This is a genomic window from Curtobacterium sp. UNCCL17 (assembly GCF_000686685.1).
In the GTDB taxonomy this organism is placed as follows: Bacteria; Actinomycetota; Actinomycetes; order Actinomycetales; family Microbacteriaceae; genus Curtobacterium; species Curtobacterium flaccumfaciens.
This window is the reverse complement of the sequence record NZ_KK366000.1, coordinates 660,203-717,873: the sequence shown is the minus strand read 5'-3', so window position 1 is coordinate 717,873 and position 57,671 is coordinate 660,203. Positions and strand designations below refer to the sequence as shown.

The following is a 57,671-nucleotide window of genomic DNA, read 5'->3' as shown; positions in this document are numbered from 1 at the left end:
TCCCGCCGCGGTGGATGATGCGGTCACTGAGCATCCCACCGACCGTGTCCCCGACGACACCGGCCAGCAGGATGAGGGTGGTGAACAGCGCGAAGTCGCCGATCTCCAGGCCGTAGGTGGAGCTGAGGAACGTCGGGAGCCACGTGAGGAACACCCACAGCGTCCAGCCGTACCCGAAGTCGACGAAGGTGACCGGCAGGATCTGCTTCGCCATCTGCCGCCACGGCACCGGGGGACGGGTCGCGCGGGTCTCGACCGGCGGGAGCTCGGCGAGCTCGACCTGCGTGATGCCCTTCGCGGACTCGGGCTTGTCGCGGAACCAGACGAACCAGACGACGGCCCACGCCAGGGACAGCACCGCGGTGGCGAAGAACGCCCAGCGCCAGCTGCCCGTCGCGCCGATCACCCAGGCGACGATGAGCGGCGCCAGGGCGTTGCCGAGCCGTGCCGCCGAGTGGACCACGCCCTGGGCGAAGCCGTTCCGGTCGCGGGGGATCCACCGGCTCATCGCCTGCGTGGCGGTCGGGAACGCGGCGGCCTCGCTCAGCCCGAGCAGGGCCCGTGCTGCGAAGAGGGTCCAGAAGCCGACCGCGAACCCGGTCCAGAGCGTCGCGACGCCCCAGATCACCGTGATGACGAAGAGCGCCCTGCGCGGGCCGAACTTCTCGCTGATCGTGCCGCCGAACACCTGCAGCAGGGCGTACGGCAACGAGAACGCGGAGACGATGAGACCGGCGGTCGCCTCGTTGAACCCGAACTCCTCGGTGATGTGCGGCAGCGCGGTCGAGATGTTCGTCCGGTCGATGTACGAGATCGCGTACATGCAGCAGAGCAGGACGAGCACACGCCCGCGGATGCGTCCGCGGAACGGGGTGCCCTTGATCGGTGCGGCCGGGGTCGCCGTGGTCATGAGGCCTCTTCGGGGGAGTGGGAAGGAGTCGGGTGACTGAACGGATCGGACGGTATGCCCGGCCACCATCAGTCGCCTTGGAGCCTGCTTGCAGCGGACAATACGCCGAGGGCGAGCAGGGGGCCTCGGTGTCAGGGGTGCCGACTACCGTTGTCCCCATGGGTGTTGCGATCGAACCGACCCGAGCGGTGCGTCCGTTCGAGGTCATCAGCGAGTACTCGCCGAGTGGCGACCAGCCCGCGGCCATCGCGGAACTCGCCGGGCGGATCAACGCCGGTGAGACCGACGTCGTGCTGCTGGGTGCGACCGGTACCGGCAAGTCGGCGACGACCGCGTGGCTCATCGAGCAGGTGCAGCGGCCGACGCTCGTGCTCGCGCACAACAAGACCCTCGCGGCGCAGCTCGCCAACGAGTTCCGCAGCCTGATGCCGAACAACGCGGTCGAGTACTTCGTCTCGTACTACGACTACTACCAGCCCGAGGCGTACGTCCCGCAGACGGACACCTTCATCGAGAAGGACTCCTCGGTCAACGCCGAGGTCGAACGGCTCCGGCACTCCACGACGAACTCGCTGCTCAGCCGGCGCGACACCGTGGTGGTGTCCACCGTCTCCTGCATCTACGGTCTCGGCACCCCCGAGCAGTACATGAACGCATCGGTCGCGCTCCACGTCGGCCAGACGATCTCGCGCGACCAGCTCGTCCGCAAGTTCGTCGCCATGCAGTACCAGCGCAACGACGTCGACTTCGCCCGGGGCACGTTCCGCGTGCGCGGCGACACCATCGAGATCATCCCGATGTACGAAGAGCACGCGATCCGCATCGAGATGTTCGGCGACGAGATCGAAGCGCTCTCGTCGCTGCACCCCCTCACCGGCAACGTCATCGACGACCTGCCCGCCGTGTCGATCTTCCCGGCCTCGCACTACGTCGCGGACACCGACGTGATGCACCGGGCGATCGCCTCCATCAAGGAAGAACTCGCGGAACGGCTCGCCGAACTCGAGGGCCAGGGCAAGCTGCTCGAGGCCCAGCGCCTCCGGATGCGCACCACGTTCGACATCGAGATGATGGAGCAGATCGGGTTCTGCTCGGGCATCGAGAACTACTCCAGGCACATGGACGGGCGTGGTCCGGGCGAAGCACCGCACTGCCTGATCGACTACTTCCCCGACGACTTCCTCATCGTCATCGACGAGTCGCACGTCACCGTGCCGCAGATCGGCGCGATGTACGAGGGCGACGCCTCGCGCAAGCGCACCCTCGTCGAGCACGGGTTCCGCCTGCCGAGTGCGATGGACAACCGCCCCCTGAAGTGGGAGGAGTTCCTCGAGCGCGTCGGGCAGAAGGTCTACCTGTCGGCCACCCCCGGGCGCTACGAGCTCGGTGTCACCGACAGCGTGGTCGAGCAGATCATCCGCCCGACCGGCCTGATCGACCCCGAGATCGTGGTCAAGCCGAGCGACGGCCAGATCGACGACCTGCTCGAGGAGATCAAGCAGCGGGTCGAGAAGGACGAGCGCGTCCTCGTCACCACCCTGACCAAGCGCATGGCCGAGGAACTCACCGACTTCCTCGGGAACGCGGGCGTGCGCGTCCGGTACCTCCACTCCGACGTCGACACCCTCAAGCGCGTCGAGCTGCTGACCGAGCTGCGGCAGGGTGTCTACGACGTGCTCGTCGGCATCAACCTGCTGCGCGAGGGCCTCGACCTGCCCGAGGTGTCGCTCGTGGCGATCCTCGACGCCGACAAGGAAGGCTTCCTCCGCTCGTCGACGTCGCTCATCCAGACGATCGGTCGCGCTGCCCGCAACGTGTCGGGCCAGGTGCTCATGTACGCCGACAAGATGACCGACTCGATGAAGACCGCGATCGAGGAGACCGATCGCCGTCGTGAGAAGCAGGTCGCCTACAACCTGGAGCGGGGCATCGACCCCCAGCCGCTGCGCAAGAAGATCGCCGACATCACCGAGGTCCTGCAGCGCGAGAACGACGACACGAAGGCGCTCCTGCAGGGCCGCCCCGGCTCCGACGGTCGTCGGTCGCCCACGCCGAACCTCAAGCGCGGCGGCATCGCGGGCGAGGGCGCGACGCAGCTCGGTGCCACCATCGCCGACCTGAACGACCAGATGCTGCAGGCCGCGGCCGAGCTGAAGTTCGAGCTCGCGGCGCGACTGCGCGACGAGGTGCAGGACCTGAAGAAGGCCCTGCGCCAGATGGAGTCGGCCGGGCATGTCAGCTGACGGCGCCCGCACGGTCGTCGTGACCGGTGCGAGTGCCGGGCTCGGGTACCACGCCGCCGAGCAGCTCGCCGCGGCGGGGCACCGTGTGGTGCTGGCCACGCGCGACCGCCACCGGGCGGAGGCCGCCGAGCGCAGCATCCGGCGGCACGTCGACGGAGCCTCGCTCGCCCACGTCCACCTCGACCTCGCCGACCTCGACTCGGTCGACGCGGCCGCCCACGAACTCGCCGCGCTGGAACCCGACGGCGTCGACGCGGTCGTGAACAACGCCGGGGTCGTCGGGGCGTCCACGCAGGGGAGCACGGCGCAGGGCACCGAACTGCAGATCGGCACGAACCACCTCGGACACTTCGCGTGGACCGCCCTGGTCCTGCCCCTGCTCGAACGACGAGCCGGCAGGGTCGTGCACCTCGGGTCCATCGCCCACCGGTTCGCACAGCTCGACGAGACCGATCCGCTCGGGGTCGGTCGGTACTCGAGTCACCGCCAGTACGCCAGGAGCAAGCTCGCGGTGATGCTGTTCGGCTTCGAGCTCGCCCAACGACTGGCCGACTCGGGGTCGTCCGTGTCGAGCGTCGTCGCACACCCCGGCCTGTCGCTCGACCGACTGTCCCCGGCCCGCCCGGACGTCAGCCCGACGCGACCCGAACCCGAGTGGATCCGCCCGGCGCAGCGCATCGTCGCCCAGGGCAAGGACGTCGGCGCCCAGCCGCTCGTGCACGCTGCCATCGGTGCGGACGTGCGCTCGGGGGAGTACTGGGGCCCGACGGGCTGGATGCAGCTCCGGGGCCCGGCCACGGTGGTCGCGGCCGAACCACGGGCGCACGACCGCACGGTCGCAGCGCAGCTCTGGGCGGCGAGCGAGCGTGCATCCGGTGTCGCGTTCGCTCTCGACGCACTCGTCTGACCCTCCATCCCGGCCGAATGTCGGTGCCGCTTCGTAGAATCGACGACGATGACCATCACCTCTGACCCCGGTACCTCGACGTCGGGCCGGAACGCCTTCGGCGAGCCCGCTGACCTCCACCTCCCCGGCGGGACCGCTCCGCACAGCACCTCCACGCTCAGCGTGCGCGGCGCGCGCGTGCACAACCTGCGTGACGTCGACCTCGAGATCCCGCGCGACTCGCTCGTCGTCTTCACCGGCCTGTCCGGCTCGGGCAAGTCCTCGCTGGCGTTCGACACGATCTTCGCCGAAGGGCAGCGCCGGTACGTCGAGTCGCTGTCCGCCTACGCGCGCCAGTTCCTCGGCCAGGTCGACCGTCCCGACGTCGACTTCATCGAGGGGCTCTCGCCGGCGGTGTCGATCGACCAGAAGTCGACGAACCGCAACCCGCGGTCGACGGTCGGCACGATCACCGAGGTCTACGACTACATGCGTCTGCTCTGGGCGCGCATCGGGGTCCCGCACTGCCCGACGTGTGGCGAGGTGATCAGCAAGCAGACCGTGCAGCAGATCGCCGACCAGCTCATGCAGTTCGAGACCGGCACCCGCTTCCAGGTCCTCGCACCCGTGATCTCGAAGAAGAAGGGCGAGTTCGTCGACCTCTTCCAGGAGCTCGCGGCGTCCGGCTACGCCCGCGCGATCGTGGACGGGGAGCGCATCCAGCTCAGCGACCCGCCCAAGCTGAAGAAGCAGGTCAAGCACGACATCTCGGTCATCGTCGACCGCCTGGTGGCGAGCGACGACATCCTCGGTCGTCTCACCGACTCGCTCGAGACCGCCCTGCGCCTGACCGACGGCACCGTCGGCATCGACCTGGTGGACCACGAGGGGCCCGGAGCGGTCCGGAACTACTCCGAGAACCTCTCGTGCCCGAACAACCACCCGCTCGCGCTCACCGAGATCGAGCCGCGCACGTTCTCCTTCAACGCGCCGTTCGGTGCCTGCCCCGAGTGCTCCGGGCTCGGCACGCGCATGTCGGTCGACCCCGACCTGGTGCTCGGCGACCCCGAGGCCTCGTTGCGTGACGGCGTCCTGCTGCCGTGGACCGGGACGAGCGGGCTGTACTCCTACTTCGAGAAGCTGCTCGGCGGCCTCGGCAAGGAGCTCGGCTTCTCGCTCGACACCCCGTGGAACCAGCTCGACCCCGCGGTGCAGGCGTCGATCCTGACCGGCAAGGACTTCCAGGTGTCCGTCTCCTGGCGCAACCGCTTCGGCCGCGAGATGCGGTACACGAGCGGGTTCGAAGGCGTCATGCCCTACATCGAGCGCAAGTTCGCCGAGGCCGAGTCGGACTCGCAGCGGCAGCGCTTCCAGGGCTACCTGCGCGAGGTCCCGTGCCCGGTGTGCGAGGGAACCCGTCTCAAGCCCGAGGTGCTCGCGGTGACGGTCAACGACCGCAGCATCGCGGACGTCACCGACATGTCGCTCGACAACGCGTACTCGTTCATGGACGAGCTGACGCTGACCGACCGCGAAGCGCACATCGCCGCCGCGGTCCTCCGCGAGATCCGCGCACGCCTCGAGTTCCTGCTCGAGGTCGGCCTGAACTACCTCACGCTGGCACGTGGTGCCGGCGGGCTGTCCGGCGGCGAGGCGCAGCGCATCCGACTCGCGACGCAGATCGGCTCCGGGCTGACCGGTGTGCTCTACGTGCTCGACGAGCCGAGCATCGGCCTGCACCAGCGCGACAACCGTCGACTCATCGACACCCTGGTCAAGCTCAAGGACCTCGGCAACACGCTGATCGTCGTCGAGCACGACGAGGACACGATCCGCACGGCCGACTGGGTCGTCGACATCGGCCCGGGCGCCGGTGTGAACGGCGGCAACGTCGTGCACTCCGGCTCGTACGAGGGCATCATCGAGAACCGCGAGTCGATCACCGGTGACTACCTCGCCGGCCGACGCGCGATCGAGGTGCCGGCCGAGCGCCGCAAGGTCAACCTGAAGCGTGCCATCACCGTGCAGGGTGCCCGCGCGAACAACCTCAAGTCGATCGACGCGGACTTCCCCCTCGGTGTGTTCACCGCGGTCACGGGCGTGAGCGGTTCCGGCAAGTCGACGCTGGTGAACGACATCCTGTACAAGGTGCTCGCCAACCAGCTCAACGGCGCACGGCACATCGCGGGCAAGCACACCCGGGTGAAGGGCCTCGACCAGCTCGACAAGGTCGTGCACGTCGACCAGGCACCGATCGGCCGTACGCCACGGTCGAACCCCGCGACCTACACGGGCGTGTTCGACCGCATCCGTCAGCTGTTCGCCGAGACGCAAGAGGCCAAGACCCGTGGCTACCAGCCCGGCCGCTTCAGCTTCAACGTCAAGGGCGGCCGCTGCGAGAACTGCGCGGGCGACGGCACGATCAAGATCGAGATGAACTTCCTGCCCGACGTCTACGTCGCGTGCGAGGTCTGCGGTGGTGCGCGCTACAACCGCGAGACGCTCCAGGTCCACTACAAGGGCAAGAACATCTCCGAGGTCCTCGACATGCCGATCAGCGAGGCAGCCGAGTTCTTCGAGCCGATCTCGGCGATCCACCGGTACATGGCGACCCTCGTCGAAGTGGGCCTCGGCTACGTGCGCCTGGGCCAGAGCGCGACCACGCTCTCCGGGGGCGAGGCGCAGCGCGTCAAGCTCGCCACCGAGCTGCAGCGTCGCTCGAACGGCCGCACGGTCTACGTGCTCGACGAGCCGACCACCGGTCTGCACTTCGAGGACGTCCGCAAGCTGCTCCTCGTGCTGCAGAGCCTGGTCGACAAGGGCAACACCGTCATCACGATCGAGCACAACCTCGACGTCATCAAGTCCGCCGACTGGCTGATCGACATGGGTCCCGAGGGCGGCTCCGGCGGCGGGACGGTCCTGGCGACGGGCACCCCGGAACACGTCGCGACCGTGCCGGAGAGCCACACCGGTGTCTTCCTGCGCGAGATCTTCGACGCGCAGGACGCCCGCGTCGGCAAGCAGCAGGCGGTCGGCGCACGTCAGGCCACCCAGAAGCAGCAGGGCGGCAGCCAGCAAGGCGACAAGCAGCAGGGCACGACCAAGAAGGCGAGCAAGCAGAGGGCGGGTGCTCGCTAGGTGGCGGACACCGTCCCGTGGCGTCCGAAGGCGGGGGAGATCCCGACCGACCCGGGCGTCTACCGCTGGCGTGACGAAGCCGGTCGGGTGCTCTACGTCGGCAAGGCGAAGAACCTCCGCGCCCGGCTGAGCAACTACTTCGCGCCGCTGCCGACGCTGCACGAGCGCACGCGGCGCATGGTCCTGACGGCGCGCAGTGTCGAGTGGACGACGGTCGGCTCCGAGATCGAGGCGCTCCAGCTGGAGTACACCTGGATCAAGGAGTTCGACCCGCCGTTCAACGTCAAGTTCCGCGACGACAAGTCGTACCCGTACATGGCGGTCACCCTGGGTGACGAGGCACCGCGGGTGATGGTGACGCGCAACCGCAAGATCAAGGGCGCGAAGTACTTCGGTCCGTACCCGAAGATCTGGGCGGTGCACGACACCATCGACCTGATGATCAAGGTCTTCCCGATCCGCACGTGCTCGGACTCGTCCTACAAGAAGGCGATGCAGACGGGCCGCCCGTGCTTCCCGGGGCAGATCGGCAAGTGCGGAGGCCCCTGCTCGCAGAAGGTCACGATCGAGGAGCACCGCGCCCTCGTCGAGGAGTTCGTGCGCTTCATGAACTCGTACGACCGTCGGGTCATCACCGAGCTCCGGCAGCGCATGGGGGCCTCGGCCGACGCGATGCAGTACGAGCAAGCCGCGAAGTACCGCGACCAGGTCGAGGCGCTCGAAGCCGTGCTCGAGAAGTCCGCCGTGGTGCTCCGCGACTCGGTCGACCTCGACCTGTTCGGCATCGCGGAGGACGAGCTCGCCGCGGCCGTGCAGCTGTTCTCCGTCCGTGGTGGCCGCATCCGCGGTGTCCGCGGCTGGGTGGTCGACAAGGAGCTCGACATCGCCACGGGCGACCTCGTCGAGCAGATCGTGCAGGGCGTCTACGTCACCGACGAGCCCCCGCGCGAGGTCGTCGTCCCCGAACTGCCGGAGGACGCGGACGCGCTCCAGGAGTGGCTCAGCAAGCGCCGGAACGGGCGCGGCACGAAGCTCAGCACGGCACAGCGCGGCGATCGTGCCGGTCTCGCGCGGACGGCCGCGCAGAACGCCGGGCAGGCGCTCATGCTCTACAAGACCAAGCGTTCGGCCGACTACACCACCCGGGCCGCGGCACTGGCCGACATCCAGGATGCCCTCGGCATGACCGAGGCGCCGCTCCGCATGGAGTGCTACGACATCTCGCACCTGCAGGGCACGAACGTCGTCGCGTCGATGGTGGTGTTCGAGGACGGTCTGCCGCGCAAGGACCAGTACCGCCGGTACTCGATCGCCGAGACCACCGACGACACCGACAGCATGTACCAGGTGCTCTCGCGGCGCCTGGCGCGGCTGGACGAGGACGCCGAGCTGCCGGACGTCCCGGACGTCACGACCGACGAGGTCGTCGAGGGGTCGAAGCCGACGAAACGGTTCGCGTACCGCCCGCAGCTGCTCATCGTCGACGGCGGCCAGCCCCAGGTGCAGGCCGCGAAGCGCGCGATGGACGAAGCCGGCGTGCACGACATCGCCCTGGTCGGCATCGCCAAGCGGCTCGAGGAGCTCTGGCTGCCCGACGACGACTTCCCGGTCATCCTGCCCCGCAACTCCGAGGCGCTCTTCCTCATCCAGCGCATCCGCGACGAAGCGCACCGGTTCGCGATCACCCACCAGCGCAGCAAGCGGAAGCGGGACGTCCGGTCGCGGTTGTCCGAGATCCCCGGTCTCGGCCCGAGCCGCGTCAACGCCCTGCTGAAGCACTTCGGTTCCGTCGCCCGGCTGCGCGAGGCCACGGCCGAGGACATCGGCGAGGTGAACGGGATCGGCCCGGCGACCGCTGCCGCCGTGGTCTCGAAGCTGGCCCAGACGCCGACGAGCGCACCGGCCACGAGCGCGTCGAGTGCCCCCGAACCGGACGTCGACGCGATCGCCGACACCGGAACCGTCACGGATCCCGGAGGCCCGGTGCGGGTCCCCGAGGTGACCGACGACGGTCCGCAGCGACCGTCGTGACGAACCCCGCGCCTCCCGGCCGTCACCGGGCGGTAGCCTGGTCCGGCAGCCGAGACCTCCCCGGGCGACGCGCCCGGGCCGCCACGACGGAGCCCACTCCCAGATGACCGACAGCGCCACCGCGACCACCCACGCGTCGCAGCACGACATCCTCATCGTCACCGGCATGTCCGGTGCCGGGCGGTCCACCGTCGGCAAGGCCCTCGAAGACCTGGGCTGGTACGTCGTCGACAACCTGCCCACGCAGATGCTGGCCCCGCTGACCGAGCTGGCCGACCGCGCGGGGGAGAAGATCCCGAAGATCGCCACGGTGGTCGACGTCCGAGGCGGGCGGTTCTTCACCGACCCCGAGCACGCGGTCGAGCAGGTCCGCTCGAGCACGTCCGCGCGGGTCCGGGTGCTGTTCCTCGAGGCCACCGACGCCGTGCTGGTCCGGCGCTTCGAGCAGGTCCGTCGACCCCACCCGCTCCAGGGCGAGGACACCCTGCTCGACGGCATCGCCCGCGAACGGGCGCGTCTCGCCGGCCTCCGCGAGGCGTCCGACGTGGTGATCGACACCTCCGACCTCAACATCCACCAGCTCGCGAACACCGTGATCGAGCACTTCGCCGACGAGCACTTCGTGGGTGTCCAGGTCACGCTGATGAGCTTCGGGTTCAAGTACGGACTGCCCGCCGATGCCGACATGGTGGCCGACGTGCGGTTCCTCCCGAACCCCTACTGGGTGCCGGAACTGCGGCCCCACACCGGGCTCGACCAGCCGGTCTCGGACTACGTCCTGGCCCAGGCCGGAGCCCGTCCGTTCGTCGATCGCTACGCCTCCGTCCTCGAGCCGGTGTTCGAGGGGTACCAGCGCGAGAACAAAAGACACGCTACGATCGCCATCGGCTGTACCGGCGGGAAGCACCGCTCGGTCGCCATCGTCGCCGAGTTGGCGAACCTCCTCCGCGGGATGCCAGGCGTCGCCGTGCGTGTGAAGAACCGAGATCTCGGCCGGGAGTGACCGTCCCTCCGGCCGCTCCCACGCCCGTGCCGCCGGATCTGCGGGAACCACTGAACGAACGTTAGGAATGATGCTGTGCCGTTGACTGCCGAGGTCAAGGACGAACTGGCCAGGGTCGCCGTGAACCGCAACACGGTCCGCGCCGCCGAACTGGCCACGATCCTCCGGTTCGCAGGTGGTCTGCACGTCATCTCGGGCCGCATCGCGGTCGAGGTCGAGCTCGACACCCGGATCATCGTGCACCGGGTCCGCAAGGACCTCGCCGAGCTCTACGGCGTGCGCAGCGAGGCGTCGGTGGGGTCGTCCGCGTCCGCCCGCCGTGGCACCCGCTACCTGGTGCGCGTGCTCGAGGCGGGGGAGACCCTCGCCCGCCAGACCGGCCTGATGGACGCCCGTCGCCGCCCCGTGCGCGGGCTCCCGAACCGCCTCACCACGGGCAACCGCGAAGACCTCGCCGCCATCTGGCGCGGTGCCTTCCTGGCCTCCGGCACCCTGACCGACCCGGGTCGGGCCGCAGCGCTCGAGGTCACCTGCCCCGGCAACGAGGCCGCGATGGCCCTCGTCGGTGCCGCGTCGCGTCTCGGGGTCGCCGCGAAGGGCCGCGAGGTCCGCGGGGTGCACCGCGTCGTCATCCGCGACGGCGAGGCCATCGGTCAGATGCTGACCGTCATGGGTGCCGCGCGCACCACTGCCGACTGGGAGGAGATGCGCCAGCGTCGCGAGGTCCGGGCGACCGCGAACCGCCTGGTCAACTTCGACGACGCGAACCTCCGCCGTTCCGCGCAGGCCGCCGTGGCCGCCTGCGCCCGGGTCGAGCGTGCGCTCGAGATCCTCGGCGACGAGGTCCCAGACCACCTGCAGTACGCCGGCACCCTGCGGCTGCAGCACCGTGACGCCTCGCTCGACGAGCTCGGCCAGCACGCGGACCCGCCCATGACCAAGGACGCCATCGCCGGTCGCATCCGTCGCCTGCTGGCGATGGCCGACAAGCGGGCTTCCGACCTCGGCATCCCGGGCACCGAAGCGAGCGTTCCCGAGGAGCTCGAAGGGGCCTGAGAGCGGTCTGTCGACCCCGCGGACGGGAGGCGCGGTGCCAGCTGGCACCGCGCCTCCCGTCCGTTTCCCGGCCCGTTCTCGGACCCGTTCCCGGCCTGGTCGGCAACCGTCCGGACGGACCGTCATCCCGCTCGGGCACGCAGTGTCCGACTGCTAGGGTCGTTACGGCGACGTTACGGGGCGTATCGTCCACCACACGCGGGCCCGCCAGGGTGCGCGACTCCCGAAAGCAGCGCCCCCTGGGCGCTCCACACTCACCAGGAGATCCATTGACCGTCAAGATCGGTATCAACGGCTTCGGCCGCATCGGCCGTAACTTCTTCCGGGCCGCCCTCGCGAAGGGCTCCGACCTCGAGATCGTGGCGGTGAACGACCTCACCGACAACGCGTCGCTCGCCAACCTGCTGAAGTTCGACTCCATCACGGGCAAGCTCCCCGCGACCGTCGAGCTCGACGGCGACAACATCGTCGTCGACGGCAAGGCCATCAAGGTCCTCGCCGAGCGCGACCCCGCCAACCTCCCCTGGGGCGAGCTGGGCGTCGACATCGTCATCGAGTCGACCGGTTTCTTCACCAAGGCCGCCGATGCGCAGAAGCACATCGACGCCGGTGCCAAGAAGGTCATCATCTCCGCTCCGGCCTCGGGTGACGACGTCACCATCGTGCTCGGCGTGAACGAGGGTCAGTACGACCCCGCGAACCACCACATCATCTCGAACGCGTCCTGCACCACGAACAGCCTCGCGCCGCTCGCCAAGGTGTTCCACGACAAGTTCGGCATCGAGCGTGGCCTCATGACGACGGTGCACGCCTACACCGCCGACCAGAACCTGCAGGACGGCCCGCACAAGGACCCCCGTCGTGCCCGTGCCGCGGCGCTGAACATCGTGCCGACCTCGACCGGTGCTGCGAAGGCCATCGGCCTCGTGCTCCCCGAGCTCGCCGGCAAGCTGGACGGCTTCGCGCTGCGCGTCCCGGTCCCCACCGGGTCGATCACCGACCTCACCCTCGAGACCAAGTCCGAGGTGACCGTCGACGAGATCAACGCCGCCTACAAGGAGGCCGCAGAGGGCCCCCTCAAGGGCATCCTGCTCTACAGCGAGGACCCGCTGGTGTCGACCGACATCACCACGGACCCGCACTCCTCGATCTACGACTCCGGCCTGACCAAGGTCATCGGCGGCCTCGTGAAGATCACCTCGTGGTACGACAACGAGTGGGGCTACTCGAACCGCCTCGTCGACCTCACCGAGTACGTCGGCGAGCGTCTGTAACACATGGCCCTCCGCACCCTCGAGGACCTCGGCGACCTCGCCGGCAAGCGCGTCGTCGTCCGTTGTGACCTGAACGTCCCGCTCAAGGACGGCACCATCACGGACGACGGCCGCGTCCGCGCGTCGCTGACCACGCTGAACACCCTCGTCAACGCCGGCGCACGCGTCATCGTGATCTCGCACCTGGGCCGCCCCGACGGGGAGCCCAAGCCCGAGTTCTCGCTCGCACCGGTGGCCCAGCGGCTCTCCGAGCTGCTCGGCAAAGAGGTCACGTTCGTCGGCGAGACCGTCGGCGACGAAGCGACCGCCGCGGCCGAGGCCCTCGAGGACGGCGACGTCCTGCTGCTCGAGAACCTCCGCTTCAACCCGGAGGAGACCTCGAAGGACGCCGCCACGCGCGGTGCCTTCGCGGACCGCATCGCCGCCCTCGGTGACGCCTTCGTCTCCGACGGCTTCGGTGTCGTGCACCGCAAGCAGGCCTCGGTGTACGAGCTCGCGTCCGCACTGCCCAGTGCAGCCGGTTCGCTGATCGAGACCGAGCTCCGCGTGCTCGAGCGACTGACCAAGGACCCGGAGCGCCCCTACACGGTGGTGCTCGGCGGCTCGAAGGTCAGCGACAAGCTCGGAGTCATCGACCACATCCTGCCGAAGGTCGACACCCTCTGCATCGGTGGCGGCATGCTCTTCACGTTCCTCGCGGCCCAGGGCCACGGGGTCGCGAAGTCGCTGCTCGAGGCCGACCAGCTCGACGTCGTCCGCGAGTACCTCTCGCGGGCGAAGGAGCTCGGTGTCACCATCGACCTGCCGACCGACGTCGTGGTGGCCTCCGGCTTCGCGGCCGACGCCGACCACGAGACGGTGGCGGCCGACGCCATCGAGTCCTCGTCGTTCGGCACGGACGGCATCGGCCTCGACATCGGCCCGGAGACCGCAGCGCGGTTCGCCTCGGCCGTCTCGGGATCGAAGACCGTGTTCTGGAACGGCCCGATGGGCGTGTTCGAGTTCCCGGCCTTCGCCGCCGGCACGAAGATCGTCGCGCAGGCGCTGACCGAGGTCGACGGCCTCGGTGTCGTCGGTGGTGGCGACTCCGCTGCCGCCGTGCGGTCGCTCGGCTTCTCGGACGAACAGTTCGGCCACATCTCGACCGGTGGCGGTGCGAGCCTCGAGTTCCTCGAGGGCAAGTCGCTGCCCGGTCTCGAAGCACTGGGGTGGACCGCATGACCCGGACGCCACTTATCGCCCGTCGCGCGTTGGGAGACGCAGCATGAACCGCGTCCCCCTGATCGCGGGCAACTGGAAGATGAACCTCGATCATCTCCAGGCCATCGCCACCGTGCAGAAGCTCGCGTGGACGCTCAAGGACGCCCGGCACGACTTCGACGACGTCGAGGTCGCGGTGTTCCCGCCGTTCACCGACCTGCGGAGCGTGCAGACGCTCATCTCGGCCGACAAGCTGCCGATCCACTTCGGTGCGCAGGACCTGTCGCAGTTCGACTCCGGCGCCTACACCGGTGACGTCTCCGGTGCGTTCCTCGCGGCACTCGACGCCCAGTACGTCATCGTCGGCCACTCCGAGCGGCGCACGCTGCACGGTGAGACCGACGAGGTCGTCGCAGCGAAGACCGCAGCGGCCGTCAAGCACGGTCTCGTCCCCGTCGTGTGCGTCGGCGAGACCGGCGAGCAGCGCGAGGAGCGCGGCGCCGGCGTCGTGCCGGTCGAGCAGCTCCGCGTCGTGCTCGACGCGGTGAAGCCCGCCGACATCGTCGTGGCCTACGAGCCCGTCTGGGCCATCGGCTCCGGCCAGGCGGCCACGGCCGAGCAGGCGCAGGACGAGTGTGCGGCCATCCGTCGTGGCATCGCCGCGGCCTGGGGCGACCAGGCTGCTGCCGACACCCGGGTGCTCTACGGCGGCTCGGTCAAGTCGGGCAACATCGCGGGCTTCCTCCGCGAACCCGACATCGACGGCGCGCTCGTCGGTGGCGCTTCGCTCGACGTGCAGGAGTTCGCGTCCATCGCGCGGTTCCGTCAGCACGTCGGGCTGTAGTCCACAGGCGACCTCGTCGCGGGCAGTCGTCCGCACCACTCCCGTCCAGGTACCGGCCGTGCTCCGCGCGGCCGGTACACTGGTACGGCTGACTGACACGAAAGGTACGTCGTGGCGATACTCTCCGTCGTGCTGCAGGTCCTGCTCGCAATCACGAGCCTCCTGCTCACGCTCCTCATCCTGCTGCACAAGGGCCGCGGTGGTGGCCTCTCCGACATGTTCGGCGGTGGGGTCACGAGCAACCTCGGTGCGTCCGGCGTGGCCGAGCGCAACCTCAACCGCATCACGGTGATCCTCGGTCTGGTCTGGATCGTCTCCATCATCGTGCTCGGTCTCATCAACAAGTTCACGGCGGGGGTCTGATCCATGGCAAGCGGAGGCAGTGCAATCCGAGGGTCTCGCGTCGGTGCGGGCCCGATGGGCGAACAGGACCGCGGGGTCCAGGCCGAGCGCGTGGCGATCTCGTACTGGGACGCCCTGGGCAACGAGGTCGTGCGGTACTTCGCCGCGAACCTGCCCGACGAGGAGATCCCCGAGACGGTGGACTCGCCGTCGAGCGGTCTGCCGGCCGGGCGCGACAAGGAGAACCCTCCCGTGGTCTCCAAGACGGAGCCCTACAAGACCCACCTCGCGTACGTGAAGGAACGCCGCACCGAGGAAGAGGCAGCGCAGCTCCTCGAGGACGCGCTCCAGCAGCTCCGGGAGCGTCGCGGCACCGCGGCGAAGAAGGCCTAGCGCACACACGCTGACGAAGGCCCCTGCACCCATGGTGCGGGGGCCTTCGTGCGTCCGGGGGAATGCCGGCAGCGCTCTGCTCGAGGTTGCCTGGTTCGCCGAGCGGTCACGACACGCCGCGTACGGTGCGCCGTGGTGGCGCGTTCTGTCGCCCGGGGCGTCCGCCGCCGACAGTTGGTGACCACTCGGCGTCGTGCCGCCGGGTGTCGCGGCCGTTCGGCGCCGGGGTCCCGGCGCAGGAGTGCCGCGCGGAGTGCCGGTTCGCCGAGTGGTCACGACACGCTGCGTGCGGTGCGCCGTGGTGGCACGTTCTGTCGCCTGGGGCGTCCGCGGCGGACAGTTCGCGACCACTCGGCGTCGCGCTGGCGGGGTGTCGCGACCGCCCGGCGCAGGAGTGCCGCTCGGAGTGCTGGTTTGCCGAGTGGTCACGACACGCCGTGTGTGGTGCGCCGAGTGGTCACCAACTGTCGCCTGGGGCGCCTGCGGCCGACAGTTCGCGACCACTCGGCGTCACGCAGCCGGGGTGTCGCGACCGCTCGGCGCCGGCAGTGGGCGCGACCACAGACGGACGGGAGGCCCGGTACCAGCTGGCACCGGGCCTCCCGTCCGTCAGGAACTCGCGTCTAGTACGTCGACGCGATCAGGTTCTCGGGGACGTCGCGCGCGGCGTCCTGATCCACGAAGAAGACCGTGCGCTTGCGACCCTGCACGCCACCGACGGGGACGTCTTCGATCGACGCACCCGCGAGCGCCAGCCCGAGGACCGAGGCCTTCTCGGCACCGGAGAGGATCACCCAGACGCGCTGCGAGGCGTTGATCACCGGGAAGGTGACGGTCAGACGCTGCGGCGGCGGCTTGGGGGAGTCGTCGACCGACACGACGGCACGGTCGGTGACGGTGAGCTGCGGGAACTCCGGGAAGAGCGAGGCGGTGTGTCCGTCGGGACCGACGCCGAGCAGCGTGATGTCGAAGCGCGGAGCGACGGCACCCTCGGGCGCGGCGTCCTGCAGCTCGCGCTCGTACTGGGTCGCAGCGGCCTCGATGTCGAGCCCGCCGTCCGACGCCGGCATCGGGTGGATGTTCGACGCGGGGATGTCGACGTGGTCGAAGAAGTCGGTCTGCGTGCCGATCGTGTTGCGGTCGGCGTCGTCTGCCGGAACCCAGCGCTCGTCGACCCACCAGACGTGCACCTTCGACCAGTCGACGCTCTCACGCGCCGGCGACTGGCCGATCGCGGCGAGGACCAGGGAGGACACCGAGCCACCGCTGATCGCGATGTCGGCACGCTCCTGCTCGTCGAGCACGTCGATGATCTTGGTGATGAAGCGTGCGGCGACCGAAGCGCCGAGGGCCTGCTTGTCCGGGTGCACGAGCACCCGCCGTTCGTTGGTCACGTGACTCCCGTGTTCGTGGCGGCCGACCGGTCGTCCGACCGCCTTCGGTCCGGTCGGGCCGCCTGCACCAGACAGGCGGCCCGACCGTGTGGGGTGTTGATCAGCGGGCGATGGTCTCGCGCAGCTGGGGCACCCCGTGCTTGACGACGTCTCCGAAGAGGACGTCCGGGTCGAGTCTACGGAGTTCCTCGGCCAGGCAGTCGCGCAGGTTGCGGCGTGGCAGCGACAGGTCGTGCGTCGGCTGCCCGGGCATCGAGAGCGTGGCGACGTCCACCAGGGACCGCTCGAGCTCGATGGTGCCGGACTCGCGCACGAGCTTCACACCGTGGATGCCGCTCGACCCGGTCGCGCGCGGCGACGTGACGACGGACACCGGTACCTGCAGCTGCAGCTGGAGCCATGCGGCGAGGAGGATCGTCGACGGGCTGTCGGACGCTCCGGAGACCTCGACCGCGGTGATCGGCTCGTACGGCGGCTGGTCGAGCGCCGCGGCGAGCTGGTTCCGCCACAGGGTCAGCCGGGTCCACGCGAAGTCGGTGTCACCCGGCACGTAGGACGCACCGAGCGCCTCGATCGCGCCGTTCGGGTCCTTCTGCGCGGCCGCGTCGGTGATCCGTCGCTGCGCGATGCGGCCGAGGGCCGACGCCGCGGGCTGCTCGGGAGCGGTCTGCGGCCACCAGGCCACGACGGGTGCGTCCGGCAGCAGGAGGCCGGTGACCAGGCTCTCCTCGTCGGTCGCGGTCTCGCCGTACGCACGGAGGACGATGACCTCGCTCGCGCCCGCGTCGCTGCCGACGCGGATCTGCGCGTCGAGGCGGCCGGGGGACTTCGTGTCACCGCTGTTCTTCGAGACGATGATCACGCGCATCGGGTGCTCGCGGGACGCCTCGTTCGCCGCCTCGATCGCCTCTTCCTCGTGGCCGAGGGCCGTCGAGATGATGAGGGTCAGCACGCGGCCGAGGGCGACGGCGCCGCCCTCTTCGCGGATGCGGACGAGCTTCTTCTGGATCTTCGACACCGTGGTGTCGGGCATGTCGATCTTCACGGACGCCTCCAGGTCCGACCGTCGCGGGCGAGCAGGGCGTCGGCGGATGCCGGGCCCCACGTGCCGGGACGGTACTGCTCGGGCTGGCCCTGCGTGGCCCAGAACTCCTCGATGGGGTCGAGGATCTTCCAGGACAGCTCGACCTCCTGGTGCCGCGGGAACAGCGGCGGGTCACCGAGGAGCACGTCGAGGATGAGTCGCTCGTACGCCTCGGGGGATGCTTCGGTGAACGCGTGGCCGTAGCCGAAGTCCATCGTCACGTCGCGCACCTGGGTGCCGACGCCGGGGACCTTCGAGCCGAAGCGGAGCGTGACGCCCTCGTCCGGCTGGACACGGATCACGAGCGCGTTCTGACCGAGCGGGGACTGCGTGTTGCCGTAGACGTCCTCGGGGACGCGCTTGAACACGATCGCGATCTCGGTCACACGACGACCGAGACGCTTGCCGGCGCGCAGGTAGAACGGCACGCCCTGCCAGCGGCGCGTGGCGATGTCGAGCTTGATCGCCGCGTAGGTCTCGGTGCCGGACTCGGGGTTCATCCCGGCCTCTTCGAGGAAGCCGAGTACCTTCTCGCCGCCCTGCCAGCCGCCGTCGTACTGCCCGCGGGCGGTGGCGGTCGACAGGTCCTCGGGCAGGCGCACGGCGGAGAGCACCTTCTCCTTCTCGGCACGCAGGTCGGCGGCCTTGAACGAGACGGGCTCCTCCATCGCGGTGAGCGCGAGGAGCTGCAGCAGGTGGTTCTGGATGACGTCGCGCGCCGCACCGATGCCGTCGTAGTACGCGGCACGTCCGGCGACGCCGATGTCCTCGGCCATCGTGATCTGCACGTGGTCGACGTAGTTCGAGTTCCAGATGGGTTCGTACATCTGGTTCGCGAACCGGAGCGTCAGGAGGTTCTGGACGGTCTCCTTGCCGAGGTAGTGGTCGATGCGGAACACGTCGTCGGGTGCGAAGACGCTCTCGACGATCGCGTTGAGCTCGCGCGCGGTGCGGAGGTCGGAGCCGAACGGCTTCTCGACGACGACGCGGCTCCAGGAGCCCTCGCGCTTCTCGGTCAGCCCGGACAGCTTCAGCTGCTCGGTGACGACCGGGAACATCTTCGGCGGGATCGACAGGTAGAACGCGTGGTTGCCCAGCGTCCCGCGCTCGGCGTCGAGGTCGTCGACGGTGCGCTTGAGCTCGCGGAACGCCTCGGGGTCGTCGAACGAGCCCTGCACGAAGCGGATGCCCTGTTCGAGCTGACGCCAGACGTCCTCGTCGAACGGGGTGCGGGAGTGTTCCTTGACGGCGTCGTGCACGAGCTGGGAGAAGTCTTGGTCCTCCCAGTCGCGACGAGCGAACCCGACGAGCGCGAACCCCGGGGGCAGGAGCCCCCGGTTGGCCAGGTCGTAGACCGCGGGCATCAGCTTCTTGCGTGACAGGTCGCCCGTCACGCCGAAGATGATGAGCGTGCTCGGTCCCGCGATCCGGTTCAGTCGACGATCCGTCGGCAGCCGGAGCGGGTTGTGCTCCGGGGTGATTGCCACCGGTGACATGAGTCGGTGAACTCCTTACGAGTCAGTGGGAGACGGCGGACGCGATCGCCGCGGTGGCGGCGTGGACGTCCGACGTGGTGAGGGTGAGGACCGGCCGGCCGTGCTCGGCGAGGACACTCGCGTCGCCGGCAGCCTGGGCCCGGAGGAGCTGCCCGAACGTGAACGGCCGACCCGGGATCGCCAGGTCGTCTGTTTCGTCGGCCACGATCTGCAGGAACACTCCCGTGGCGGGGCCGCCCTTGTGGTACTGGCCGGTCGAGTGCAGGAACCGCGGACCGTACCCGAAGGTGACAGGGCGCTCCGTGCGCGCCGCGATGGCGTCGCGCAGCGACTCGAGGCCGCTGTTCGTGGTGCGGTCGACGTACGCCTGCACCGACACGTAGCCGGTCGGGTCGAGTGCGGACAGGAGGCCCGACACGGCTTCCGAGAGCGTCGCACCGACCACGAGTCCGGGCGTCGCGCGGACGGCGATGCCGTCCTCGGAGAACGCCGGCTCGGCCGGAGCGGGGCGGTCGTCGAGCAGCGCGCGGGTCGCGACCTTGGCGGCCTCGACGTCGGGCTGGTCGAACGGGTTGATGCCGAGCAGGCGACCGGCGACCGCGACGGCGTACTCCCAGACGAGGATCTGGCCACCGAGCGTGCCGGTGATCTCGACCTCGCCGTCGGCCACGTGACGCTCGTCCTCGCGCGAACCGACCAAGCGGATGACCTGGACGTCGGGCAGGCCGGCGGTGACCTCGGGGGAGTCAGTGTGCAGCACGACGGGCAGCAGGCCACGGCCGTCCTTGCCGGTCGACTCCGCGATCAGCTGTTCGACCCAGTCGCCGAAACCGACGATGTGCGTGCCGTCGGGCACGATGGCGATCTTGTCGCGCAGCGGCTCGGTGCCGGCGAGGACCGCACCGAGCACGAGCCCGGGGTTCTCGTCCAGGTCGACCGAGAGCAGCGCGGAGATCGCGTCGGCCTCGTCGAGGAGCTCGGCGATGTCCGCTCCCGCGAGCCCGGACGGCACGAGGCCGAAGGCGGTGAGCGCGGAGTAGCGCCCGCCGACCGTGGGGTCGGCGGTGAAGACGCGGTACCCGGCGTCGATCGCAGCGGCCTCGAGCGCGGAGCCCGGGTCGGTGACGACGACGATGCGGCGGGCGGGGTCGATGCCGGCGTCGCGGAAGGCCTGCTCGTACACACGACGCTGCGAATCGGTCTCGAGGGTCGAGCCGGACTTCGACGAGACCACGAGCACCGTGCGCTCGAGGTCGGTCGTCACGGCCGCGCGGACCTGTGCGGGGTCGGTCGAGTCGAGGACCGTGAGGGGCACGCCGGCGGTGCGCGTGATGACCTCGGGTGCGAGGGACGAGCCGCCCATGCCGGCGAGGACGACGTGGTCGACCCCTTCGGCACGGAGCGACTCGCGCAGCGCGGTGACCTCGGCGACGAGCGGGCGGGAGACCGAGACGGCCTCCACCCAGCCGAGGCGCTTCGACGCCTCGGCCTCGGCGACGGTTCCCCACAGATCGGCGTCCTGGGCTGTGATGCCCGAGGCCACCAGGTCAGCGACGAGCCGCGGGACCACCTGTTCGATGGCCCGCGCGGCGTCGCCGCTGGCTGCGATGGAAACCGTCACTACTTGGCGCCCTCGAGCGCTGCCTTGACGGTGTCGACGAGCTCGCCCCAGGAGACGATGAACTTGTCCACGCCCTCCTTCTCGAGCAGTGCGACGACCTCGTCGTAGTCGACGCCCTGTGCGGCGAGCTGGTCGAGGACCTGCTGCGCCTGGTCGAACGTGCCGGCGATGGCGTCGCCGTGGATCTCACCGTGGTCGAACGTGGCGTCGAGCGTCTTGCCCGGCATCGTGTTGACGGTGTTCGGGGCGGCGAGCTCGGTCACGTAGAGCGTGTCGGGGAGCGACGGGTCCTTGACACCGGTCGAGGCCCAGAGCGGACGCTGCGTGTTGGCACCGGACTCGAGCAGGCCGAGGGCACGCTCGGAGGCGAACGCCTCGGTCCAGACCTGGTACGCGAGCTGCGCGTTGGCGATGCCGGCCTTCGACTTGAGGGCCTTGGCCTCGTCGGTGCCGACGGCGTCCAGGCGCTTGTCGATCTCGGAGTCGACGCGCGACACGAAGAAGGACGCGACCGAGTGGATCTTGGAGAGGTCGTGGCCGGCGGCCTTGGCCTTCTCGAGCCCACCGAGGTAGGCGTCGATGACGGCGCGGTAGCGCTCGAGCGAGAAGATCAGGGTGACGTTGACGGAGATGCCGGCGCCGATGACCTCGGTGATCGCCTCGAGACCCTCGAGCGTCGCCGGGATCTTGATGAGGACGTTCTCCTTGCCGACCTTCTCGAACAGGAACTTGGCCTGCTCGATGGTCTTGGCGGTGTCGTGCGCGAGGCCCGGCTCGACCTCGATCGAGACGCGGCCGTCGAAGCCCTTGGTCTCGTCGTAGATCGGCTTGAAGACGTCGGAGGCGTTCGCGACGTCCTGCGTGGTGATCTCGAAGATCGCGTCGGTGACGTCGGTGCCCGCAGCGGCGAGCTCCTTGACCTGCGAGTCGTAGCGCTCGCCCTTGGCGAGGGCCGACGCGAAGATCGTCGGGTTGGTCGTCACACCGACGACGTTCTTCTGCTCGATGAGCTCGGTGAGCTTGCCGGTCTCGAGGAGCTCGCGGGAGAGGTCGTCGAGCCAGATGCTCACGCCGACCGCGGAGAGGGCGGCGGTGGGGGTGTTCTCAGCCATGTGTTTCTCTTCTTCTTTCATCGACGGGTCCGTGAGGACCGTGAGTCGGGGTTTCGGGGACGGGAGGCCCGTGGCGGAACCGAGCCGGGCCTCCCGGAAGAAGGGCCGGATCCGGAAACCGGACCCGGCCCTTGCAGGTCAGGAAGCTGCGATCGATTCCTTCGCGGCGGCCACGACGTGCTCCGTCGTGAAGCCGAACTCCTTGAAGAGCGTCTGGTAGTCGGCCGAGGCACCGAAGTGCTCGATCGAGACGCTGCGGCCCTTGTCGCCGACGATGTCGCGCCAGCTCATGGCGATGCCGGCCTCGACCGACACGCGAGCGGTGACGTCCTTCGGGAGCACCTGGTCCTGGTAGTTCTCGGACTGGGCGCGGAACCACTCGATCGACGGGGCGCTCACGACGCGGGCGTTGATGCCCTCGGCCTTCAGCTGCTCGCGTGCCTCGACCGCGATCTGGACCTCGGAACCGGTCGCGATGAGGATGACGTCCGGGGTTCCGTTGGGCGCCTCGGCCAGGATGTACGCACCCTTGGCGACGTTCTTCGCCGAGGCGAAGACCTCACCGGAGGCGTCACCCTCGCCACGCTCGAACACGGGGAGGTTCTGACGGCTCAGCGCGATGCCGGCCGGGCGGTCGGTGTGCTTGAGCATCTCGAGCCACGCGTACGCGACCTCGTTGGCGTCGGCCGGGCGGACGACGTCGAGACCGGGGATCGCACGGAGCGAGGAGACCTGCTCGATCGGCTGGTGCGTCGGGCCGTCCTCGCCGAGGGCGATGGAGTCGTGGGTCCAGACGTAGATCGCCGGCGCCTGCATGAGCGCGGCGAGACGGACCGCCGGACGCATGTAGTCGCTGAAGATGAGGAACGTGCCACCGAAGGGGCGGGTGTTCCCGTGCAGGACGATGCCGTTGAGGATCGAGCCCATGGCGTGCTCGCGGATGCCGAAGTGCAGCACGCGGCCGTACGGGTCGGTGCTCCACGTCGACGTCGAGGCCTCGGCCGGACCGAAGGACTTGGCGCCCTCGATCGTGGTGAGGTTCGACTCGGCGAGGTCGGCGGAACCGCCCCAGAACTCGGGCATCAGCGGCGCGATGGCGTTGATGACCTTGCCGGAGGCGGCACGGGTCGAGACGGCCTTGTCGGTCGGGAAGACCGGGAGCGCTGCTTCGAGGCCCTCCGGGAGCTCCTTCGACTGGACGCGGTCGAACAGCGCCTTCTTGTCGGCGTTGGCCGCGGCCCACGCGTCGAAGGACTTCCGCCACTCGGCGTGCTCGGCCTGGCCCTTGGCGACGGCGCCGCGGGTGTACTCGAGGACCTCGGGGGCGACCTCGAAGGTCTTGTCGGTGTCGAAGCCGAGGACCTCCTTGAGGCCCTTGATCTCGTCGGCGCCGAGCGCCGAACCGTGGATCTTGCCCGAGTTCTGCTTGGTCGGCGACGGCCAGCCGATGATCGTCTTGAGGACGATGAGCGACGGCTTGTCGGTGACCTGCTTGGCGGCCTCGATCGCGGCGTGGAGCTCCTCGACGTCCTCGGAGTACTCGCCGGTCTTCTTCCAGTCGACGATCTGGACGTGCCAGCCGAGCGCCTCGTAGCGGTCGGCGACGCTCTCGGAGAACGCGATGTCGGTGTTGTCCTCGATCGAGATCTGGTTCGAGTCGTAGAACGCGATGAGGTTGCCGAGCTGCTGACGGCCGGCGAGCGAGCCGGACTCGTTCGTCACGCCCTCCTGCATGTCGCCGTCGCCGGCGATCACGTAGGTGTAGTGGTCGAACGGCGACTGGCCGGCCGGGGTCTCCGGGTCGAACAGGCCGCGCTCGAAGCGCTGGGCGTAGGCGAAGCCGACCGAGGACGCGAGGCCCTGGCCGAGCGGGCCCGTGGTGATCTCGACACCGTCGGTGTGGCCGTACTCCGGGTGACCCGGGGTCTTCGAGCCCCACTTGCGCAGGTGCTGCAGGTCGTCGATCTCGAGCCCGTAGCCGTGCAGGTAGAACTGCACGTACTGGAGGATCGAGGCGTGACCGGCGGAGAGGATGAAGCGGTCGCGGCCGATCCAGGTGGAGTCGCTCGGGTCGCGACGCATCACCTTCTGGAAGAGCAGGTGGGCGAGCGGAGCGAGGCTCATCGCGGTGCCGGGGTGACCGTTGCCGGCGGCCTCGACCGAGTCTGCGGCGAGAACGCGGGCCGTGTCGACGGCCTTCCGGTCGATGGCGTCCCAGGTGAATTCAGCCACTTGGATGTTGACCCTTCTTGATGCGACATGTGCGAGGGCTCGTGCCATCGCACGGACATGTGGCCATCCCGGGGCCGAGTCGTGTCGCCGTCTAGCGGCGGCCGACCGGCTCATCGCGGCCGACGTCATCGGGGCGCGCACTGCGGGAGGGCGTGTCCAGCATAGTGACCCGGTACTCAGAAGGGGTTCAGGTGACCCCCGATGTTCACACCGGGGTGGCCGCCGACGGTCGATCCGGGCGTGTCGAGCGCGTCCGGATCACGCCGGGATGTCGGAGCGGGGCACCGTCGCGGCGCTTCCATCCCGTAAACTGGTCGGGACCCGTGGACATTCCGGGTCAGCGCATGCCCGGACGCCGTCGCAGTCGTCCACCGAGTGTGCGAGCTGATGCGAACAGACTGAGGTTCTCTTGCCGACTGCCACCGTGACCCGGCCCGACACCGATCGACCCCGATCGCCGCTGTCCCGCAAGGTCCGTGCGTACGTCTCGTTGACGAAGCCGCGCGTGATGGAGCTGCTGCTCGTCACCACGGCGCCGACGATGTTCCTCGCCGAACGTGGCGTCCCCGACCTGTGGCTCGTCTTCTGGACGATGCTCGGCGGAGCGATGTCGGCCGGTTCGGCGTCGGCCTTCAACTGCTACATCGACCGTGACATCGACCGGCTGATGAAGCGGACCAGCACCCGCCCGCTCGTCACCGGTGAACTGTCCGACCGCGAGGCCCTCGTGTTCTCGTGGGTGCTCGGCATCCTGTCGACCGCGGTGCTCGGGTTCCTGGTGAACTGGCTCGCGGCGGCGCTGAGCGTCATCGCGATCCTCATCTACGTGTTCGTCTACACGCTGTGGCTCAAGCGCCGCACCCCGCAGAACATCGTCTGGGGCGGCTCGGCCGGCTGCATGCCCGTGCTCATCGGCTGGGCGGGCGTCACCGGGTCGCTGACCTGGACCCCGGTCATCCTGTTCATGGTGATCTTCCTCTGGACGCCGCCGCACTACTGGCCGCTGTCGATGAAGTACCGCGACGACTACGACGCGGCGGACGTGCCGATGCTCGCCGTGGTCCGCGGCCGCACCGTCGTCGGCCTGCAGGTCGTGCTGTACGCCTGGGCGACGCTCGTCTGCTCGCTCCTGCTCATCCCGGTCGGGCACATGGGGCCGCTCTACACGGTCGTCGCGCTGGCCGGCGGCATCTGGTTCGTCCTCGAGTCGCACCGCCTGTACTCGCGGGCCATCCAGCACGTCGAGCACGTGCAGCCGATGCGGGTCTTCCACAGCTCGATCACGTACCTGACGCTGCTCTTCATCGCCGTGGGCATCGACCCGCTGCTGCCGCAGGTCTTCACCTTCTAGGCGGTCGAGCGGGCGCTCGCGCGCGCTCGGTCGGCACGACGCCGTCGTGGCCTGTTGACGCCGTCGTGTGGGTACGACGCCGCCCACCCGCCGAGACGCCGCCGAATCCGGGGGCGTCTCGCGCGTTCCGCGGTGTATCGGCAGGGCACCGGCGTCCTGCATCGGGCACGGGGCGGACTGGAGGCACGGTGCGTGCCCGCCACGGGCCTCCCGTCCGGTCTCGCCGGTGTCGGCCGCGGGGCGGACGCGTGGCGCGGACCGCGGCGCCCTCCCGTCCAGACCCACCACGAACGCGACACCCCACGAGTCGAACGACTCGTGGGGTGTCGGAGAACGGGTGTCGAGCGCGCGACGCGCCCGGGCGTCAGGCGTCGATGGGTTCCCGGACGGCGTCTCGGCCGGCCGAGGCCCGCGTCGACAGCACCACGGCGGTCACCGCACCGACGAGCAGCCCGGCGAGCACCATGTGCGTGCCGACGAGCCCGACGGGCAGACCCGTGCGTGCCTGCGTGAGGCCGACGGCGATCTGCAGGAACTCGACGACGAGCAGCAGCAGCGGCCACTTGCTCGGTCGGCCCAGGCGGACGGCTCCGATGACGAGCACCAGGGTCAGGGCGAAGAGGGCGTACGCGGGCCAGGCGTGCACGTGCTCCATGACCGCGGGGTCGAACCCGGTGCGGTGCAGGCGGCCACCGTCGACGGCGGCGTCGGCTCCGGCGTGCGGGCCGCTGCCGGTGGTCAGGATGCCGACGAGGACGGTCACGACGACGGCGGCGACGGTGCCGCGGACGACACCCGTGTACCAGCCGGGGACGAGCCGCTGGGCGGTGCGCGGACCGTGCGTGGTGCGGTAGACCAGCGCGGCGGTCACCGAGGTGAGGGCGGCGGAGACGACGAAGTGCAGCCCGACCACGAAGGGGTTCAGGTTCGTCCAGACGCTCATGCCGCCGATGACGGCCTGCACGGGGATCGCGACGCCCTGAGCGAACGCCAGCCAGAAGAGTTCGGGGCGCGTGCGGAGCATCCGGACGACCGCGAGGAACATCGCGACGGCCACGATCACGAGCACGAAGGTGAGCAGACGGTTGCCGAACTCGATGATGCCGTGGATGCCCATCTCCGGCGTGGAGACGAGCGAATCCGCCGTGCACTTGGGCCAGGTGGGGCATCCGAGGCCCGAGGCGGTGAGGCGCACCAGGCCTCCGGTGCCGATCAGCACGACCTCGACCACGAAGGACGCCCAGGCCAGTGCGACCACGCGACGGTCGACCACGCGGGGGAGCGACCACCACCGTCCGGTCCGGAGATCCTGCTCGACGGGGGATCCGACGCGTGTCACGAGGGTGGTGCCTTCCTGTTGTTCCGTGCGGTGAACCTGTAGGATTCGAGGGTTCAGCAGCAGTCAAGTCTAGGCAGGCGCCGGCTCCGAATGGGCCGAGATCGCCGATCACTCCACGGACTGCGTGGAACCATTGTCGTTGCGAGGGAGCAGCACCGGGTCCGCATGTCAGCGGTCCGCGGTGGAATGGCGTCCAGACGCCACGGGTTCACACCTGTAACGCTGTCCCGCGAGAAGGAAACGAGGAGACCATGTCCGACGTGCTCATCGACCGTCCCGAGCTCGAAGGGCTCGGCCAATACGAGTTCGGCTGGTCCGACTCCGACTCGGCAGGGTCCTCCGCCCGCCGTGGGATCTCGGAAGAGGTCGTCACCGACATCTCGAACCTCAAGAACGAGCCCGAGTGGATGCTGAAGAACCGCCTCAAGGGGCTGTCGCTCTTCGGCCGCAAGCCGATGCCGACGTGGGGTGCCGACCTGACGGGCATCGACTTCGACAACATCAAGTACTTCGTGCGCTCCACCGAGAAGCAGGCGCAGTCGTGGGAAGACCTCCCCGAGGACATCCGTGCGACCTACGAGAAGCTCGGCATCCCCGAGGCCGAGCGCCAGCGCCTCGTCGCCGGTGTCGCCGCCCAGTACGAGTCCGAGGTCGTCTACCACCAGATCCGCGAGGACCTGGAGCAGCAGGGCGTCATCTTCATGGACACCGACACGGCGCTCCGTGAGCACCCGGAGCTGTTCGAGGAGTACTTCGGCACCGTGATCCCGGCCGGCGACAACAAGTTCGCCGCGCTGAACACGGCCGTCTGGTCCGGTGGCTCGTTCGTCTACGTCCCCAAGGGCGTCCACGTCGAGATCCCGCTGCAGGCCTACTTCCGGATCAACACCGAGAACATGGGCCAGTTCGAGCGGACGCTGATCATCGCCGACGAGGACTCGTACGTCCACTACATCGAGGGCTGCACCGCCCCGATCTACAAGTCCGACTCGCTGCACTCGGCCGTCGTCGAGATCATCGTGAAGAAGAACGCCCGCGTTCGGTACACGACGATCCAGAACTGGTCGAACAACGTCTACAACCTCGTCACCAAGCGTGCGATCGCACACGAGGGCGCGACGATGGAGTGGATCGACGGCAACATCGGGTCCAAGGTCACGATGAAGTACCCGTCGATCTACCTCGCCGGCGAGCACGCCAAGGGCGAGACGCTCTCCGTCGCCTTCGCGGGCCCCGGTCAGCACCAGGACGCCGGCGCGAAGATGATCCACATGGCGCCGTACACGACGTCGTCGATCGTCTCGAAGTCGATCGCCCGTGGTGGCGGTCGTGCGGGCTACCGCGGTGAGGTCCGGGTCGACCCGGCCGCGCACCACGCCGCCAACACCGTGCGCTGCGACGCCCTGCTGGTCGACACGATCAGCCGGAGCGACACCTACCCGGCGATCGACATCCGTGTCGACGACGTGCAGCTGGGGCACGAGGCCACGGTCTCGCGTGTCAGCGAGGAGCAGCTCTTCTACCTCATGTCCCGCGGCATGGCCGAGGACGAGGCGATGGCGATGATCGTCCGTGGCTTCATCGAGCCGATCGCCCGCGAACTCCCGATGGAGTACGCACTCGAACTCAACAAGCTCATCGAGATGAGCATGGAAGGATCCGTCGGCTAGATGTCCAGCACCACCCCTCCCCACATCGACCAGCCGATCGAGCCCGCTGCCGCAGCGCAGGGCGGCACCCAGCACGGCGCCGGAGCCCACTCCGACGGCGGCTGGGACGCCCCCGACAAGAAGGTGCCGGTCCAGACCCGCTCCGAGCGGTTCCAGTCCGGCGACGTCGAGGCGTTCCCGAAGGTCACCGGCCGAGAGGTCAACTGGAAGTTCGCGCCGCTCGCCAAGCTCCAGCCGCTGCTGGACGGCGGACTCGACGGATCCGCCTACCCGTACCTCGCCCGCCAGTCCGAGGGTGCCGACGTCGAGTGGGGTCGCAGGGACGACCCCCGCGTCGGCTCCGCCGGACTGCCCGAGGACCGCGCCTCGGCCGCGGCCTGGACCGCGCGCGACGCCGTGCTGGCGATCACGATCAAGGCCACCGAGGCACACGAGTTCATCACCGTGACGCGCTCCGACTTCGGGTCGCAGCCCCGCGCCGCGCACACGGTCATCACGGCCGAGCCGAACGCGCAGGGCATCGTCGTGCTCGACAACCGCGGCAGCGCCCTGCTCAGCGAGAACGTCGAGATCGCCGCGCAGCAGAACTCGCGACTGACCGTCGTCAGCCTCCAGGACTGGGACGACGACGCCGTGCACGTCGCGACGCACTTCGCCGAGGTCGGTCGTGACGCGTTCCTCAAGCACGTCGTGGTCTCGCTCGGCGGCGACGTCATCCGGGTCAACCCCTCGACGCACCTCGGTGCGCAGGGCGCCGACACCGAGATGTACGGCGTGTACTTCGCCGACGCCGGCCAGTACATCGAGCAGCAGGTCTACGTGAACCACGACGCGCCGAACACGCGCGGTCGGGTCAACTACAAGGGCGCGCTGCAGGGTCAGGGCGCGCACACCGTCTGGATCGGTGACGTCCTGATCGGCCGCGCCGGCGACGGCACCGACTCGTACGAGCAGAACCGCAACCTCGTGCTGACGGACGGCACCCGCGCCGACAGCATCCCGAACCTCGAGATCGAGACGGGCAACATCGAGGGCGCCGGACACGCGAGTGCGACCGGTCGCTTCGACGACGAGCAGCTGTTCTACCTGCAGTCCCGCGGCGTCCCGGAAGAAGAAGCCCGGCGCCTCGTCGTGCTCGGCTTCCTGGTCGAGGTCATCCAGAAGATCGGTGCCCCCGAGCTCGAGGAGCGCCTCATCGCCGCGGTCGAGCAGGAGCTGGCCGAGGGCCGTTCGGTCATCGCCGCACGGGCCGAAGCGGGCGCCACGCAGTCCGACGGCGCGGAGGCCGACGCCTGATGGCCGAGAAGGTCTGCGCCGAAGCCGACATCGCGGTGGACAGCCCGATGCGGGTGGTCGTCGGCGGCACGGCGGTCGCGATCGTGAAGGACTCGTCCGGCACGGTCCACGCCATCGGCGACACCTGCACGCACGGCGACATCTCGCTGGCCGAGGGCTTCGTCGAGGGTGACTCGCTGGAGTGCTGGGCCCACGGGTCCCGCTTCTCGCTGACCACCGGTAAGCCGCAGAACTTCCCGGCCTACGAGCCCGTCCCGGTCTTCCGGGTCGAGGTCCGCGACGGCGACGTCTACGTCGACGTGCAGGACGTCGTCCCGGTCGACTGAGCACCCCAACACTTCCCGCGGCTGACGCCGCACCACAGCTGCAACCGAAGGAACGCAATGTCCACTCTGGAAATCCGTGACCTCAAGGTCTCGATCGACACCGATCAGGGCACCAAGGAGATCCTGAAGGGTGTCGACCTCACCATCAACGAGGGCGAGATCCACGCGATCATGGGGCCGAACGGCTCCGGCAAGTCCACCCTGGCGTACACGATCGCCGGGCACCCCCGGTACAACGTCGTCGGTGGCACGATCACCCTCGACGGCGAGGACGTCCTCGCGATGAGCGTCGACGAGCGCGCCCGTGCCGGCATGTTCCTGGCGATGCAGTACCCGGTCGAGATCCCCGGCGTGACGGTGTCGAACTTCCTCCGCACCGCCAAGACGGCGATCGACGGTGAGGCTCCGGCGCTCCGTGGCTGGATCAAGGAACTCCGCCAGTCGATGGCCGACCTGAAGATGGACTCTTCGTTCGCCGAGCGCAACGTCAACGAGGGCTTCTCCGGTGGCGAGAAGAAGCGCCACGAGATCATGCAGCTCGAGCTCCTCAAGCCGAAGTTCGCCGTCCTCGACGAGACCGACTCCGGCCTCGACGTCGACGCGCTGAAGATCGTCTCCGAGGGCGTCAACCGCGCCAAGGCCGCGACCGGCCTCGGTGTGCTGCTCATCACGCACTACACGCGCATCCTCCGCTACATCAAGCCGGACTTCGTGCACGTGTTCGTCGCCGGCAAGATCGCGGAGCAGGGCGGCCCCGAGCTCGCCGACCGCCTCGAGAACGAGGGCTACGACCGCTACGTCCAGGCCGTCGCCGCCGCCGAGGCGCAGGCCTGATGATCGCCGCACTCGCTCCCGACAAGTTCGACGAGGTCGTCGAGGGCCTGAAGGAGGTCCAGGACCCGGAGCTCGGCGTGAACATCGTCGACCTCGGCCTGATCTACGACCTCGCCTGGGACGACGACGCCAACGCGCTCGTCATCAGCATGACGCTCACCAGCGCCGGCTGCCCCCTGACCGACGTCATCGAGGGTGACACCGCGAACGCCCTCGACGGCATCGTGGACGCCTTCCGGATCAACTGGGTCTGGATGCCGCCGTGGGGTCCGGAACGGATCACCGACGACGGACGCGAGATGATGCGCGCCCTCGGGTTCGCGATCTAGTCGCGACCCACCACGGACGGGAGGCGCGGTGCCAGCTGGCACCGCGCCTCCCGTCCGTCTGTGCGCACGCCACGCGCGGGGCGCGCCGCCGATCGGTCGTGACCGCCCGCTCACGTTCGCCGGGTGGTCGCGTTCTGTCGGCTGACGGTGCTCCAGGCGACGGAATGCGACCACTCGGTGTCTGGCCGGCGGGGAGTCGTGACCGACCGACACCCCGGCACGTCCCCGCACCGGACGCAGAACGTCCCCGCACCGACGCGCCTTCCCGTCCCCGCACCGAACGCAGAACGGCCCCGCACCGATCGGTACGGGGCCGTTCTCGTGCGAGGTGTCAGCGGCGGCCGACGGCCTTCCACGCGAGCGGCAGGATGCCGGCGGCGATGAGCGCCTTGGCGACGCCACCGACGATGAACGGGTACAGGCCGGCGGCGAGCACCGACTGGACGTCGTTCGGCGCACCGAGCTGGCCGAGCGCCACGGCCAAGTACGGCAGACCGGTCACGAACGGGATGGCACTCGCGAGCAGCATCGCGACCGCCGCGCGACCGACGTGGCGGTCCCAGTTGCGGCGGGCGAGCCAGCCGACGAGCCCGGCGGCCGGGATGAAGCCGATGACGTACCCGAAGCTCGGCAGTGCCAGCGCCTGCAGGCCGCCCTGCATGTCGGCGAAGAACGGCGCACCCGCGAGTCCGGCGACGGCGTAGACGAGCAGCGAGAGCATGCCGCGACGTGCGCCGAGGGTCGCGCCGACGAGCACGACGGCGAGCGTCTGCCCGGTGATCGGGACCGGCCACATCGGGACCTCGAGCTGCGCCATCGCGGCGGTGAACAGGGCTCCGCCGGCGACGAGGGCGGCGTCGGTGGCCAGCCCGTGCGTGCGCAGACGGTCGGCGAGGACTGCGCGGGGAGCGAACCCGGTGGCGTTCGTCATGGATTCTCCTAGAATGGACTGCTGGTTCCGTTCGGAACCATCGGTCCCGTCAGCGTAGCGGTGCACCTCACGCACACACCGTTGTGCAAACCCACCAACTGATTGGACGTCCACTGTGCTTGCCGTGCACGAACTCGAGATCCGCGTCGGAGCTCGTCTCCTCATGGAAGACGTGTCCTTCCGTGTCGAGAAGGGCGACAAGATCGGACTCGTCGGCCGCAACGGCGCGGGGAAGACGACGATGACCAAGGCCCTCGCGGGCGAGACGCAGCCCACCGGCGGCAAGATCGAGCGCGGTGGGGAGATCGGCTACCTGCCGCAGGACCCCCGCTCGGGCGACCCCGAGGAGACCGCGCGGAAGCGCATCCTCGACGCCCGCGGGCTCGGTGAGCTCGTGGAGGGCATCCGCCTCGCGACCCTTGACATGGCGAGTGACGACGCGGCCGTGGCCGAGAAGGCGATGCGGCGCTACAGCCGCCTCGACGACCAGTTCAACGCGCTCGGTGGCTACGCGGCCGAGGCCGAGGCTGCCTCGATCGCGTCGAACCTGAAGCTGCCGGACCGCATCCTCGACCAGCAGCTCAAGACGCTCTCGGGTGGTCAGCGCCGGCGCATCGAGCTCGCCCGGATCCTGTTCTCGGACGCCGAGACGATGATCCTCGACGAGCCGACCAACCACCTCGACGCCGACTCCGTCGTGTGGCTCCGCGAGCACCTGAAGACCTACCCCGGTGGCGTCATCATCATCTCCCACGACGTCGAGCTCGTCGACGAGGTCGTGAACCGCGTCTTCTACCTGGACGCCAACCGCCAGACCATCGACATCTACAACATGGGCTGGAAGCTGTACCAGCGGCAGCGCGTCGCCGACGAGGAGCGCCGCCGCAAGGAGCGCGCGGGCGCCGAGAAGAAGGCCGCCACGCTCAAGGACCAGGCCGCCCGGTTCGGCGCCAAGGCGTCGAAGGCCGCGGCAGCCCACCAGATGGTCGCGCGTGCCGACAAGCTGCTCGCCGGCCTCGAGGACGAGCGCGTCGCCGACCGGGTCGCGAAGATCCGCTTCCCCACCCCGGCGCCGTGCGGCCGCACCCCGCTGATGGCCGAGGGGCTGTCGAAGTCCTACGGGTCGCTCGAGATCTTCGCGGGTGTCGACCTGGCGATCGACCGCGGTTCGCGCGTGGTCATCCTCGGCTTCAACGGTGCGGGCAAGACGACGCTGCTGCGCATCCTGGCGGGTGCGGACCAGCCGGACACGGGTGAGATCCAGCCCGGCCACGGTCTGCGCATCGGCTACTACGCACAGGAGCACGAGAACATCGACATCAACCGCACGGTGATCGAGAACATGGTGTCGGCATCGACCGACCTCAACGAGACCGAGGCCCGTCGGGTGCTCGGGTCGTTCCTGTTCACCGGCGACGACGGCTACAAGAAGGCCGGAGTCCTGTCCGGCGGTGAGAAGACGCGTCTGTCGCTCGCGATGATCGTGGTCTCCGGAGCGAACGTCCTGCTGCTCGACGAGCCGACGAACAACCTGGACCCGGCGTCGCGCGAGGAGATCCTCAATGCCCTCGCCGGCTTCGAGGGTGCGGTCGTCCTGGTGTCCCACGACGCCGGCGCGGTCGAGGCGCTCAACCCCGAGCGTGTGCTGCTGCTGCCGGACGGCACCGAGGACCACTGGAACAAGGACTACGCGGAGCTCATCGAGCTCGCCTAGCTGCCTGGGAGATGGCGTCTTGCGCACTCGCCGTGGGGACAGGCGGACGGGAGGCCCGTGGCGACGCCGCCACGGGCCTCCCGTCCGCTGTGGGGTCGCGTTCGCGTACGGCGTCCTGCGGAACAGCACCAGCGCGTCAGTGACGTGACGCGATGAGCTCGTCCTCGATCTCGGCGTCGGTCTTCGGCTTCGCGTTCTTGCGGCGTTCGCGCTCGAGGGCGCGCTCGCGCTCCTCGGGGTCGTCCTGGTTGAGGTTCCGGTACTCCTGCACCATCACGTACGCCAGGAAGCCGAAGCCGCCGGCGGCGAACAGGAACCACTGGATGAAGTAGCTCAGGTGCAGCCCGGTGTCGGCGGTCGGACGCTCCCAGCCGAGCGGGCGGGCCTCGGTCGGGGCGGGGGACTCGGAGGCGAGTTGCCCGTACGCACCGGTCCAGATCGGGTCGTCGACCTTGTTCGCCACGTCGGCCAGCGTGACCGACTGCACCTGGTCGGTGTCCTTCGGGTCGGAGCGGCCGGGGATGCGCGGTTCGCTCTGCTGCAGGCGGACGATCGCGGTGACCTCGCCGGACGGGGGAGCGGGCACGTGGTCGGGGGCGTCCTGGGCGTTGCCGGTCGGCACCCACCCGCGGTCGACGATGAAGGCGCGGCCCTCGGACGTGACCAGGGGCGTCAGGACCTCGAACCCGGGCTGACCGTTGTGCACGCGGTTGCGCACGAGCAGCTGCGCGTCGACGTCGTAGCGTCCGGTCACGGAGACCCGGAGCCACTCCTGCTCGTCCTGCCAGCTCGAGGCCTTCGGCAGCGCCCGGTCGAGGGGGACGGGGGTGTGGTCGTAGTTCTGCGCGACCTGCTCGTTCTGCCGGACGGCCTCGTTGCGGCGGTCCCACTGCCACATGCCGAACAGCGCGCAGACGACGGCGAAGGCGACGGCGATCGCGAAGTAGCCGAGCCAGCGGCGGCTCCGGACGAAGCGCCAGCCGACGAACGGTTCGCGGGGGTCGTGCTGCTGCGCCGCGGCACCCGACTCGGCGGACGCGCGCTGCAGCTTGGCGGCGTGCTTGCGGCCGTACCGGGACTGCGGGTCGAAGCCGTCGGTCATCGCGAGGTGCCGGTGGAGCGCACCCCGACGTCGTTCTTCGGCGCCGCGGTCGACTCGCGCTCGTCGACGAGGTGGTCGACGTCCTCGTGCATGCCGGTGACACGCACCGGGAACGAGCGGGAGCGCAGGTAGTCGGCGAGGAAGTCGCGGTGCTCCTCGCACGCGGCCCAGATCTTCACGCGGTCGATCGCGTGGATCCGGGGGTTGCGCCAGTTCACACGCCACCCGGCGGTCGACACGCAGCCGGCGCGGGAGCAGACCGGGGTGGAACCGGGTTCGGTCTGCAGGTCGAACGTCGCACCCATCAGCGGGGTCCCCACATCTTCGATCGGTCGCCGTTGCGCTGCCACTCGTCCTGCGCGTGCTGCGCCTGCTGGCGGAGGCGGTCCTGCTCGTCGCGGTAGGCCTGGGCCCGGGCGTCCTCCTGCTGTTCGCGGAGACGCGGGTCGACGGCGTCGTAGAGCTCGATGGACCCGGCGGGGGAGATCATGTCGCTCTCGGTCCGGCTGCCGGCGTTCGCGATGACGACGGCGACCCAGGGGATCACCGCGGCCAGGACGATCGGGATGACCGCCAGCCAGGAGTGCCAGATCGAGTACACGAGCACCGCGGAGATGAAGAGGACCACTCGGATGGCCATCTGCCAGACGTAGCGGGACAGGCGGTGCGCCCGGTCCTGCTCCGGTGTGTCCGGCAGCGACGTGATGCTCGTGTGCGTGCTCTTCATACAGATGGTCTCCGTCTACCCGTGGTCAAGCCTAATCCCGCCGGACCGATCGTGGGTGCGCCGCGCGCGAACCGGTGGGGTGGTCCGCTCCGGTACGCTCGTCCGGGCGTGTCCGCCGGGTCCCCGGCACCGCGTGCCGAGCAGATCCCACCGAACGGAGCGACCATGAGCACCCCCCGTACCGTCCTCATCACCGGCGGCAACCGCGGCATCGGCCACGCGCTGGCCGAGCGGTTCGTCGCCGCCGGCCACCGGGTCGCCGTGACGTCGCGCAGCGGTCAGGGTGGTCCCGAGGGCGCGCTGACGGTGCAGGCCGACATCACCGACACGGCCTCCGTCGACGCCGCGTTCACGCAGGTCGAGGCCGAGCTCGGTCCGATCGAGGTCCTCGTCGCGAACGCCGGCATCACGAACGACCAGCTGCTCCTCCGCATGTCCGAGGACGACTTCACCAGCGTGGTCGACACGAACCTCACGGGCACCTTCCGCGTCGTCAAGCGCGCCACGAAGGGCATGATGAAGGCCAAGTTCGGCCGCATCGTGCTGATGTCGAGCGTCGTGGGCGCCTACGGCCAGATCGGCCAGGTCAACTACGCGTCCTCGAAGGCCGCATTGGTCGGCATGGCCCGGTCGATCACGCGTGAGCTCGGCTCGCGCGGCATCACCGCCAACGTCGTCGCGCCCGGCTTCATCCAGACGGACATGACCGCCGCGCTCTCCGACGAGCTGCAGGCCGAGTTCAAGAAGGCGATCCCGGCCGCCCGCTACGGCACGGTCGACGACGTCGCCGACGCCACGCTGTTCCTGGCGAGCGACGGCGCCGGGTACGTCTCCGGTGCGATCATCCCCGTCGACGGCGGCCTCGGGATGGGCCACTAGCCCTCGGGCTGATCAGCCGCGCAGGCCGAGCGTCGCGAGCACAGCGGACAGGTCACGGTCGACGACCGCGACGTCCGCCTGCTCCCGCACGCGCGGCTTCGCGTCGAACGCGACCGACAGCGCCGCGACGCGCATCATCTCGAGGTCGTTCGCGCCGTCGCCGATCGCGATCGTCCGTGCCGGGTCGACCCCGTCCGCGTCCGCCCACTCGCGGAGCGCGACGGCCTTGGCGTGTGCGTCGACCACGTCGCCGAGCACGCGGCCGGTGAGCACGCCGTCGGTGACCTCGAGGCGGTTCGCCCGGCAGTGGTCGAGGCCGAGCTGCTCGGCGAACGGGTCGAGCACCTCGTGGAACCCGCCGGACACGACGCCGACGGTGCCGCCGGCGGCGTGCAGCCCGCGGACGAGCTGGTCGGCGCCCCGCGTCACACGGACCGCCTGCTGTGCGCGGACGAAGACGTCTGCCTGGAGGCCCGCCAGGGTCGCGACACGCTCCCGGAGGCTCTCCGCGAAGTCGAGTTCCCCGCGCATGGCGCGCTCCGTGATCGCCGCCACCTGTGGCCGGGTCCCGGCGCTGTCGGCGAGCAGTTCGATCACCTCGTCCTCGAGGAGGGTGGAATCGGCATCGAGGACGACGAGGAAGCGGGGCACGCACCAACGGTACCGACTGACGGGGGCACGGCCGCGTCCGTGACGCGAGCCGTGCCTCCAGGCCGTCCGTCCGGGGCTGCGCTCCGGGGGTCTGCTTCCCTACGCGTCGACGCGGACGCCCTTGCCGACCACGGTGATGCCCGACTCGGTGACGGTGAACCCGCGTGCCTCGTCGGCCTCTCGGTCGACGCCGACCTGCGCACCCGGCGCGAGGACGACGTCCTTGTCGAGGATGGCGCGGTTGACGACCGCCCCGGCGCCGATGGTGGCGCGCTCGAACACGATCGAGTCGAGGACCTTCGCGCCGGAGTCGATCGAGCACCAGGGCCCGATCATGCTGCGTTCGACCTGCGCACCCGACACCAGGCAACCGAGCGACACGAGCGAGTCCACCGTGGACCCGGTGTTGCCGTTCGCGTCGCGGACGAACTTCGCCGGCGGCAGGTTCGTCTGCTGGTTGAAGATCGGCCAGTCCTGGTTGTACAGGTTGAAGACCGGGACCGGCGCGATGAGGTCCATGTGGGCGTCGAAGAACGAGTCGATGGTGCCCACGTCGCGCCAGTAGTACTTGTCGCGGTCGGTGGAACCGGGGACCTCGTTGCGCTGCAGGTCGTACACGCCGGCGTCGCCGCGGTCCACGAAGTCGGGGACGATGTCGCCGCCCATGTCGTGGGCCGAGGTCTCGAGCTGGCCGTCGCGCAGGACCGCGTCGACGAGGGCGTCCGCGTTGAACACGTAGTTGCCCATCGAGGCCAGGATCTCGCCGGGGGAGTCGGCCAGCCCGACGGCGTCCTTCGGCTTCTCGAGGAACGCCTCGATCTTCGTCGGGTCGTCGTCGGCCACCTGGATCACGCCGAACTGGTCGGCGAGCCCGATCGGCTGACGGATCGCCGCTACCGTGGCACTGCGGCCGGAGGCGATGTGCGCCTCGACCATCTGGTGGAAGTCCATCCGGTACACGTGGTCAGCACCGACGACGACGACGATGTCGGGGCGTTCGTCGCGCAGCAGGTTGAGCGACTGCAGGATCGCGTCGGCCGAGCCGGCGAACCAGCGCTTGCCGAGCCGCTGCTGCGCGGGGACGGACGCGACGTAGGAGCCGAGCAGCCCCTCCATGCGCCACGTCTCCGCGACGTGCCGGTCGAGACTGTGCGACTTGTACTGGGTCAGGACGACGATCTTCTGCAGACCGGAGTTGACCAGGTTCGACAGTGCGAAGTCGATGAGACGGAAGTTGCCGCCGAACGGGACGGCGGGCTTCGCGCGATCGGCCGTGAGCGGCATGAGTCGTTTGCCCTCGCCGCCGGCGAGCACGATGCCGAAGACCTTCTTTGGTGCCATGCCGCTCACAGTAGGCGTCAGCACTGGGAACCGGTTACGTTGAACCAGTGCGAGTCGATCTGCTGACCAGGGAGTATCCGCCGGAGGTCTACGGCGGAGCGGGTGTCCACGTGTCCGAACTCACCGCCGCGTTGCGGTCGGGGACTGACACGGAAGTCCGTGTCCGGGCCTTCGGGGCCTTCCGTGACGAACCCGACGTGTGGGGCTACCGGACCCCGGACGGCCTCGGCCAGGCGAACGGCGCGCTGCAGGCCCTCGGCACCGACGTGGCCATCGCGGCCGACGTCGAGGGTGCCGACCTCGTGCACTCGCACACCTGGTACGCGAACTCCGCGGGCCGGATCGCGCAGCTGACCTACGGCATCCCCCACATCGTCACCGCCCACAGCCTCGAGCCGCTCCGCCCGTGGAAGGCCGAGCAGCTCGGCGGCGGCTACCGCCTGTCCAGCTGGATGGAGCGCGAGGCGTTCGAACACGCCGACGGCGTCATCGCGGTCTCGAAGGCCATGCGTGCGGACATCCTGCGCTCGTACCCGTCGATCGACCCGGCGAAGGTCCACGTCGTCTACAACGGCATCGACATCGACGCGTGGAAGCCGACCGTCGACGAGGACGCCGTGCGCGCCCTCGGCATCGACCCGACGCGCCCGAGCGTCGTGTTCGTCGGACGCATCACCCGGCAGAAGGGCCTGCCGTACCTGCTCCGTGCCGTGGCGTCGCTGCCGTCGGACGTGCAGATCGTGCTGTGCGCCGGCGCGCCGGACACCCCCGAGATCCTGGCCGAGGTCACCGAGCTCGTCGACGGGCTCCGGGCCGACCGCGAGGGCGTCGTCTGGATCGACCGGATGCTCGCGCACCAGGAGATCGTGAACGTGCTGTCCTCGGGCACCGTGTTCGTGTGCCCGTCGGTCTACGAGCCGCTCGGCATCGTGAACCTCGAGGCGATGGCGTGCGGCATCCCGGTCGTCGGCACCGGCACCGGCGGCATCCCCGAGGTCGTCGCCGACGGGCTCACCGGCCGCATCGTCCCGATCGACCAGGTGCAGGACGGCACCGGCACCCCGACCGACCCCGACCGCTTCGTGGCCGACCTCGCCGCGACCCTCACCGAGGTGCTCGCCGACGAGGGGCTGGCGAAGCTCATGGGACGCGCCGGACGGCTCCGTGTCGAGACCGAGTTCACCTGGGACGCGATCGCCACCAGGACACGGCAGGTCTACGACCAGGTGCTCGGCCAGAACCCGTAGGCTGGTCGCATGCCCTCGGTCGTGCGCTTGTCAGACGTCTCCGTGGTCCGCAACGGGGCCACCATCCTCGACGCGATCTCGTGGGAGGTGCAGGACGACGAACGCTGGGTCGTGCTCGGCGCGAACGGTGCCGGCAAGACCACGCTGCTGCAGGTCGCCGGTGCCCAGACGTTCCCGACCTCGGGCGACGTCGAGGTGCTCGGGACCGAGATCGGCGGCGCCGACCTGTTCGAGCTCCGCCCGCGCATCGGCTTCGCGTCGACCGCGCTGGCACGTCGCATCCCGGTGACCGAGAAGGTCATCGACGTCGTGCTCACCGCGGCGTACTCGGTGACGGGTCGCTGGAACGAGGAGTACGAGGAGCTCGACGTCCGCCGTGCGCAGCGCGTGCTCGATGAGTGGGGCCTGGGGTCCTTCACCGACCGCACGTTCGGCGACCTCAGCGACGGCGAGCAGAAGCGCGTGCAGATCGCCCGTGCCGTGATGACCGACCCGGAGATCCTGTTCCTCGACGAACCGGCCGCGTCGCTCGACCTCGGTGCCCGCGAGAGCCTCGTCCGCACCCTCGGCGGCTACGCCCAGAGTGCGGACTCGCCGGCCATCGTCATCGTGACCCATCACGTCGAGGAGATCCCGGCCGGGTTCACCCACGCGCTCGTCCTCGCCGACGGCCACGTACAGGCCGCCGGCCCCATCGACGAGGTCCTGACGGACCAGACCCTGACCGAGGCGTTCGGCATCGACCTCTCGGTCACCAAGGACGCCGGTCGCTACACGGCTCGCGCCGCGTAGCGCTGCGATCCCGCCGTCTCTCTGGTATCGTGGACGGCTGGCGCAAGCCGACGACTTCCCGCGCAGTTCGCGCAATCCCATCACCGCTATCGAGGAATCTCCATGAAGACCGACACCCACCCCGAGTACCGCGCCATCGTCTTCCGCGACCTGGCCTCCGGTGAGACGTTCCTGACGCGTTCGACCGCGAACAGCGACAAGACCATCGAGCTCGACGGTGCGACCTACCCGGTCATCGACGTCGAGATCTCGTCCGCTTCGCACCCGTTCTACACGGGCAAGCAGCGCATCCTCGACTCGGCCGGTCGCGTCGAGAAGTTCAACCAGCGCTTCAAGGGCTTCAGCAAGTAAGCAGCCCCCACGCCACGCCCACGGGCGGTCCTCCTCCGGGAGGGCCGCCCGTTCGCGTTGTGCGGTCGTGGGCCTTGCGGTGGAGAGCTTGCGGCGCAGCATCCCTGCGCACAACCAAAGTGTGTCGGCGCCGCGTTCTCGCGCGGCTCGGATGGGCTTTGGTTGTGCGGCGGTCGCGCCAGGGCGGGGTCAGGCGCCGTTGCGGTGCGGCCAGCGGCCGTCGGCGGTGAAGTTCGGGTCGCGCTTCTTGCGCATGTAGTCCTGGAACGACGTGGCCTGCTCGGCACACCAGCCGACCTGCTTGCGGTGGAGTTCCTCGGCGGAGATGCCGAGCTCGTCCGGGTACTTGCCCGCGATGGCCTGGGCGACACGCCCGGCAGCGATCGCGTCGGCTCCGGCGTCGTGGGCGTCGTCGAGCGTGACGCCGTAGAGCTCGGAGGCGGCTTCGAGCGTGCGCTTGCCCTTGCGGAAGGTGTCGAGTGCCTTGTCGATCACCAGCGGGTCGACGACGTTGCCGATGACGGGGGAGGCGAACCCGTGGCGCTTCGCCTCGCGGTCGAGGACGGTGAGGTCGTACGGGGCGTTGTAGATCACCAGCGGGATGCCCCGGGCGAACACGGCCTCGATCGCGGCGATGATCTCGGCCACGACCTCGGCCGCGGGACGTCCCTCGGCCTGGGCACGCTCGGTGGTGTACCCGTGCACGGCGGCGGCGCCCTCGGGGATCGGCACGCCGGGGTCGGCGATCCACGCACCCTCGACGATGGAGGCCCCGGTCATGTCGATGAGGCCGACGTGGGCGGTGACGATGCGGGCCGTCTCGACGTCGACCCCGGTGGTCTCGAGGTCGAAGACGCCAAGCGCGTGCCACCAGGGGCGACCCGTGAGGTCCTGGGACGGAGCGGGCGCGTCGAGCTGTGCTGTGGGGAACGTCACGCGGTCAGGCTAACGGGACGCACCGACACCCCCGACTACCGGGTCGGCGCGCCGACGTGCAGCCAGTAGAACGACTGCGTGCCCATGGTCAGCGTCACGTTGCCGTCCTCGTCGAAGGACGGGAACGAACCGCCGCCGAACAGGTCGTAGAGCGGACGCCCCGCGAACTCCGGGGCGGACACCGTGACCGAGGTCGGGTTCGTCGCGAACGAGAACACGCAGAGGACGTCCTCGGCGGACGGGCCGAACTGCTGGCCGGAGCCCTCCCACGAGCGGACGAAGGCAAGGACCGAGTCGTTCGAGGTCTCCTGCACGTGCAGGGACCCGAGGCCGAACACCGGGTGGGCCTTGCGCGTGTGGATGACGTTCCGGACCCAGTGCAGCAGCGAGCGCGACTGGGCGAGCTGCGCCTCGACGTTGACCTGTGCGTAGTTGTACACGAGCGACTGGACGACGGGCAGGTAGAGCTTGCCCGGGTCGGCGGTGGAGAAGCCGGCGTTGCGGTCCGGCGTCCACTGCATCGGCGTGCGCGAGGAGTCGCGGTCCGGCAGCCAGATGTTGTCGCCCATCCCGATCTCGTCGCCGTAGTACAGGAACGGCGATCCGGGCAGCGAGAACAGCAGCGCGTGGATGAGCTCGAGCTCCGCGCGGGAGTTGTCGAGCAGGGGAGCAAGGCGTCGGCGGATACCGATGTTCGAGCGCATCCGCGGGTCGTAGCCGTACCAGCCGTACATCGCCTGCCGGTACTCCTCGCTCACCATCTCGAGCGTGAGCTCGTCGTGGTTGCGGAGGAAGACACCCCACGCCGCGCTGGCCGGCACGTCGAGGGTCTCGGACAGGATCGCCTTGAGCTCGGCGGCGTGCTGGGCACGGAGCGAGTAGAAGATGCGCGGCATCACCGGGAAGTCGAACGCCATGTGGCACTCGGGCTCCTCGTCGGTGCCGAAGAAGGCCGCCGTCTCGCGCGGCCACTGGTTCGCCTCGGCCAGGAGCACGCGGCCGGGGTACTCGTCGTCGACCATGGCGCGGAGCTTCTTGATGAACTCGTGGGTCTCCGGCTCGCCCTCTCCGTTGCCCTCCTCGGACTCGAACAGGTACGGGATCGCGTCGAGCCGGAGCCCGTCGACGCCCATGTCGAGCCAGTGCCGGACGACGTCGTAGATCGCCTCGATGACCGCGGGGTTCTCGAAGTTCAGGTCGGGCTGGTGCGAGAAGAAGCGGTGGAAGAAGAACTGGCGTCGGACCGGGTCGAAGGTCCAGTTGGACTCCTCGGTGTCGACGAAGATGATGCGGATGTTCGAGTAGTCCTCGTCGGTGTCCCGCCAGACGTAGAAGTCGCCGTAGGGGCCGTCCGGGTCCTCGCGGGACTGCTGGAACCACTCGTGCTGGTCGCTGGTGTGGTTGATCACCATGTCGATCACGATGCGCATGTTCCGCTCGTGCGACTTCGTGACGAGCTCGCGGAAGTCGTCGAGCGTGCCGAACTCCGGCAGGATCGCCCGGTAGTCGGCGATGTCGTAGCCGCCGTCGCGCATCGGCGACTGGAAGAACGGCGGCAGCCACAGGGCGTCCACGCCGAGCCACTGCAGGTAGTCGAGCTTGCCGATCACGCCCTGGATGTCGCCGATGCCGTCTCCGTTGGAGTCGACGAACGACCGGATCATGCACTCGTAGAAGACCGAGCGCTTGTACCACTGCGGGTCGAGCGTCAGGCCGGGCAGCTGGATCGGGGCTGTGAAGGTCACCGTGCTCCTCGTCGTCATCGACGGACCGGTCGACGGCCCGCCCCGGACACGATAGGCGCGAGATGCTGCGGGTGTCCGGGGTTTCGTGCGGTTCGCTCCCTAGACTGGCGCGGATGCAACCGCCCGTGCTCTCCCCGTACCAGTCGTTGATGGCCGCCACCCCGGTCGTGCACCGGGCCGTCCAGGTCGACGGCCGGACCACGCACTACTGGGTCTACGGGCCCGAGGACTCGGATCGCACCGTGCTCGCCGTGCACGGGTTCCGCGGGGACCACCACGGCCTCGAGACCATCGCCGCGCACCTGCAGGGTGTGCGGGTGATCGTGCCCGACCTGCCCGGCTTCGGCGTGTCCGATCCGCTGCCGGTGTCGGACATCGACGCGTACGTGGCCTGGCTGACCGGGTTCCACGCCGCGCTCGGGCTCGGCCGCGACACCGTGGTGCTCGGACACTCGTTCGGGTCGATCGTGGTGTCGGCCACCGTCGCCGCCGGGCTCGACACCCGACTGCTCGTCCTCGTCAACCCCATCGCCGCCCCGGCCCTGCAGGGACCGCGTGCCGTGGGGACCGCGATCGCGATCGGGTACTACCGCGCCGGCGCGGTGCTGCCGAAGCCGATCGGGCTCGGGATCCTGCGGAACGGCGCGATCGTCCGGGCGATGAGCATCGCGATGCTGAAGTCCCACGACCCAACGGTCCGCCGGTGGGTGCACGACCAGCACGACCGGTACTTCTCGGCCTTTGCGAACCGCACGAGCGTGCTCGAAGCGTTCCGCACCTCGGTCACCCACGACGTCTCCGAGTACGCGGACCGGATCACGGTGCCCGTGCTGCTCGTCGCGGCCGAGCACGACGACATCACCGCCGTCCCCGAACAGCGCGCACTCGCCGAGCGCCTGCGTGACGCCGAGCTCGTCGTGATCCCGGGTGTCGGCCACCTGGTGCACTACGAGACGCCGGCTCCGGCCGCGGCGGCGGTGCTCCGCCGGATGGCGGAAACGACCCGACGTACCGGGCGCCAGGGACGCCCTGGACGCGGCGCGGCCACGACGGACAGCCGACCGTCGGGGGCGGGGCGGGCCTCCCGGACGGCGGACGCGTCGTGACGCGCTTGCGCATCGGCATCGACTGCCGGTACGTGCGGATCGGTCGGCACGACGGCATCAGCCGGTTCACCGCGGGGGTCGTCGCGCACCTGCCGGACCGGCACGAGTACGTGCTGCTCGTCAGCGACGAGCGCCAGCTCGAGTCGCTGCCGAGCGACCTGCCGTGGGAGCTGCTGCCCGCGCCGACGGATGCGGGGGAGCCGCTCGTCGCCCGGCGCGTCAACCGGCTCGGGCTCGACGCGGTGTTCTCGCCGATGCAGACGATGGGGTCGCGGGGCCGTCGGTACGCGCTCGTCCTGACGCTGCACGACCTGATCTACTACCGCAACCGCACGCCCCCGCGGGAGTTCTCGTGGCCGCTGCGGCTCGGCTGGCGGGCGTTCCACCTGTCCTGGGCGCCGCAGCGGTTCCTGCTGAACGGCGCCGACGGGGTGGTGACGGTGTCGGAGACGACCGCCGGGCTGATCACCGAGCACCGGCTGACGCGGCGACCCGTGACCGTGGCCTACAACGCGGCCGACCCGGCGACACCGCGGTCGGCCGGAGCGCCACGTCGACGCTCGCTCGTCTACATGGGCTCGTTCATGCCGTACAAGAACGTCGAGACCCTGGCGGCGGCGCTGCCGCTCCTCGGGGCGGACTGGACGCTGCACTGCATGTCGCGGGTGTCCGACGCCGACCGGGCACGGCTCGAGGGGCTCGCGCCCGCTGGGGCGATCGTGTTCCACGACGGCGCCACCGACGAGGAGTACCTGTCCGTGCTCCGTTCGGCCACGGCGCTGGCGACCGCGTCGTACGACGAGGGGTTCGGCATCCCGCTCGTCGAGGCGATGGGCGTCGGGACCCCGGTCGTCGTCAGCGACATCCCCATCTTCCGGGAGATCGGCGGCTCCGCTGCGGAGTACTTCGACCCGGCGTCGCCGTCCGCCGTCGCCGCGGCCGTCCGGCGGGTCGAGGAGCGGTGGGACGAGGCCTCGCGGCAGTCGATCGAGCGTGCCGGACGGTTCCGGTGGCAGGACTCGGCGGAGCAGGTCGTCCGGGCCGTCGAGCGGGCCGTGGGGGACCGGCGGGGCTGAGGGATGGCGCTGGCGTGGTCTCGCGGTTCGTGGTCTCACGGTTGGTGCCGAGGCCGAACGACGATGTCGATGTCGTACGACGTCGACGGTGTCGTTCCACGTCGCCCGCCCCACCCCGCGACCACCCCCGATCACCGCCGATCACTTCGCCGCGACGACCTGCACGTCCGCCCCGGGGAACACCTTCTGCGTCTCCTGGGTCGCCCGCGCCACGATCGGCGGCACCGCGGCACCCCGACCCGGGGTCCGGACGACGACGGACTGGTCGCCCGCGGTGTCGGACGGGTCACCACCGCGCTCCCACGAGCAGCGGACCTCGGTGACACCGCCGATGTGGTCGAGCGTGTCCGCCAGTGCCAGGCGCTTCGCCGCGACCTCGCCGGCACCGGTGACGCCGATCTCCAGGTTGCCGAGGTCGGCGATCACGACGACCCGGACGCCGTTGCCGCCCGACTCGTCGGCAGCCCGACTGATGGCGGCCACCAGGTCACCCCGCGCCGCGGTGTCGAGCGTGGGGTCGGCGCGGACGGTGGCGACGGCATCGTAGCTGGCGAACGCGGTCTTCGACGGGGTGTGGTGCCGCACGTCGGTGACGCCGGGCAGGTCACTCACCCGCTCGTCGAACCGGTCGAGCGCGACGTCCGGCCGCGGGAAGACCCCACCGATGCCGTTCTGGACGCTCCCGATGATCGAGCCGAGCACCACGGCGATGACCACGGCGACCGCCAGGACACTGCCGCCGATGATGAACCAGGTGCGCGCCCGCGTGCGGGTCGGGACGCTCGCCGTCTCGGGACCGAACACCCGGTCGAGGTCGTCGCCCTGTTGGTCGAGGGCATGCTGGCCGTGTCGGCTGGTCCCGTCGTCGGACATGTGGCTCCCCTCACCCCGGTGTGCGGGTGCGTCGGAGCCTAGTCCCCGGTCAGCCCCGGCGTTCCAAGGGGTTCTGGTACTCGAACGCCGACCCACCGGTGTCGTCGGACACGTCGTCGATCGGGTCGTCGAACCGGACGAGTTCGGCGTGGAAGCGTTCGGGGTCCCACCGGAACGAGTGGATGGACCCGTTCCGGATCGGGGTGTGGCGACGGTCGGCGGTGCCGGGGGCTGCGGCGTTCACGACGCTGCGGATCACCGCCCCGTGGGTCGCGACCACGACGACGCCGGCGTCGAACCGGACCGCGATCTCGCCGAGGGCCTCGGTGACGCGGGCGAGCAGCGCGGAGCGGGACTCCCGGCCGGGGATGTCGTCGTGCGGGTACCGTGCCGACACCTCGTCGTCGGTCAGGCCCTCGGCCTCGCCGTAGGAGCGCTCGGCCAGGCCCGGGTACGTCGTCGGTTCGTCGAGGCCCAGGCGGTCGGCGATGATCGCGCCCGTCTCGGCCGCACGCGACAGCGGGGACGCCACGACGGCGTCGAACGGCCTGCGGGTCAGGAGCTCGGCGGCCTCGGCGGCCTGCCGTCGTCCGGTGTCGTTGAGCGGGATGTCGGTGGAGCCCTGGATGCGGCGTTGCGCGTTCCAGTCGGTCTCGCCGTGCCGGACGAGGTACAGGAGGGTCGTCACCGGTCGATCTTCGCAGACGCGCCCGGCAGGCCCGTCCGGCGACCGCGCCCGGCAGGCCCGTCCGGCGACCGCGCCCGGCAGGCCCGTCCGGCGACCGTGCCTGGCAGGCCCGTCCGGCGACCGCGCAGGCCCCTCCGGCGACCGCGACCGCAACCGCGCTAGTCGGTCGAAGCCGCTGCGCTGAGCCGCTCCGCCAGGTGCACGAGCGTCTCGGTGGTGCCGGCGTCGAGCTTCACGGCCGCACGGCGGTCGCTGCGGGTCTCGCCGCGGTTCACGATGACCACCGGGTTCTTGCGGCGTGCAGCGTGGTCGACCAGCCGCACGCCCGAGTTCACGGTGAGGGAGGAACCGACGACGAGCAGCGCGTCGGCGTCGGCGACGATCGACACGGCCTCGCGGAACTTCTCGGCCGGCACGAACTCGCCGAAGAAGACGACGTCGGGCTTCAGGTCGCCGCCGCACACGGAGCACGCGGGGACGACGAACCGCTCGACGTCGGTGATCTCGACGTCACCGTCCGGCTGCAGCTGCACGGACCCGGGCTCGTCGATCCAGGGGTTCGCCCGGTCGATGGTGGCGGCGAGGTCGGAACGGGAGAACACCTGGCCGCACCGCAGGCACACGGCGCGGTCCATCGAGCCGTGGATCTCGACGACGCGGCGGGACCCGGCGCGCAGGTGCAGGCCGTCGACGTTCTGCGTGATGACCCCGGCGACGATCCCGGCGTCCTCGAGTGCGGCGAGCGCCCGGTGCCCGTCGTTCGGCACGGCGGCTGCGAAGCTCCGCCAGCCCAGGTGCGATCCGGCCCAGTAGCGCTGGCGCTTCGCGGGGTCGGCCAGGAACTCCTGGAACGTCATCGGCTTGCGCACCACCCGCCCGGCGCCGCGGTAGTCGGGGATGCCGGAGTCGGTGCTCAGACCGGCGCCGGAGAGCACGGCGATGCGCTTGCCGCCGAGCACCTCGACGACGCGGTCCAGGTCGTCGGCGGTCACCGACCCGGCGGCCGCCCCGGTGGTCGGTCCGGTCGTCGACGCAGCATCATCCAGCACCCTGTTCACGGTACCCTCAACACCCGACCGTCCCGGTCGCTTCCCAGGCGGATCGGACCGTCGGCGGACCCGCGCCAGCGCCGCCCCACCGGACCCACGCTGCGACCCACGCCGGGCCCCACACCACCCACACCCCCCGCACCACACCGAAACGAGCCCCGTGCACCCCGTCCGCATCGACTCCCTCGACGATCCCCGTCTCGACGACTTCGCCCGGCTCACCGACGTGGCGCTCCGCCGGGTCTCGGAGCCCGAGGGTGGCCTGTACATCGCCGAGTCGAACACGGTCATCGAGCGCGCGGTCCGCGCGGGTCACGTGCCGCGGAGCATCCTGGTGCAGGAGAAGTGGCTCGACAGCGTCCTGCCCCTGGTCGCGGAGCACGACGGCCCCGTGTTCGTCGGTGCCGACGCCCTGCTCGAGGAGCTCACCGGCTTCCGCATGCACCGCGGTGCGATCGCCGCGATGCAGCGCCCCGAGCTGCCGAGCGTCGCCGACGTGGTGCGGGACGCGAAGGTCGTCGTCGTGCTCGAGGACATCGTCGACCACACGAACGTCGGCGCGGTGTTCCGCAGCGTCGCCGGCCTGGGCGCCGACGCGGTGCTCGTCAGCCCGCGGTGTGCCGACCCGCTGTACCGCCGGAGTGTCCGCGTGAGCATGGGCACGGTGCTGCAGGTGCCGTGGACCCGCATCGGCGACTGGCCCGCGGCGGGCGAGGAACTCCGCGCGCAGGGCTTCCACCTGGCCGCGATGGCACTGACCGACGAGTCCGTCGACCTCGACGCCTTCGTGGCGGACCTGCCCGACCGGGTCGCGCTCGTGATGGGCACCGAGGGGCAGGGGCTGACGCCGGCCGCGATCGCGTCGGCCGACACGACCGTCCGGATCCCGATGGCGCACGGCGTCGACTCGCTCAACGTGGCCGCGGCGAGCGCCGTCGGTCTGTGGGCGGTCACCCACGCCCGGCGGCTCGCCTCCTAGCGCACCACCGAGACCGTCGGGAGGCCCGGGGCGGCCCGGTCGGGCAGCATGCCCCCGGCGCGGATCACCAGGGCACGGTCGGTGGCCGGCCCACCGACCAGGCAGACGCCGACGGGCGCGCCGTCCACGGTCAGCGCCGGTGCGCTCACCGCGGGCAGCCCACCGACGCTCGCGAGCGCGGTCATCGCCGTGGTGGCGGTCCGGGTGCGCTCGAGCGCCGCGGCGTCCGAGTGGAGCAGGGGTGCGGGTCCGGGGACGGTCGGGAACAGCAGGGTCCGACCGTCCAGGGCACGGCGGATCGTCGCACGGACCTCGTCGAGACGTGCCACGGCGTCCGCGGTCGCGTCGGGGTCGTTCGCCCGTGCCGCGCGGAACCGGTCACCGACGACGGTGCTCAGGGCGCCGGGGTGCGCGTCGATCCAGGGGCCGTGGGCGGCGAGGGCCTCGGCGGCCTGGACGAGCCGCATCTGCTCCTGCAGCGCTGCGGGGTCCGGGATGCCGAGGTCGCGCAGTCGGACGGTCGCGACGGGTTCGTCGAGTGCTTCGACGAAGGCAGCGAAGGCGCGGGCGACGGCCGGTTCGACGAGTGCGACGAGTTCCTCCGGCACGACGAGCACGGTCGCATCGAGTGCCCCGCCCGGTGCCGACGGTGGCGGGACGGTGGCGTCGAGGGCGGCGAGCAGCACCACGCGGCTCCGCGTGAGCCACCCGACGGTGTCGAACGACGGCGCGAGCGGGAGCAGCCCGTCGCGGGACACCGTGCCGTGGGTCGTCCGGAGGCCCCAGAGCCCCTGGTACGAGGCGGGGACCCGGACCGATCCCGCGGTGTCCGTGCCGATCCCGATCTCGGCCGTGCCGAGGCCGACGGCCGATGCGGATCCGCTGGACGAGCCTCCAGGCAGTCGGGTGGGAGCCGCACTGTTCGGCGGCGTGCCGTGGTGCGCGTTCCGGCCCGTCAGGTTGTACGCGAACTCGTCGGTGCGCGCGATCCCGCGGATCGAGGCACCGGCGGCGAGGAGCGCGGCGACCGCTGCGGCGGGCGCGGTCTCGACCGGTGCTTCGCGCAGGTACGTCGGGTTGCCCGCGCCGACCGGCTGGCCGGGGACGGCGTAGAGGTCCTTGACGGCGACGGTCAGGCCGTCGAGCGATCCGGAGGCGGTGGGGGCGACGAGCGGGTCGCCGACGGCCCGCCAGACGGTGGTGTCGACGGCCCTGGGGCGGCCGGTGACGTGGGCCGCTTCGATGCGCCAGCCGGTGCCGCCGTCGCGGCACCAGAGCTGGGTCTGGAGGCCCTGCCCACCCGCGGCGAACCGGGACACCGACACGACGAGGGCGCGGTCCTCGGTCAGGGGGCGGACCTCGACGTGCGTCAGCGACCGGGTTGCCACCCCACCCCGTGCCCCGCGGAACGCGCTGATCGCGTCGTGCCCGACGAGCAGGCCACGGTCGTCGCCGCGCATCGTGCCGGGGGAGTCGACGAAGGCGGCGTCGAGGGCGTCGAGGTCGTTGGCCAGCAGGGCGGTCTCGTAGGCGTCGAGCGCCTCGAGCAGTCCGTCGGGCGCCGTCGACGTGGGGGGCGTGGTCATCGGACGGGCTCCTCGAAGTCGGCCTTGCGGATGCGGGCGTGGACACCGGTGACCAGGTCCACCACCTGCGAGATGTTGAAGTCGGTCGCCGCGGACAGGTACGCGTACGCCAGGTGGCGTTCCATGCCCCAGCGCGCGCCGAGGATCGCGACGGCGTGCCGGACGCACTGCCGGACGGCCTCGTCGAGGTCGGGGTCCATGCCGGTGGGCACGAGGAACTCCTGCGTCTCGGCGACGGGCCAGACCAGGTCCCCGAAGCGCGCGGTCGCCTCGGAAGCCGGGGTCAGGTCGAAGCGGATCGTGGCGCGGAGCGAGGCCTCCATCGCGGTGAGCGCCACCTCGCCGTCGCCCTGGGCGAAGTGCGGGTCACCGACGTGGGCGAGCGCGCCGGGGACGAGCACCGGCAGGTGCAGCTGCGAGCCGGCCTGCAGCAGGTTGACGTCGATGTTGCCGCCGTGGCGACCGGGCGGGACGGAGTGCAGCCGCTCCCCGGGGGTGGCGACGCCCATGATCCCGAGGAACGGGGCGAGGGGGAAGTGCGCGAAGCGGTCGCGGGCGGCGGTGAGCGGGATGCGGCCCCGCCGGCCCAGGTCGGTGTCCACGACGTCGGCGAAGACGCTCACCGTCGTGCCGTCGACCGGGAACTCACCGTGCAGGGCACCGCGGCCGTGCCGGTTCGACACGACGCCGTAGTGCACCCGGGGCAGGGTCTCGAGGACCGTCATCGTCAGCACGTCCCCGGGACGGGCACCGCGCACCGCGATCGGCCCGGACACCACGTGTGGACCGTCCGCCGCGGGGTCGCGGTGGCCGGAGCGGGCGATCGCGACGGCGTCGGCGAGGACGTGCTCTGGTGCGACGCCGTGGTCGCCGAACCAGGCAACGGGGTCGCTGCCCTGGTCGGGGAGGATCCCCTCGTGGCTGACCGTGTCGATGGTGACCGACTCACCCGGGGCGATCGTCAGGGCCGGGGTGTCGCCCTCGCCCGGCAGGCGACCCCACAGGACGGTCTCCGGGTCGACGGGCAGGAAGTGGTCGCCGCGGACGGGTCCGGCGCCGGGCTGCAGGGTCGCCACCGCCGGGGCGGTGGTCTCGTGTGCGGTGGTCATCGGTCCGTCCTCCGTTCGACCAGGTGGGCCACGTCGGCGAGGTGGTCGGCCATCGCCTGCGTCGCGCCCTCGACGTCGTGCTCCCGGATCCGCCCGAGGATCCGCTCGTGCCACTCGAACGACGACCGGCGCCCCTCGCTGGTGCTGTGCGAGCGGGCGCGCACGTCCTGCACCCAACCGCTGCTGAGCTCGCACAACGACACGAGCAGGGGGTTGCCCGAGGTGCGGGCGACCTGCACGTGGAAGGCGACGTCCTGGGCGAGCGACTCCTCCGGGCTCAGACCAGCGTGCGTCGCGGCGAGGATGCGTTCCAGGGTCAGCAGGTCGGCCTCGCCGGCCCGCGCCGCCGCCAGTCCGGCGACCTGCGGCTCGACGACGGTCCGGAACTCGGCCACGTGCTCGGCCCGGTGGTCCAGGTCGTCGCGGTGGTGGTCGAGCAGGGCGGACGCCTCCTCCGGTCGCGGCAGCACGACGGTGCCACGGCCGGGGGTCCGGGAGACCAGACGACGGCGCTCGAGTTCCTGCAGCGCCTCGCGGATGGTCGTGCGGGACACGGCGAGGTCCTCGGCGAGGGTGCGTTCCGGCGGCAGCTTGTCGCCGGGCTGCAGGTCGTCGAGCACGAGCGTGCCGAGGTGGGCGGCGGTCGCCGCGCTCAGGGTCCGTCCACGGTGCATGCCCTCGACCGTAGGGCCGGTTGGTCTGCTTGGTTCATTGGTACGACCATCTTTTACACGGCCGTCACACGCGGCGTCGGAACCCGAAACACGGCGGGCGAATGGTGGAGCACGTCCCACCCGCACCGACCGGAAGAGGGTTCGACGTGGACCTGGTCCTCACCAACGCACGGCTGACCGACGGCCGCTCCGTCGACGTCGCGATCGCCGACGGCGTGATCGTCAGCGTGACCGACGCGCTGCCCGGGCTGGGCTCGGCGCACAGCACCGCCACCGGTGCCGCTCCCACCCGCGTGGTCGACTGCGCCGGGCGCGTGGTCATCCCCGGGCTCATCGAGGCACACCTGCACGTCGACAAGGCCCTGCTCGACCGGGAACGCCCGAACCCCGACGGCACCCTCGCCGGCGCCATCGCCGTCACGGGGGAGCTCAAGCGCGGCTTCACCCACGCCACCGTCCGCGACCGCGCCCGCACCCTGCTCGACCAGGCCATCACGAACGGCACGACGCTCGTCCGCGCACACCCCGACGTCGATCCGATCGTCGGGCTCACCGGCGTCGAGGTGCTGCTCGACCTGCGCGACGAGTACCGGGAGGCCCTCGACCTGCAGATCGTCGCGTTCCCCCAGGAGGGCATCGCCAAGGCACCGGGCACCCTCGCGCTGCTCCGTCAGGCGCTCGCCGCGGGGGCGGACGTCATCGGGGGATGCACCTACAACGAGCACACCCTGGCCGCCTGCCACGAACACGTCGAGACGGTCCTGGACCTCGCCGAGGAGTTCGGGGTGCCGGCCGACCTGCACGCCGACTTCGCCGACGACACCTCCGACCCGCGGTACGCCCTCGCCGGGCACATCGCCGACCGCGTGACCGTCCGCGGGCTGCAGGGACGGGTGGCGCTCGGCCACGTGACCTCGGTCGCGAGCCTGCCCCGCGGCGAGCGCCGGGTACTGTTCGACCGCCTCGCTGCCGCCGGGGTCGCCGTCGTGCCGCTGCCCGCGACCGACCTGCACCTCGGGGGACGGTCCGACGACCACGACGTGCGGCGCGGGGTCGTGCCGGTCCGCGAACTCTGGGACGCCGGTGTGACGAGCGCCTACGCGTCGAACAACGTCCGGAACGCCTTCACCCCGTTCGGCAACGCCGACCTGCTCGACGTCGGGCTGCTCCTGGCGCAGACCGGGCACCTGTCCGGCCCGGACGACCTGCGACGGGTGCTCGCCATGGCCACCACCGGGGCGGCCGAGGTCGTCGGCGTCGCGGACACCCACGGCATCCGGCCCGGCGCCGCCGCCGACCTCGTCGTGCTCTCGACCACCGACCCGGACGGCGTCCTGCTCGACCGGCCGGACCGCGCCCTCGTCCTCAAGCGCGGCCGGGTCGTCGCCGAGACCACCCGGACCGTCCGTCTCACCACCAGCCGCACCACGAACCGATCGAAGGAACTCAGCCATGCGTGAACGGATCCCGCACGAGATCGTCGCCTCCGTCCTGGCCGGTGCCACGGCGTTCATCGGCGGCAACGCCCTGCACCTGCCGACCTGGGCGATCTTCATCAGCTGGGCGGGGATGTTCCTGCTCGGCGGCAAGCCGACGCTGCGGAACGCCACCCGCCTGTGGGCCGCGATGCCGATCGGGTCGGCGTTCGGCCTGGTCATCGTCCTGCTCGACCAGCGGTTCGGCACCCTGTTCGGCGAGGGGCAGGCGGCGCAGAACACCGTGCTGGCGCTGCTCATCCTCGTCGTGAACTGCGCCCTGATGTACACGGGTCGGACGAAGCTGTTCGGGCTCGTCCCCGGGATGTTCCTCGGGTTCGCCTCGTTCTTCGCGACGTGCTTCGGCGGCTTCGGCTTCGACCCGGGGAACGCCTGGGCAGCCTGGGTGTCGGTCGTGCTGATGAACGCGCTCGGTCCGGTGTTCGCGTACCTGTCCCGCCGCCTGACCTTCGCCCGGCCCGAGCCGGCCGGCACCGTCGTCGAGGCCGACGCCGTCGTCGCGGCCAGCGGCGCAGTGGCCACCGGCGCAGTGGCCCCGGCCCCGGCCCCGGCTCCGGAACGCCAGCCCGACCAGCCCGTCGCAGCCTCGGCCTAGGAGCGGACCGGTACGCTCGGGTCCCGTGTCACCAGTCGTCCGCCGCCCCCGCTCCGCCGTCCGGAGGCCGGTCACGATCTCGGTGGTCGCCGTCCTGCTCCTCGTCGCCGGCTACCTCGTCGCTGCGGCGGTCGTGCCGTTCGCCCCCGCGAGCGCGAGCACGACCACCTACTCGGCACCCACGACGAGCGTGCCGGACCTGCGGTTCCCCGGCTACGGTGCCACGGCGGTCGAGGCGACCGACTTCCCGGAGAGCCTCCGCACCAGCGGCGACACGAAGCCCCGGCCGATCGCGAGCATCTCGAAGATCGTCACCGCTCTCGTCGTCCTCGACGCGAAGCCTCTCGAGCGGGGCGAGCCGGGGCCCTCGATCGCGTTCAACCCGGAGATGCAGGGGTTGTACGCCAAGTACGCGGCGGTGAACGGCGAGGTCGCGCCGATGCCAGCCGGACTGAAGCTGTCCGAGTACCAGACCCTGCAGGTCATGCTGATGAAGTCGGCGAACAACTACGCAGGGGCCCTCGCCATCTGGGCGTTCGGGTCGCTGGAGGCGTACGACCGTGCCGCGGACGCGTGGCTCGACCGGCAGGGCCTCGACGACACCACGATCGAGGAGCCGACCGGCCTCGACGCGGACAACCGGTCCACCGCGACCGACCTGGTGGCGCTCGGTCAGCTCGCGCTCGCGAACCCGGTCGTGCAGCAGGTCGTCGGGACGAAGCAGGTGACCGTGCCCGGTGCGGGGCAGATCGAGAACTCGAACAAGCTCCTCGGCCTCGACGGCATCGAGGGGATCAAGACCGGCACCCTCGACGAGGCCGGCGCCTGTCTGCTGTTCGCGGCGACGTACGAGCGCGGTGGCAGGGACGTCACCGTCGTCGGCGTGATGCTCGGCGGTGTCGACCACGACTCCCTCGACGTCGACGTGCAGCGGTTGCTGCGGTCCGTGGCGGACAACTTCCAGGTGGTGACGCTCACCCACCAGGGGCAGACCTTCGGCACCTTCTCGACCCCGTGGCAGGACGAGGCCGACGCGGTCACGACGAAGGCGGCCGAGGTGCTCGTGTGGGGCAAGACCACCGTCACCGCGAAGGCGAAGCTGCAGCAGGTGACCTTCGGCACGAAGGGCGAACGGGTCGGGCAGGTCCGGTTCCGCATCTCCGACCACGACCCGGTCACGGTGCCGCTCGCGCTCGAGCGCACGATCGACGACCCCGGCGTCTGGTGGCGCTGGACGAACCCGTTCCAGGGGGCGTGACGCCCGTCGTCCGCCGACCGTAGAGTCGGTCGGGTGACGACGATGACGACGTTCCCCCGGACCACCCCCGCCGCCCTCGGCATCGATCCCGGCGGCGTGACCGCCCTGCTCGACGCCCTCGAGTCCACGCCCGACGTGGAGCCGCACAGCATCATGCTGCTCCGGCACGGCCAGGTGGCGGCCGAGGGCTGGTGGCAGCCCTACGCCGCCGACCGCGTGCACCTGCTCTACTCGTTGAGCAAGAGCTTCACCGCCGCGGGGGTCGGCATCGCCGTCCGGGCGGGCTTGATCGACCTCGACGCGACCGTGCTGTCGTACTTCCCGGAGCTCGACGCCGACGTCACGGACGAACGCAGCCGCCGCATCCGCGTCCGGCACCTGCTCGCGATGGCGAGCGGCCACCGCGAGGAGACGATCGACCGCGCCCGGGCCCTCGACCCGACGAACACCGTGCGCGGGTTCCTGCTGCTCCCGCCGGACGCGGAGCCCGGCACGGTCTTCGCCTACAACCAGCCGTGCACCTACACCCTCGCCGAGATCGTCCGGCGGGTGACCGGCGGTTCCCTCGTCGCGTGGCTCCGCCCGCACCTGCTCGACCCGCTCGGCATCGACGACCTCGCCTGGCGCCGCGACGACACCGGCGCGGAACTCGGGTACAGCGGGTGCTACGCCCCGACCGACGCGGTCGCCAAGCTCGGCCAGCTGTACCTGCAGGGCGGCGTCTGGGACGGCGAGCGGATCCTCGACGCCGACTGGGTCGAGCAGGCGACCAGCACGCAGGTCGCCAACCCGGACGAGGCCAACCCCGACTGGTCCCAGGGCTACGGCTTCCAGTTCTGGATGGCCCGTCACGGCTTCCGCGGCGACGGCGCCTACGGGCAGTTCTGCGTCGTCCTGCCGGAGCAGGACGTCGTGCTCGCGATGACCGGCCAGAGCCTCGACATGCAGGCCGTCCTCGACGCGGTCTGGGAGCACCTGCTGCCCGCCGTCGACCGCACGCCCGACGCGGGCTCGGCATCCGCCCTGGAGGCCCGGCTCGCCTCCCTGGGACTGCCCGCCGTGGACGGTGGTCCGCTGCAGGGCCTCGCCGACGTCGGTCCGCTGGCCCGCGACGGCGACGGGTGGCGGCTCACGCTCGACGTCGACGGCGGCTCCCTGTCGGTGCCGGTCGGGCAGGGGGAGTGGGCCGCCGAGGGCCCGCTCGCCGCGAGCGGTGCCGTGGCGGACGACGGGACGGTCCTGGTCGACGTGCGGTTCGTCGAGACCCCGCACCTGGCGCACGTCCGGATCGACCCCGCCACGGGATCGACGACGACGAGCTGGCAGACCGAGCCGCTGCACGACGGACCGCTCACGCTG

Annotated in this window: 51 protein-coding genes (2 of these 51 running past the window's edge); 29 read left to right on the top strand and 22 right to left on the bottom strand. The window is 70.4% G+C overall.

The window, feature by feature from the left end; translation table 11 throughout:
• Positions 1-910 carry the 5' portion of an MFS transporter gene (locus tag BR70_RS20130; protein ID WP_071244739.1) on the bottom strand. The gene continues 419 nt to the left of window position 1, outside the view, so 910 of the gene's 1,329 nt are visible here — the first part of the coding sequence; it begins with the start codon at positions 908-910; the stop codon falls past the left edge of the window.
• 170 nt (positions 911-1,080) lie between these two features.
• On the opposite strand from BR70_RS20130, the gene uvrB reads away from it, so the two are divergent.
• The 11 genes from uvrB (at position 1,081) to BR70_RS0108265 (ending at position 15,323) form a co-directional block, all read left to right on the top strand.
• The gene (gene uvrB / locus BR70_RS0108315; RefSeq protein ID WP_027465695.1) at positions 1,081-3,153 is read left to right on the top strand and encodes an excinuclease ABC subunit UvrB; all 2,073 of its coding nucleotides are present in this window, start codon (positions 1,081-1,083) and stop codon (positions 3,151-3,153) included.
• Entirely contained in the window at positions 3,143-4,060 is a 918-nt protein-coding gene (locus tag BR70_RS0108310) for an SDR family NAD(P)-dependent oxidoreductase (protein ID WP_027465694.1), read from the top strand. Before uvrB ends, BR70_RS0108310 begins: the two co-directional genes overlap by 11 nt.
• Positions 4,061-4,108: 48 nt before the next feature.
• Positions 4,109-7,180: an excinuclease ABC subunit UvrA gene (gene uvrA, locus BR70_RS0108305; protein ID WP_027465693.1), complete on the top strand. Its 3,072-nt coding sequence runs from the start codon at positions 4,109-4,111 to the stop codon at positions 7,178-7,180.
• Positions 7,181-9,211: an excinuclease ABC subunit UvrC gene (gene uvrC / locus BR70_RS0108300; protein WP_027465692.1), complete on the top strand. Its 2,031-nt coding sequence runs from the start codon at positions 7,181-7,183 to the stop codon at positions 9,209-9,211.
• Positions 9,212-9,314: 103 nt separating this feature from the next.
• Positions 9,315-10,214: an RNase adapter RapZ gene (rapZ, locus tag BR70_RS0108295; RefSeq protein ID WP_027465691.1), complete on the top strand. Its 900-nt coding sequence runs from the start codon at positions 9,315-9,317 to the stop codon at positions 10,212-10,214.
• 75 nt (positions 10,215-10,289) lie between these two features.
• Positions 10,290-11,270 carry a DNA-binding protein WhiA gene (gene whiA / locus BR70_RS0108290; RefSeq protein WP_027465690.1) on the top strand — a complete coding sequence of 327 codons (981 nt, stop codon included), beginning with the start codon at positions 10,290-10,292 and terminating at the stop codon, positions 11,268-11,270.
• Between the two features lie 269 nt (positions 11,271-11,539).
• The gene (gene gap / locus BR70_RS0108285; RefSeq protein ID WP_027465689.1) at positions 11,540-12,544 is read left to right on the top strand and encodes a type I glyceraldehyde-3-phosphate dehydrogenase; all 1,005 of its coding nucleotides are present in this window, start codon (positions 11,540-11,542) and stop codon (positions 12,542-12,544) included.
• 3 nt (positions 12,545-12,547) lie between these two features.
• The gene (locus tag BR70_RS0108280; RefSeq protein ID WP_027465688.1) at positions 12,548-13,765 is read left to right on the top strand and encodes a phosphoglycerate kinase; all 1,218 of its coding nucleotides are present in this window, start codon (positions 12,548-12,550) and stop codon (positions 13,763-13,765) included.
• A gap of 43 nt (positions 13,766-13,808) precedes the next feature.
• Positions 13,809-14,588, top strand: coding sequence for a triose-phosphate isomerase (gene tpiA, locus BR70_RS0108275; protein ID WP_027465687.1), 780 nt, complete (start codon positions 13,809-13,811; stop codon positions 14,586-14,588).
• Between the two features lie 111 nt (positions 14,589-14,699).
• Positions 14,700-14,951 (top strand): preprotein translocase subunit SecG, encoded by a 252-nt coding sequence (secG, locus tag BR70_RS0108270; protein WP_017887256.1) that lies wholly within the window; start codon positions 14,700-14,702, stop codon positions 14,949-14,951.
• A 3-nt stretch (positions 14,952-14,954) separates the two neighbouring features.
• A complete protein-coding gene (locus BR70_RS0108265) occupies positions 14,955-15,323 on the top strand; it encodes an RNA polymerase-binding protein RbpA (RefSeq protein WP_027465686.1) in 369 nt (122 codons plus the stop codon).
• Between the two features lie 623 nt (positions 15,324-15,946).
• Here BR70_RS0108265 and pgl read toward each other — a convergent pair.
• From pgl to tkt, 6 genes are all read right to left on the bottom strand, one after another.
• Positions 15,947-16,717, bottom strand: coding sequence for a 6-phosphogluconolactonase (gene pgl / locus BR70_RS0108260; protein WP_027465685.1), 771 nt, complete (start codon positions 16,715-16,717; stop codon positions 15,947-15,949).
• 100 nt (positions 16,718-16,817) lie between these two features.
• On the bottom strand, positions 16,818-17,762 hold the full coding sequence (locus BR70_RS0108255) for a glucose-6-phosphate dehydrogenase assembly protein OpcA (protein ID WP_027465684.1): 945 nt from the start codon (positions 17,760-17,762) through the stop codon (positions 16,818-16,820).
• On the bottom strand, positions 17,759-19,297 hold the full coding sequence (gene zwf / locus BR70_RS0108250; protein ID WP_027465683.1) for a glucose-6-phosphate dehydrogenase: 1,539 nt from the start codon (positions 19,295-19,297) through the stop codon (positions 17,759-17,761). The genes BR70_RS0108255 and zwf overlap by 4 nt, the downstream gene beginning before the upstream one ends.
• 22 nt (positions 19,298-19,319) lie before the next feature.
• A complete protein-coding gene (locus BR70_RS0108245; protein ID WP_027465682.1) occupies positions 19,320-20,918 on the bottom strand; it encodes a glucose-6-phosphate isomerase in 1,599 nt (532 codons plus the stop codon).
• On the bottom strand, positions 20,918-22,030 hold the full coding sequence (tal, locus tag BR70_RS0108240) for a transaldolase (RefSeq protein ID WP_027465681.1): 1,113 nt from the start codon (positions 22,028-22,030) through the stop codon (positions 20,918-20,920). The genes BR70_RS0108245 and tal overlap by 1 nt, the downstream gene beginning before the upstream one ends.
• A gap of 138 nt (positions 22,031-22,168) precedes the next feature.
• Positions 22,169-24,262: a transketolase gene (tkt, locus tag BR70_RS0108235; protein ID WP_027465680.1), complete on the bottom strand. Its 2,094-nt coding sequence runs from the start codon at positions 24,260-24,262 to the stop codon at positions 22,169-22,171.
• Between the two features lie 424 nt (positions 24,263-24,686).
• Here tkt and BR70_RS0108230 point away from each other — a divergent pair, with 424 nt between their 5' ends.
• Positions 24,687-25,613 carry a heme o synthase gene (locus BR70_RS0108230; RefSeq protein ID WP_027465679.1) on the top strand — a complete coding sequence of 309 codons (927 nt, stop codon included), beginning with the start codon at positions 24,687-24,689 and terminating at the stop codon, positions 25,611-25,613.
• 364 nt (positions 25,614-25,977) lie between these two features.
• Here the strand turns inward: BR70_RS0108230 and BR70_RS20125 are convergent, their stop codons facing one another.
• Positions 25,978-26,952, bottom strand: a complete 975-nt coding sequence (locus tag BR70_RS20125; protein ID WP_051596734.1) for a COX15/CtaA family protein — start codon at positions 26,950-26,952, stop codon at positions 25,978-25,980.
• 251 nt (positions 26,953-27,203) lie between these two features.
• Here BR70_RS20125 and sufB point away from each other — a divergent pair, with 251 nt between their 5' ends.
• From sufB to BR70_RS0108200, 5 genes are read left to right on the top strand one after another with little or no spacing between them, the layout of a single operon-like run.
• Complete coding sequence (sufB, locus tag BR70_RS0108220; RefSeq protein WP_027465678.1) at positions 27,204-28,622, top strand: Fe-S cluster assembly protein SufB; 1,419 nt, start codon at positions 27,204-27,206, stop codon at positions 28,620-28,622.
• Complete coding sequence (gene sufD / locus BR70_RS20120) at positions 28,623-29,918, top strand: Fe-S cluster assembly protein SufD (protein ID WP_035808315.1); 1,296 nt, start codon at positions 28,623-28,625, stop codon at positions 29,916-29,918. It begins immediately after the preceding gene.
• Positions 29,918-30,244, top strand: coding sequence for a non-heme iron oxygenase ferredoxin subunit (locus BR70_RS0108210; RefSeq protein WP_017887268.1), 327 nt, complete (start codon positions 29,918-29,920; stop codon positions 30,242-30,244). The genes sufD and BR70_RS0108210 overlap by 1 nt, the downstream gene beginning before the upstream one ends.
• A 57-nt stretch (positions 30,245-30,301) precedes the next feature.
• On the top strand, positions 30,302-31,078 hold the full coding sequence (gene sufC, locus BR70_RS0108205; protein ID WP_017887269.1) for a Fe-S cluster assembly ATPase SufC: 777 nt from the start codon (positions 30,302-30,304) through the stop codon (positions 31,076-31,078).
• On the top strand, positions 31,078-31,407 hold the full coding sequence (locus BR70_RS0108200; protein ID WP_017887270.1) for a metal-sulfur cluster assembly factor: 330 nt from the start codon (positions 31,078-31,080) through the stop codon (positions 31,405-31,407). The genes sufC and BR70_RS0108200 overlap by 1 nt, the downstream gene beginning before the upstream one ends.
• A gap of 331 nt (positions 31,408-31,738) precedes the next feature.
• Here BR70_RS0108200 and BR70_RS0108195 read toward each other — a convergent pair whose 3' ends face one another.
• Positions 31,739-32,338 (bottom strand): biotin transporter BioY, encoded by a 600-nt coding sequence (locus tag BR70_RS0108195; protein WP_027465676.1) that lies wholly within the window; start codon positions 32,336-32,338, stop codon positions 31,739-31,741.
• Between the two features lie 115 nt (positions 32,339-32,453).
• Between BR70_RS0108195 and BR70_RS0108190 the strand changes: the two genes are divergently transcribed.
• Positions 32,454-34,052 carry an ABC-F family ATP-binding cassette domain-containing protein gene (locus BR70_RS0108190; RefSeq protein ID WP_027465675.1) on the top strand — a complete coding sequence of 533 codons (1,599 nt, stop codon included), beginning with the start codon at positions 32,454-32,456 and terminating at the stop codon, positions 34,050-34,052.
• 136 nt (positions 34,053-34,188) lie between these two features.
• On the opposite strand, the gene BR70_RS0108185 is transcribed toward BR70_RS0108190, so the two are convergent.
• Genes BR70_RS0108185 through BR70_RS22240 form a run of 3 tightly spaced genes read right to left on the bottom strand, consistent with a single transcriptional unit; the run spans position 34,189 to position 35,881 of the window.
• Positions 34,189-35,154, bottom strand: a complete 966-nt coding sequence (locus tag BR70_RS0108185) for an SURF1 family cytochrome oxidase biogenesis protein (protein WP_027465674.1) — start codon at positions 35,152-35,154, stop codon at positions 34,189-34,191.
• Entirely contained in the window at positions 35,151-35,459 is a 309-nt protein-coding gene (locus BR70_RS20115; RefSeq protein WP_442854634.1) for a hypothetical protein, read from the bottom strand. The genes BR70_RS0108185 and BR70_RS20115 overlap by 4 nt, the downstream gene beginning before the upstream one ends.
• Positions 35,459-35,881 carry a DUF3099 domain-containing protein gene (locus BR70_RS22240; protein ID WP_051596733.1) on the bottom strand — a complete coding sequence of 141 codons (423 nt, stop codon included), beginning with the start codon at positions 35,879-35,881 and terminating at the stop codon, positions 35,459-35,461. The genes BR70_RS20115 and BR70_RS22240 overlap by 1 nt, the downstream gene beginning before the upstream one ends.
• Before the next feature lie 165 nt (positions 35,882-36,046).
• Between BR70_RS22240 and fabG the strand changes: the two genes are divergently transcribed.
• The gene (gene fabG / locus BR70_RS0108170) at positions 36,047-36,760 is read left to right on the top strand and encodes a 3-oxoacyl-ACP reductase FabG (protein ID WP_027465673.1); all 714 of its coding nucleotides are present in this window, start codon (positions 36,047-36,049) and stop codon (positions 36,758-36,760) included.
• A gap of 12 nt (positions 36,761-36,772) precedes the next feature.
• Here fabG and serB read toward each other — a convergent pair whose 3' ends face one another.
• Together serB and BR70_RS0108160 are read right to left on the bottom strand one after the other, a co-directional pair.
• Positions 36,773-37,411 (bottom strand): phosphoserine phosphatase SerB, encoded by a 639-nt coding sequence (serB, locus tag BR70_RS0108165; protein ID WP_027465672.1) that lies wholly within the window; start codon positions 37,409-37,411, stop codon positions 36,773-36,775.
• Positions 37,412-37,510: 99 nt separating this feature from the next.
• The gene (locus BR70_RS0108160; RefSeq protein WP_027465671.1) at positions 37,511-38,752 is read right to left on the bottom strand and encodes a glucose-1-phosphate adenylyltransferase; all 1,242 of its coding nucleotides are present in this window, start codon (positions 38,750-38,752) and stop codon (positions 37,511-37,513) included.
• A 47-nt stretch (positions 38,753-38,799) separates the two neighbouring features.
• Here BR70_RS0108160 and glgA point away from each other — a divergent pair, with 47 nt between their 5' ends.
• The 3 genes from glgA (at position 38,800) to BR70_RS0108145 (ending at position 41,142) form a co-directional block, all read left to right on the top strand.
• Complete coding sequence (glgA, locus tag BR70_RS0108155) at positions 38,800-39,999, top strand: glycogen synthase (RefSeq protein WP_027465670.1); 1,200 nt, start codon at positions 38,800-38,802, stop codon at positions 39,997-39,999.
• Between the two features lie 9 nt (positions 40,000-40,008).
• Positions 40,009-40,791 carry an ABC transporter ATP-binding protein gene (locus tag BR70_RS0108150; protein WP_027465669.1) on the top strand — a complete coding sequence of 261 codons (783 nt, stop codon included), beginning with the start codon at positions 40,009-40,011 and terminating at the stop codon, positions 40,789-40,791.
• A gap of 102 nt (positions 40,792-40,893) precedes the next feature.
• The gene (locus BR70_RS0108145; protein WP_017887280.1) at positions 40,894-41,142 is read left to right on the top strand and encodes a type B 50S ribosomal protein L31; all 249 of its coding nucleotides are present in this window, start codon (positions 40,894-40,896) and stop codon (positions 41,140-41,142) included.
• 189 nt (positions 41,143-41,331) lie between these two features.
• On the opposite strand, the gene BR70_RS0108140 is transcribed toward BR70_RS0108145, so the two are convergent.
• Both BR70_RS0108140 and treS read right to left on the bottom strand, forming a co-directional pair.
• Positions 41,332-42,078 carry a 3'-5' exonuclease gene (locus BR70_RS0108140; protein WP_027465668.1) on the bottom strand — a complete coding sequence of 249 codons (747 nt, stop codon included), beginning with the start codon at positions 42,076-42,078 and terminating at the stop codon, positions 41,332-41,334.
• Positions 42,079-42,113: 35 nt separating this feature from the next.
• Positions 42,114-43,823, bottom strand: coding sequence for a maltose alpha-D-glucosyltransferase (treS, locus tag BR70_RS0108135; RefSeq protein WP_027465667.1), 1,710 nt, complete (start codon positions 43,821-43,823; stop codon positions 42,114-42,116).
• A gap of 113 nt (positions 43,824-43,936) precedes the next feature.
• Between treS and BR70_RS20105 the strand changes: the two genes are divergently transcribed.
• Complete coding sequence (locus BR70_RS20105; protein WP_231495667.1) at positions 43,937-44,929, top strand: alpha/beta fold hydrolase; 993 nt, start codon at positions 43,937-43,939, stop codon at positions 44,927-44,929.
• A gap of 5 nt (positions 44,930-44,934) precedes the next feature.
• Complete coding sequence (locus BR70_RS0108125; protein ID WP_027465666.1) at positions 44,935-46,005, top strand: glycosyltransferase family 4 protein; 1,071 nt, start codon at positions 44,935-44,937, stop codon at positions 46,003-46,005.
• A 141-nt stretch (positions 46,006-46,146) separates the two neighbouring features.
• Here BR70_RS0108125 and BR70_RS0108120 read toward each other — a convergent pair whose 3' ends face one another.
• The 3 genes from BR70_RS0108120 to BR70_RS0108110 all read right to left on the bottom strand — a co-directional run bounded on the left by BR70_RS0108120 (position 46,147) and on the right by BR70_RS0108110 (position 48,558).
• A complete protein-coding gene (locus BR70_RS0108120; protein WP_027465665.1) occupies positions 46,147-46,878 on the bottom strand; it encodes a hypothetical protein in 732 nt (243 codons plus the stop codon).
• 49 nt (positions 46,879-46,927) lie between these two features.
• Complete coding sequence (locus tag BR70_RS0108115; RefSeq protein WP_027465664.1) at positions 46,928-47,566, bottom strand: histidine phosphatase family protein; 639 nt, start codon at positions 47,564-47,566, stop codon at positions 46,928-46,930.
• A gap of 158 nt (positions 47,567-47,724) precedes the next feature.
• Positions 47,725-48,558, bottom strand: a complete 834-nt coding sequence (locus BR70_RS0108110) for a Sir2 family NAD-dependent protein deacetylase (protein ID WP_027465663.1) — start codon at positions 48,556-48,558, stop codon at positions 47,725-47,727.
• A gap of 217 nt (positions 48,559-48,775) precedes the next feature.
• Here BR70_RS0108110 and BR70_RS0108105 point away from each other — a divergent pair, with 217 nt between their 5' ends.
• Positions 48,776-49,594: a TrmH family RNA methyltransferase gene (locus BR70_RS0108105; RefSeq protein ID WP_027465662.1), complete on the top strand. Its 819-nt coding sequence runs from the start codon at positions 48,776-48,778 to the stop codon at positions 49,592-49,594.
• Here BR70_RS0108105 and BR70_RS0108100 read toward each other — a convergent pair.
• From BR70_RS0108100 to BR70_RS0108090, 3 genes are read right to left on the bottom strand one after another with little or no spacing between them, the layout of a single operon-like run.
• Positions 49,591-51,180 (bottom strand): AtzH-like domain-containing protein, encoded by a 1,590-nt coding sequence (locus BR70_RS0108100; protein WP_027465661.1) that lies wholly within the window; start codon positions 51,178-51,180, stop codon positions 49,591-49,593. The two genes, BR70_RS0108105 and BR70_RS0108100, sit on opposite strands and share 4 nt — an antisense overlap.
• Positions 51,177-52,289: an acetamidase/formamidase family protein gene (locus BR70_RS0108095; RefSeq protein WP_051596732.1), complete on the bottom strand. Its 1,113-nt coding sequence runs from the start codon at positions 52,287-52,289 to the stop codon at positions 51,177-51,179. The genes BR70_RS0108100 and BR70_RS0108095 overlap by 4 nt, the downstream gene beginning before the upstream one ends.
• Entirely contained in the window at positions 52,286-52,963 is a 678-nt protein-coding gene (locus tag BR70_RS0108090) for a FadR/GntR family transcriptional regulator (RefSeq protein ID WP_027465659.1), read from the bottom strand. The genes BR70_RS0108095 and BR70_RS0108090 overlap by 4 nt, the downstream gene beginning before the upstream one ends.
• Before the next feature lie 146 nt (positions 52,964-53,109).
• On the opposite strand from BR70_RS0108090, the gene BR70_RS0108085 reads away from it, so the two are divergent.
• The 4 genes in view from BR70_RS0108085 to BR70_RS0108070 are tightly spaced (at most 42 nt apart) and all read left to right on the top strand, a layout consistent with a single transcriptional unit that may run on beyond the window.
• Positions 53,110-54,423, top strand: a complete 1,314-nt coding sequence (locus BR70_RS0108085) for an amidohydrolase family protein (protein WP_027465658.1) — start codon at positions 53,110-53,112, stop codon at positions 54,421-54,423.
• On the top strand, positions 54,416-55,054 hold the full coding sequence (locus tag BR70_RS0108080; RefSeq protein WP_027465657.1) for a DUF1097 domain-containing protein: 639 nt from the start codon (positions 54,416-54,418) through the stop codon (positions 55,052-55,054). The genes BR70_RS0108085 and BR70_RS0108080 overlap by 8 nt, the downstream gene beginning before the upstream one ends.
• Before the next feature lie 25 nt (positions 55,055-55,079).
• On the top strand, positions 55,080-56,312 hold the full coding sequence (locus BR70_RS0108075) for a D-alanyl-D-alanine carboxypeptidase family protein (protein ID WP_081827297.1): 1,233 nt from the start codon (positions 55,080-55,082) through the stop codon (positions 56,310-56,312).
• 42 nt (positions 56,313-56,354) lie between these two features.
• Positions 56,355-57,671, top strand: partial view of a serine hydrolase domain-containing protein gene (locus BR70_RS0108070; RefSeq protein WP_035808570.1) — the 5' portion only. Its footprint extends 18 nt past the window's final position; 1,317 of the gene's 1,335 nt are visible here — the first part of the coding sequence; the start codon lies at positions 56,355-56,357; its stop codon lies off the right edge, out of view.

Coding starts and splice junctions, on each gene's coding strand:
- BR70_RS0108095 (WP_051596732.1), bottom strand. CDS start 52,289: ATGACCACCGCACACGAGACCACCGCCCCGGCGGTGGCGACCCTGCAG.
- BR70_RS0108120 (WP_027465665.1), bottom strand. CDS start 46,878: ATGTCCGACGACGGGACCAGCCGACACGGCCAGCATGCCCTCGACCAA.
- BR70_RS0108280 (WP_027465688.1), top strand. CDS start 12,548: ATGGCCCTCCGCACCCTCGAGGACCTCGGCGACCTCGCCGGCAAGCGC.
- rapZ (WP_027465691.1), top strand. CDS start 9,315: ATGACCGACAGCGCCACCGCGACCACCCACGCGTCGCAGCACGACATC.
- sufD (WP_035808315.1), top strand. CDS start 28,623: ATGTCCAGCACCACCCCTCCCCACATCGACCAGCCGATCGAGCCCGCT.
- BR70_RS0108100 (WP_027465661.1), bottom strand. CDS start 51,180: ATGACCACGCCCCCCACGTCGACGGCGCCCGACGGACTGCTCGAGGCG.
- BR70_RS0108150 (WP_027465669.1), top strand. CDS start 40,009: ATGCCCTCGGTCGTGCGCTTGTCAGACGTCTCCGTGGTCCGCAACGGG.
- BR70_RS22240 (WP_051596733.1), bottom strand. CDS start 35,881: ATGAAGAGCACGCACACGAGCATCACGTCGCTGCCGGACACACCGGAG.
- sufB (WP_027465678.1), top strand. CDS start 27,204: ATGTCCGACGTGCTCATCGACCGTCCCGAGCTCGAAGGGCTCGGCCAA.
- tpiA (WP_027465687.1), top strand. CDS start 13,809: ATGAACCGCGTCCCCCTGATCGCGGGCAACTGGAAGATGAACCTCGAT.
- tal (WP_027465681.1), bottom strand. CDS start 22,030: ATGGCTGAGAACACCCCCACCGCCGCCCTCTCCGCGGTCGGCGTGAGC.
- BR70_RS0108145 (WP_017887280.1), top strand. CDS start 40,894: ATGAAGACCGACACCCACCCCGAGTACCGCGCCATCGTCTTCCGCGAC.
- BR70_RS0108200 (WP_017887270.1), top strand. CDS start 31,078: ATGATCGCCGCACTCGCTCCCGACAAGTTCGACGAGGTCGTCGAGGGC.
- BR70_RS20105 (WP_231495667.1), top strand. CDS start 43,937: ATGCAACCGCCCGTGCTCTCCCCGTACCAGTCGTTGATGGCCGCCACC.
- zwf (WP_027465683.1), bottom strand. CDS start 19,297: ATGTCACCGGTGGCAATCACCCCGGAGCACAACCCGCTCCGGCTGCCG.
- BR70_RS0108185 (WP_027465674.1), bottom strand. CDS start 35,154: ATGACCGACGGCTTCGACCCGCAGTCCCGGTACGGCCGCAAGCACGCC.
- BR70_RS0108080 (WP_027465657.1), top strand. CDS start 54,416: ATGCGTGAACGGATCCCGCACGAGATCGTCGCCTCCGTCCTGGCCGGT.
- BR70_RS20115 (WP_442854634.1), bottom strand. CDS start 35,459: ATGGGTGCGACGTTCGACCTGCAGACCGAACCCGGTTCCACCCCGGTC.
- BR70_RS0108195 (WP_027465676.1), bottom strand. CDS start 32,338: ATGACGAACGCCACCGGGTTCGCTCCCCGCGCAGTCCTCGCCGACCGT.
- BR70_RS0108090 (WP_027465659.1), bottom strand. CDS start 52,963: ATGCACCGTGGACGGACCCTGAGCGCGGCGACCGCCGCCCACCTCGGC.
- BR70_RS0108210 (WP_017887268.1), top strand. CDS start 29,918: ATGGCCGAGAAGGTCTGCGCCGAAGCCGACATCGCGGTGGACAGCCCG.
- sufC (WP_017887269.1), top strand. CDS start 30,302: ATGTCCACTCTGGAAATCCGTGACCTCAAGGTCTCGATCGACACCGAT.
- uvrA (WP_027465693.1), top strand. CDS start 4,109: ATGACCATCACCTCTGACCCCGGTACCTCGACGTCGGGCCGGAACGCC.
- BR70_RS0108265 (WP_027465686.1), top strand. CDS start 14,955: ATGGCAAGCGGAGGCAGTGCAATCCGAGGGTCTCGCGTCGGTGCGGGC.
- fabG (WP_027465673.1), top strand. CDS start 36,047: ATGAGCACCCCCCGTACCGTCCTCATCACCGGCGGCAACCGCGGCATC.
- BR70_RS0108310 (WP_027465694.1), top strand. CDS start 3,143: ATGTCAGCTGACGGCGCCCGCACGGTCGTCGTGACCGGTGCGAGTGCC.
- BR70_RS0108160 (WP_027465671.1), bottom strand. CDS start 38,752: ATGGCACCAAAGAAGGTCTTCGGCATCGTGCTCGCCGGCGGCGAGGGC.